This is a genomic window from Catenuloplanes atrovinosus, assembly GCF_031458235.1.
Lineage (GTDB): Bacteria > Actinomycetota > Actinomycetes > Mycobacteriales > Micromonosporaceae > Catenuloplanes > Catenuloplanes atrovinosus.
Window position 1 is genome coordinate 3,190,601 of sequence record NZ_JAVDYB010000001.1, and the last position, 55,437, is coordinate 3,246,037.

At 74.0% G+C, this 55,437-nt stretch carries 59 protein-coding genes (2 of these 59 only partly in view); 35 read left to right on the forward strand and 24 right to left on the reverse strand.

Annotated elements, in window-relative coordinates:
* Both J2S41_RS14300 and J2S41_RS14305 read right to left on the reverse strand, forming a co-directional pair.
* Positions 1–927 carry the 5' portion of a Dyp-type peroxidase gene (locus J2S41_RS14300; protein ID WP_310367883.1) on the reverse strand. It extends 117 nt beyond the left edge of the window, so only the first 927 of its 1,044 coding nucleotides appear in the window; it begins with the start codon at positions 925–927; its stop codon lies beyond the left edge, outside the window.
* Positions 928–1,011: 84 nt separating this feature from the next.
* Positions 1,012–2,574: a hypothetical protein gene (locus J2S41_RS14305; protein ID WP_310367885.1), complete on the reverse strand. Its 1,563-nt coding sequence runs from the start codon at positions 2,572–2,574 to the stop codon at positions 1,012–1,014.
* A gap of 382 nt (positions 2,575–2,956) precedes the next feature.
* On the opposite strand from J2S41_RS14305, the gene J2S41_RS14310 reads away from it, so the two are divergent.
* The 6 genes from J2S41_RS14310 (at position 2,957) to sodN (ending at position 6,694) form a co-directional block, all read left to right on the forward strand.
* Positions 2,957–3,841 (forward strand): LysR family transcriptional regulator, encoded by an 885-nt coding sequence (locus J2S41_RS14310; RefSeq protein WP_310367887.1) that lies wholly within the window; start codon positions 2,957–2,959, stop codon positions 3,839–3,841.
* A 79-nt stretch (positions 3,842–3,920) separates the two neighbouring features.
* Positions 3,921–4,736 carry an SDR family NAD(P)-dependent oxidoreductase gene (locus J2S41_RS14315; protein ID WP_310367890.1) on the forward strand — a complete coding sequence of 272 codons (816 nt, stop codon included), beginning with the start codon at positions 3,921–3,923 and terminating at the stop codon, positions 4,734–4,736.
* Positions 4,737–4,989: 253 nt separating this feature from the next.
* Complete coding sequence (locus J2S41_RS14320) at positions 4,990–5,322, forward strand: TSUP family transporter (RefSeq protein WP_310367893.1); 333 nt, start codon at positions 4,990–4,992, stop codon at positions 5,320–5,322.
* Positions 5,323–5,436: 114 nt separating this feature from the next.
* Positions 5,437–5,694, forward strand: coding sequence for a YbaB/EbfC family nucleoid-associated protein (locus tag J2S41_RS14325; RefSeq protein ID WP_310367895.1), 258 nt, complete (start codon positions 5,437–5,439; stop codon positions 5,692–5,694).
* Between the two features lie 87 nt (positions 5,695–5,781).
* Positions 5,782–6,288, forward strand: coding sequence for a flavin reductase family protein (locus J2S41_RS14330; protein ID WP_310367897.1), 507 nt, complete (start codon positions 5,782–5,784; stop codon positions 6,286–6,288).
* A gap of 1 nt (position 6,289) precedes the next feature.
* On the forward strand, positions 6,290–6,694 hold the full coding sequence (sodN, locus tag J2S41_RS14335) for a superoxide dismutase, Ni (RefSeq protein WP_310367899.1): 405 nt from the start codon (positions 6,290–6,292) through the stop codon (positions 6,692–6,694).
* A 55-nt stretch (positions 6,695–6,749) separates the two neighbouring features.
* Here sodN and J2S41_RS14340 read toward each other — a convergent pair whose 3' ends face one another.
* The 5 genes from J2S41_RS14340 to J2S41_RS14360 form a co-directional block, all read right to left on the reverse strand.
* Positions 6,750–8,561 carry a sulfite exporter TauE/SafE family protein gene (locus J2S41_RS14340; protein WP_310367903.1) on the reverse strand — a complete coding sequence of 604 codons (1,812 nt, stop codon included), beginning with the start codon at positions 8,559–8,561 and terminating at the stop codon, positions 6,750–6,752.
* The gene (locus J2S41_RS14345) at positions 8,558–9,835 is read right to left on the reverse strand and encodes a tetratricopeptide repeat protein (protein WP_310367906.1); all 1,278 of its coding nucleotides are present in this window, start codon (positions 9,833–9,835) and stop codon (positions 8,558–8,560) included. The genes J2S41_RS14340 and J2S41_RS14345 overlap by 4 nt, the downstream gene beginning before the upstream one ends.
* A 2-nt stretch (positions 9,836–9,837) precedes the next feature.
* Entirely contained in the window at positions 9,838–11,550 is a 1,713-nt protein-coding gene (locus J2S41_RS14350) for a DUF4331 domain-containing protein (protein ID WP_310367909.1), read from the reverse strand.
* Positions 11,551–11,702: 152 nt separating this feature from the next.
* Positions 11,703–12,632, reverse strand: coding sequence for a BadF/BadG/BcrA/BcrD ATPase family protein (locus J2S41_RS14355; RefSeq protein ID WP_310367912.1), 930 nt, complete (start codon positions 12,630–12,632; stop codon positions 11,703–11,705).
* A gap of 5 nt (positions 12,633–12,637) precedes the next feature.
* Positions 12,638–13,534, reverse strand: coding sequence for an N-acetylmuramic acid 6-phosphate etherase (locus tag J2S41_RS14360; RefSeq protein WP_310367915.1), 897 nt, complete (start codon positions 13,532–13,534; stop codon positions 12,638–12,640).
* Between the two features lie 140 nt (positions 13,535–13,674).
* Here J2S41_RS14360 and J2S41_RS14365 point away from each other — a divergent pair, with 140 nt between their 5' ends.
* The 5 genes from J2S41_RS14365 to J2S41_RS14385 all read left to right on the forward strand — a co-directional run bounded on the left by J2S41_RS14365 (position 13,675) and on the right by J2S41_RS14385 (position 18,872).
* On the forward strand, positions 13,675–15,042 hold the full coding sequence (locus J2S41_RS14365; protein ID WP_310367917.1) for an L-serine ammonia-lyase: 1,368 nt from the start codon (positions 13,675–13,677) through the stop codon (positions 15,040–15,042).
* 51 nt (positions 15,043–15,093) lie between these two features.
* Positions 15,094–16,077 carry a transporter substrate-binding domain-containing protein gene (locus tag J2S41_RS14370; protein WP_310367920.1) on the forward strand — a complete coding sequence of 328 codons (984 nt, stop codon included), beginning with the start codon at positions 15,094–15,096 and terminating at the stop codon, positions 16,075–16,077.
* A complete protein-coding gene (locus tag J2S41_RS14375; protein WP_310367926.1) occupies positions 16,074–17,240 on the forward strand; it encodes a hypothetical protein in 1,167 nt (388 codons plus the stop codon). Before J2S41_RS14370 ends, J2S41_RS14375 begins: the two co-directional genes overlap by 4 nt.
* A 16-nt stretch (positions 17,241–17,256) precedes the next feature.
* Positions 17,257–18,234 carry a 2-dehydropantoate 2-reductase gene (locus J2S41_RS14380; RefSeq protein WP_310367928.1) on the forward strand — a complete coding sequence of 326 codons (978 nt, stop codon included), beginning with the start codon at positions 17,257–17,259 and terminating at the stop codon, positions 18,232–18,234.
* A 287-nt stretch (positions 18,235–18,521) separates the two neighbouring features.
* Positions 18,522–18,872 (forward strand): hypothetical protein, encoded by a 351-nt coding sequence (locus tag J2S41_RS14385; RefSeq protein WP_310367930.1) that lies wholly within the window; start codon positions 18,522–18,524, stop codon positions 18,870–18,872.
* A gap of 13 nt (positions 18,873–18,885) precedes the next feature.
* Here J2S41_RS14385 and J2S41_RS14390 read toward each other — a convergent pair whose 3' ends face one another.
* Positions 18,886–19,521: an SAM-dependent methyltransferase gene (locus J2S41_RS14390; RefSeq protein ID WP_310367934.1), complete on the reverse strand. Its 636-nt coding sequence runs from the start codon at positions 19,519–19,521 to the stop codon at positions 18,886–18,888.
* Between the two features lie 37 nt (positions 19,522–19,558).
* Positions 19,559–20,305 (reverse strand): glycoside hydrolase family protein, encoded by a 747-nt coding sequence (locus J2S41_RS14395; protein ID WP_310367937.1) that lies wholly within the window; start codon positions 20,303–20,305, stop codon positions 19,559–19,561.
* Between the two features lie 89 nt (positions 20,306–20,394).
* Between J2S41_RS14395 and J2S41_RS14400 the strand changes: the two genes are divergently transcribed.
* Positions 20,395–21,066 (forward strand): GNAT family N-acetyltransferase, encoded by a 672-nt coding sequence (locus J2S41_RS14400; RefSeq protein ID WP_310367940.1) that lies wholly within the window; start codon positions 20,395–20,397, stop codon positions 21,064–21,066.
* 41 nt (positions 21,067–21,107) lie between these two features.
* Here J2S41_RS14400 and J2S41_RS14405 read toward each other — a convergent pair whose 3' ends face one another.
* Entirely contained in the window at positions 21,108–21,404 is a 297-nt protein-coding gene (locus J2S41_RS14405) for a metal-sensitive transcriptional regulator (protein ID WP_310367942.1), read from the reverse strand.
* Positions 21,405–21,534: 130 nt separating this feature from the next.
* Here J2S41_RS14405 and J2S41_RS14410 point away from each other — a divergent pair, with 130 nt between their 5' ends.
* The 4 genes from J2S41_RS14410 to J2S41_RS14425 all read left to right on the forward strand — a co-directional run bounded on the left by J2S41_RS14410 (position 21,535) and on the right by J2S41_RS14425 (position 25,570).
* Positions 21,535–22,431, forward strand: coding sequence for a DUF8832 domain-containing protein (locus J2S41_RS14410; protein WP_310367944.1), 897 nt, complete (start codon positions 21,535–21,537; stop codon positions 22,429–22,431).
* Complete coding sequence (locus J2S41_RS14415) at positions 22,424–24,616, forward strand: heavy metal translocating P-type ATPase (protein ID WP_310367947.1); 2,193 nt, start codon at positions 22,424–22,426, stop codon at positions 24,614–24,616. Before J2S41_RS14410 ends, J2S41_RS14415 begins: the two co-directional genes overlap by 8 nt.
* 76 nt (positions 24,617–24,692) lie before the next feature.
* On the forward strand, positions 24,693–25,079 hold the full coding sequence (locus tag J2S41_RS14420; protein WP_310367949.1) for a metalloregulator ArsR/SmtB family transcription factor: 387 nt from the start codon (positions 24,693–24,695) through the stop codon (positions 25,077–25,079).
* A complete protein-coding gene (locus J2S41_RS14425; protein WP_310367951.1) occupies positions 25,076–25,570 on the forward strand; it encodes an SRPBCC family protein in 495 nt (164 codons plus the stop codon). The genes J2S41_RS14420 and J2S41_RS14425 overlap by 4 nt, the downstream gene beginning before the upstream one ends.
* Positions 25,571–25,645: 75 nt before the next feature.
* Here J2S41_RS14425 and J2S41_RS14430 read toward each other — a convergent pair whose 3' ends face one another.
* Positions 25,646–26,575: a hypothetical protein gene (locus tag J2S41_RS14430; RefSeq protein ID WP_310367953.1), complete on the reverse strand. Its 930-nt coding sequence runs from the start codon at positions 26,573–26,575 to the stop codon at positions 25,646–25,648.
* A 93-nt stretch (positions 26,576–26,668) separates the two neighbouring features.
* On the opposite strand from J2S41_RS14430, the gene J2S41_RS14435 reads away from it, so the two are divergent.
* The 3 genes from J2S41_RS14435 to J2S41_RS14445 are packed head-to-tail and all read left to right on the forward strand — an operon-like array spanning position 26,669 to position 28,700.
* Positions 26,669–27,418, forward strand: coding sequence for an LLM class flavin-dependent oxidoreductase (locus J2S41_RS14435; protein ID WP_310367955.1), 750 nt, complete (start codon positions 26,669–26,671; stop codon positions 27,416–27,418).
* 60 nt (positions 27,419–27,478) lie between these two features.
* The gene (locus J2S41_RS14440; protein WP_310367958.1) at positions 27,479–28,003 is read left to right on the forward strand and encodes a SigE family RNA polymerase sigma factor; all 525 of its coding nucleotides are present in this window, start codon (positions 27,479–27,481) and stop codon (positions 28,001–28,003) included.
* Between the two features lie 31 nt (positions 28,004–28,034).
* A complete protein-coding gene (locus J2S41_RS14445; protein ID WP_310367960.1) occupies positions 28,035–28,700 on the forward strand; it encodes a hypothetical protein in 666 nt (221 codons plus the stop codon).
* Here the strand turns inward: J2S41_RS14445 and J2S41_RS14450 are convergent.
* The 5 genes from J2S41_RS14450 to J2S41_RS14470 all read right to left on the reverse strand — a co-directional run bounded on the left by J2S41_RS14450 (position 28,681) and on the right by J2S41_RS14470 (position 32,701).
* Positions 28,681–30,681 (reverse strand): sigma-70 family RNA polymerase sigma factor, encoded by a 2,001-nt coding sequence (locus J2S41_RS14450; RefSeq protein WP_310367963.1) that lies wholly within the window; start codon positions 30,679–30,681, stop codon positions 28,681–28,683. The genes J2S41_RS14445 and J2S41_RS14450 overlap by 20 nt on opposite strands.
* Before the next feature lie 11 nt (positions 30,682–30,692).
* On the reverse strand, positions 30,693–31,058 hold the full coding sequence (locus J2S41_RS14455; RefSeq protein WP_310367966.1) for a YciI family protein: 366 nt from the start codon (positions 31,056–31,058) through the stop codon (positions 30,693–30,695).
* Positions 31,059–31,124: 66 nt separating this feature from the next.
* Entirely contained in the window at positions 31,125–31,898 is a 774-nt protein-coding gene (locus J2S41_RS14460; protein ID WP_310367969.1) for an SAM-dependent methyltransferase, read from the reverse strand.
* 162 nt (positions 31,899–32,060) lie between these two features.
* The gene (locus J2S41_RS14465) at positions 32,061–32,444 is read right to left on the reverse strand and encodes a hypothetical protein (RefSeq protein ID WP_310367971.1); all 384 of its coding nucleotides are present in this window, start codon (positions 32,442–32,444) and stop codon (positions 32,061–32,063) included.
* A 110-nt stretch (positions 32,445–32,554) separates the two neighbouring features.
* Complete coding sequence (locus J2S41_RS14470; RefSeq protein ID WP_310367974.1) at positions 32,555–32,701, reverse strand: hypothetical protein; 147 nt, start codon at positions 32,699–32,701, stop codon at positions 32,555–32,557.
* Between the two features lie 103 nt (positions 32,702–32,804).
* Between J2S41_RS14470 and J2S41_RS14475 the strand changes: the two genes are divergently transcribed.
* From J2S41_RS14475 to J2S41_RS14505, 7 genes are all read left to right on the forward strand, one after another.
* A complete protein-coding gene (locus J2S41_RS14475) occupies positions 32,805–34,007 on the forward strand; it encodes a cytochrome P450 (protein ID WP_310367975.1) in 1,203 nt (400 codons plus the stop codon).
* Positions 34,008–34,132: 125 nt separating this feature from the next.
* On the forward strand, positions 34,133–35,140 hold the full coding sequence (locus tag J2S41_RS14480; RefSeq protein WP_310367978.1) for a lysylphosphatidylglycerol synthase transmembrane domain-containing protein: 1,008 nt from the start codon (positions 34,133–34,135) through the stop codon (positions 35,138–35,140).
* 68 nt (positions 35,141–35,208) lie between these two features.
* A complete protein-coding gene (locus J2S41_RS14485; protein ID WP_310367982.1) occupies positions 35,209–35,640 on the forward strand; it encodes a YbaB/EbfC family nucleoid-associated protein in 432 nt (143 codons plus the stop codon).
* Positions 35,637–35,963 carry a hypothetical protein gene (locus J2S41_RS14490; RefSeq protein WP_310367985.1) on the forward strand — a complete coding sequence of 109 codons (327 nt, stop codon included), beginning with the start codon at positions 35,637–35,639 and terminating at the stop codon, positions 35,961–35,963. The genes J2S41_RS14485 and J2S41_RS14490 overlap by 4 nt, the downstream gene beginning before the upstream one ends.
* Positions 35,964–35,969: 6 nt before the next feature.
* Positions 35,970–36,464, forward strand: coding sequence for a WXG100-like domain-containing protein (locus tag J2S41_RS14495; protein WP_310367989.1), 495 nt, complete (start codon positions 35,970–35,972; stop codon positions 36,462–36,464).
* 4 nt (positions 36,465–36,468) lie between these two features.
* The gene (locus J2S41_RS14500; protein WP_310367992.1) at positions 36,469–37,026 is read left to right on the forward strand and encodes an EndoU domain-containing protein; all 558 of its coding nucleotides are present in this window, start codon (positions 36,469–36,471) and stop codon (positions 37,024–37,026) included.
* Between the two features lie 17 nt (positions 37,027–37,043).
* The gene (locus J2S41_RS14505; protein WP_310367995.1) at positions 37,044–37,487 is read left to right on the forward strand and encodes a hypothetical protein; all 444 of its coding nucleotides are present in this window, start codon (positions 37,044–37,046) and stop codon (positions 37,485–37,487) included.
* 44 nt (positions 37,488–37,531) lie between these two features.
* Here the strand turns inward: J2S41_RS14505 and J2S41_RS14510 are convergent, their stop codons facing one another.
* The gene (locus J2S41_RS14510) at positions 37,532–39,820 is read right to left on the reverse strand and encodes an immune inhibitor A domain-containing protein (protein WP_310367997.1); all 2,289 of its coding nucleotides are present in this window, start codon (positions 39,818–39,820) and stop codon (positions 37,532–37,534) included.
* A gap of 139 nt (positions 39,821–39,959) precedes the next feature.
* Here J2S41_RS14510 and J2S41_RS14515 point away from each other — a divergent pair, with 139 nt between their 5' ends.
* Positions 39,960–40,241 (forward strand): Rdx family protein, encoded by a 282-nt coding sequence (locus J2S41_RS14515; protein WP_310367999.1) that lies wholly within the window; start codon positions 39,960–39,962, stop codon positions 40,239–40,241.
* Here the strand turns inward: J2S41_RS14515 and J2S41_RS14520 are convergent.
* Positions 40,223–40,984, reverse strand: coding sequence for a nucleotidyltransferase domain-containing protein (locus J2S41_RS14520; RefSeq protein ID WP_310368001.1), 762 nt, complete (start codon positions 40,982–40,984; stop codon positions 40,223–40,225). The genes J2S41_RS14515 and J2S41_RS14520 overlap by 19 nt on opposite strands.
* A gap of 89 nt (positions 40,985–41,073) precedes the next feature.
* Between J2S41_RS14520 and J2S41_RS14525 the strand changes: the two genes are divergently transcribed.
* The gene (locus tag J2S41_RS14525; protein ID WP_310368007.1) at positions 41,074–42,051 is read left to right on the forward strand and encodes a pectate lyase family protein; all 978 of its coding nucleotides are present in this window, start codon (positions 41,074–41,076) and stop codon (positions 42,049–42,051) included.
* A 1-nt stretch (position 42,052) separates the two neighbouring features.
* Here the strand turns inward: J2S41_RS14525 and J2S41_RS14530 are convergent, their stop codons facing one another.
* The 3 genes from J2S41_RS14530 to J2S41_RS14540 form a co-directional block, all read right to left on the reverse strand.
* Positions 42,053–42,481 (reverse strand): hypothetical protein, encoded by a 429-nt coding sequence (locus J2S41_RS14530; protein ID WP_310368009.1) that lies wholly within the window; start codon positions 42,479–42,481, stop codon positions 42,053–42,055.
* A 5-nt stretch (positions 42,482–42,486) separates the two neighbouring features.
* A complete protein-coding gene (locus J2S41_RS14535; RefSeq protein ID WP_310368011.1) occupies positions 42,487–43,467 on the reverse strand; it encodes an Acg family FMN-binding oxidoreductase in 981 nt (326 codons plus the stop codon).
* Positions 43,468–43,595: 128 nt separating this feature from the next.
* Positions 43,596–44,552 carry a hypothetical protein gene (locus J2S41_RS14540; RefSeq protein WP_310368013.1) on the reverse strand — a complete coding sequence of 319 codons (957 nt, stop codon included), beginning with the start codon at positions 44,550–44,552 and terminating at the stop codon, positions 43,596–43,598.
* Between the two features lie 121 nt (positions 44,553–44,673).
* Here J2S41_RS14540 and J2S41_RS14545 point away from each other — a divergent pair, with 121 nt between their 5' ends.
* The 4 genes from J2S41_RS14545 to J2S41_RS14560 all read left to right on the forward strand — a co-directional run bounded on the left by J2S41_RS14545 (position 44,674) and on the right by J2S41_RS14560 (position 51,248).
* On the forward strand, positions 44,674–45,552 hold the full coding sequence (locus J2S41_RS14545; protein ID WP_310368015.1) for a phosphotransferase: 879 nt from the start codon (positions 44,674–44,676) through the stop codon (positions 45,550–45,552).
* Between the two features lie 43 nt (positions 45,553–45,595).
* Entirely contained in the window at positions 45,596–45,904 is a 309-nt protein-coding gene (locus J2S41_RS14550; RefSeq protein WP_310368017.1) for a VOC family protein, read from the forward strand.
* A gap of 242 nt (positions 45,905–46,146) precedes the next feature.
* Complete coding sequence (locus tag J2S41_RS14555) at positions 46,147–48,942, forward strand: M36 family metallopeptidase (protein WP_310368019.1); 2,796 nt, start codon at positions 46,147–46,149, stop codon at positions 48,940–48,942.
* A gap of 320 nt (positions 48,943–49,262) precedes the next feature.
* On the forward strand, positions 49,263–51,248 hold the full coding sequence (locus tag J2S41_RS14560; protein WP_310368022.1) for a serine/threonine-protein kinase: 1,986 nt from the start codon (positions 49,263–49,265) through the stop codon (positions 51,246–51,248).
* Between the two features lie 3 nt (positions 51,249–51,251).
* On the opposite strand, the gene J2S41_RS14565 is transcribed toward J2S41_RS14560, so the two are convergent.
* Both J2S41_RS14565 and J2S41_RS14570 read right to left on the reverse strand, forming a co-directional pair.
* On the reverse strand, positions 51,252–53,216 hold the full coding sequence (locus tag J2S41_RS14565; RefSeq protein ID WP_310368024.1) for a M6 family metalloprotease domain-containing protein: 1,965 nt from the start codon (positions 53,214–53,216) through the stop codon (positions 51,252–51,254).
* Between the two features lie 25 nt (positions 53,217–53,241).
* Positions 53,242–53,679, reverse strand: coding sequence for a DoxX family protein (locus J2S41_RS14570; protein ID WP_310368027.1), 438 nt, complete (start codon positions 53,677–53,679; stop codon positions 53,242–53,244).
* A 121-nt stretch (positions 53,680–53,800) separates the two neighbouring features.
* Here J2S41_RS14570 and J2S41_RS14575 point away from each other — a divergent pair, with 121 nt between their 5' ends.
* Entirely contained in the window at positions 53,801–54,382 is a 582-nt protein-coding gene (locus J2S41_RS14575) for a DinB family protein (RefSeq protein ID WP_310368030.1), read from the forward strand.
* A 9-nt stretch (positions 54,383–54,391) separates the two neighbouring features.
* Positions 54,392–54,700 (forward strand): hypothetical protein, encoded by a 309-nt coding sequence (locus J2S41_RS14580; protein WP_310368032.1) that lies wholly within the window; start codon positions 54,392–54,394, stop codon positions 54,698–54,700.
* Here J2S41_RS14580 and J2S41_RS14585 read toward each other — a convergent pair.
* Complete coding sequence (locus J2S41_RS14585) at positions 54,675–55,259, reverse strand: TetR/AcrR family transcriptional regulator (RefSeq protein ID WP_310368037.1); 585 nt, start codon at positions 55,257–55,259, stop codon at positions 54,675–54,677. The two genes, J2S41_RS14580 and J2S41_RS14585, sit on opposite strands and share 26 nt — an antisense overlap.
* 82 nt (positions 55,260–55,341) lie before the next feature.
* Between J2S41_RS14585 and J2S41_RS14590 the strand changes: the two genes are divergently transcribed.
* On the forward strand, positions 55,342–55,437 hold the 5' portion of the coding sequence (locus J2S41_RS14590) for a saccharopine dehydrogenase NADP-binding domain-containing protein (protein WP_310368040.1). It continues 990 nt past the right edge of the window; only the first 96 of its 1,086 coding nucleotides appear in the window; the start codon lies at positions 55,342–55,344; its stop codon lies off the right edge, out of view.

A 55,437-nucleotide genomic window follows, 5' to 3' on the forward strand; every position in this document is an offset into this window, starting at 1 on the left:
CGTGGCGAAGCCGAGTTCCAGGTCGCGCTGGAAGCAGACGAAGATCTGGCCGACGTCCGCCGGGTCGCGGCGGTAGGCGTGGCCGCGGCGCAGAATCCGGCGTTCCCGGCCGGCCCGCGGGTACGCGCGGCGGATGTGCGCGTCGAGCGGGATGACGGCGCCGTCCGGGTCGGCCGCGAACTCGACCACCGCGTCCGGCGCGGTGCGGCCGAGCGGCGCGCCGGTGTCCTTGTGCCGGCCGATGACCCGCTCCTGGACGTGTGCCGGCTCCGCCTCCCAGGCCGGCACGGCCAGCCGGATCAGCCGGACGACCTGGTACGTGCCGCCCGCGCACCAGGCCGGTTCGTCGTCGCCGGGCTGCACCCACACGCACCGGTCCATCAGCTCCGCGTTCGCCGTGTCCGGGTTCCCGGCGCCCTCGGTGAACCCGAACGGGTTCCGGTCCCGCTGCGTGCCGGCCAGCCGCCAGCGCGGCGTGAGGTGCGGCAGCGGCCGGGCGAGCACCGCGTCGATCCGCTCCCGGGTGTCCGCGCCGACCTGCACCAGCAGGTCACCGTGGCACCACCGGGCGTCCAGCACGTCGGCGCGGAACGGCGGCATCCGGGTCAGCCGGCGCGGGCGCGCCAGTCCGAACGGCCGGTCGAACAGCGACGCGCCCACCGCGACCGTCACGGTGACGCCGGCGGCCGGCACGCTCAGCGCGCGCAGCGCCTCGGCGAGTGCGTCCCGGTCCGGCGCGGTCACGTCGAACGCCACGAACTCCGTCTCCGCGGCGGGCGGCGTCACCACGCCGGGCTGGCGCGCCACGGCCGGCGGCACCGCCACGGCCGGCGGTTCCGGCGCCGCCGCGGGCGTGGCGCAGCCCGCGAGCCCGGCGAGGCCCACGCCCGCACCGCCGAGGAGCAGCGCGCGCCTGTCGACGTGCACGGTGGTCTCCTTCCCGAACGGAACACGGATCGCCGCCGCGCCGGTCACGATCGCGACCGGCGCGGCGGTTGACGCAGGAGCGGGTCAGCGGCCGAGGACGTACAGCTCGCCGTTGTTCTGGGCGTAGACCCGGCCGCGCGGGTCGAGCGACACCGGTGTGTACGCCGACGCGATGGTCTTGGACAGGAACACCTTGTCGCGCAGGTTGCCCCGGCTGTCGACCACGTAGAAGTGACCGTCCGCGGAGAGGCCGTAGACCGTGCCGTCCCGGTCGACCGCGGGCGCGCTGATGCACCACTCGAAGCCGTGCGGGTGGTTGCCCTCGTCGACGCAGCTCACCGTGCCGTCGGGCAGCCGCTCACAGCTCCGGGTCTCGGTGCTGGCGTACGACCACTCGCGCTTCAGGTCCGCGTCCAGCCGGGTGAGGTTGTACGGCCCGGCCTCGTAGTTCAGGTCCTTGATGTACAGCGAGTACGTGCCGTCGTGGCGGTGCACGGCCGGCGTGATGTCCCAGCCGTAGTCGAAGTTCGTCACGTACCGTCCGGCGTGGTCGAACTTCATCAGGTGCCCGCGGCGGCCGTTGTAGACGTTCCGGGTGCCGTAGAGGATGCTCCCGTCGGGCAGCACCACCGGGGACGCCGTGCTGCCGTCGTCCACGCCCGCGGCCGGCTGCTCGTTGGTGTACGGATCGACGCCGAACGCCGCGCCCGGCCGGCAGTCGAACTGGCCGTCGCCGTACGGGACCAGCACGCCGCAGCCGTCGTTGAGGATGCCGCGCAGCGAGGTGGCCCACTTGAGCGTCAGGTCCGGCTTGAGCGCGACCACGTACCCGTAGTTGCGCCCGCCGCGCCGGTTGTGCGCGCGGGTGACCGTGTAGACCGTGCCGTCCGCCGCGACGGCCGGCGCGAGGCTGATCGCGGCGCGCTGCGACAGGCACGGCGACCGCACCGGCATCGTCGGCGAGCCGTCCGGTTGCGGGGGCGGCGGGAACGGCATCTCGCCGGTGAACTCCTCGTAACAGAGGTCCGTGGCCTTCGGCGCGCCCGGCACGAGCGTCCGGTAGTCCACCATGCTGATCTTCTGGTCCCGGGTGACGCGCACCAGCCAGCCGTGCACGTCCTCCAGCCCGTCCGGCCGGGTCTCGCTGCGCACCACGTTGTAGAAGAGCGTGCCGTGCGCGTCCAGCGTGAGCCCGCCGGAGGTGAATGCGGCCGGGTCGACCGTACCGCCGAAGGGGTTGATCCGCCGGAGCACCCGGCCGGTGCTCTTGGCGACCTGGAAGACGGTGCCGCCCGCGCCGGGCACGTAGAGCACGTCGCCGCTCATCGCGGACTGGAACAGGCTCTCCCGGCCGTAGATCCGGCTCGGCTTCCAGTCGGACGTGAACGACCAGGTCGGCAGCAGCCGGTCACCCTTCCAGCGCGCGGCCTGCACCGACCACGTCTGCCGCTCCAGGTTGCCGATGCTGTTGCCGCACGGGGCCGGCGTGCCCGAGCCGGGCGCGTCGCAGTTGACGTACTCGCCGCCCTTGCGCAACACGAACACGTTTCCGTCGCCGTCGGTCAGCGGCGTGGGAAGGTGCACCGGAATGTAGCCGCCGAACTGCGACTCGGCGGCCTCCTGCTCCGCGAACGGGTCCACCACCATGCGCGCGAGCATTCGCAGATCACGCTGACCCGGCGCACAGGACCGCCCGGTGTGCGCGGCGTTCTGCCCCCACTGCGTCCAGTCGCAATCAGGCTTTCTCTCGGTGGTGGCGACCGGAGGGACCAGGGACATCACCGTGGCGGCGACAACAGCGAGGCGCAGCAACATGTCAATGTCCTCCGCGGTAATACGCTATTCGATCATTCATTGCGCCAGATTACCGACGCGCGGAGATGTCCAGACCGATCGAGAATGGACAATGCGCGGCAATACGCGAGTGTCCAACCGTCCGCATTGCGTGGCTGGACGTCGTCGCTTACGGTGCCGGGGCGGGCCGCCGCGTGTCGTGATGCGTTGAACGCATGACGGGTACGCTTCCGGCGTGGTCCCCGATCTGGATCTGCGCCTGGTCCGGTACTTCACCGTGGTCGCCGAGCGGCTCAACTTCGCGCGCGCGGCCGAGGAACTGCGGGTCGCCCAGCCCTCGCTGAGCCGGCAGATCCAGCGCCTCGAGGACGCGCTCGGCGTGCGCCTGCTGGAGCGCTCCACCCAGGGCAGCCGGCTCACCGCGGCCGGCGCGGCGTTCCTGCCGCGGGCGCAGCGGCTGCTGCACGCGGCCGAGCAGTCCGTGCTCACCGCGCGCGCCGCGGCACCGGCACGGACGATCACCATCGGCTACGCGGACGATCTGATCATCACCACGGCGGTGCGGGACCTGCGTCACCGGTTCCCGGAGGCGCACGTCCGGGTCCGTCACCTCGGCACCCGCGACGCCGGCACGCTGGCGGCCCGGCAGGTCGACGCGCTGGTCGCCCGCACGCCGCTGCCGGTCCCGGCCGGCGACCTCGAGGTGACGGTCCTCTACGACGAGCCCCGGGTCCTGGTCGTGCCCGCCACGCACCGGCTCGCCGGCAAGGAGTCGGTCACGACCGCCGACCTCGCCGCCGAACCGCTCGTCGGCTGCACCGGCATGGGCGGCGACTGGACCGCGTTCTGGCGGCTCGAACCGCGCGCGGACGGCGCGCCCGCCCCGCTCGGCGCCACGCTGGCCGACACCTACGACGACAAGCTGGAGGCCGTCGCGGACGGCGACGCCGTGGCCCTGGTCCCGGCCGGCGACCGGCGCTTCACGCTGCGCCCCGATCTGGTCACGGTGCCCGTCGAGGACCTCGAGCCGTGCCAGGTCGTGGTCGCCACCCGCGCCGGGGACGCCGACCCGCTGGTCGCCGAGTTCGTCCGCTCCGCGCGGAACCTGCTCGCCCGCTGACGCCGTTATGCGTCCCGCGCATGACGGGTTGCGAAACGGATCTTGGACACGGACCGCCCGCGGGCCGTCGACTGGACACATGATCGTCGACTACCGCTCACAGACCGTCCTGCTCACCGGCGCCGGCTCCGGAATCGGCGCCGCCTTCGCCCGCGCGCTGGCCGCCCGCGGCGCGAGCCTGGTGCTCGTCGCACGCCGCGCCGACCGGCTGGAATCCCTCGCGGGCGAGCTGCGCCGCACCACCGGGGCCCGGATCGAGACGATCCCGGCGGACCTGTCCGACCCGGGCGCCGCGAGCGCACTGCGCCGGGCCGTCGCGGACCGCGGGCTCCACGTCACCAGCCTGATCAACAACGCCGCGATCGGGTCGTTCACGACGTTCGCCGAGGCCGACCCCGGGCAGCTGGCCGCCGAGATCGCGATCGACGCCGCCGCACCGGTGCAGGTGACGGCCGCGTTCCTGCCGCAGCTGGTGAGCGAGGGCAACGGCTTCGTGATCAACGTCGCGGGCGTGACCGGCTACCTGCCGTCGCCGCGGATGGCCGTCTACAGCGCCACGAAGGCATTCGTGCTCAGCTTCACCGAATCCCTGTGGACCGAACTCCGCGGCACCGGCCTCACCGTCTTCGCCGTCTCCCCCGGCGCCACCGCCACCGCGTTCACGGACGGCATGGGCCCGGACGCGGCCGTGCTCACCGCCGGCGGCGTCCGCCGCCCGGAGGACGTGGTCACCACCGCGCTGCGCCACCTCGGCCGCCGCGACCCCGGCCCCACGGTCATCGACGGCCCCGCCAACCGGCTCCTCGTCACGATGAGCCGCGTCATGAGCCGCCGCCGGTCCGCCCACCTGATGTCCCGCATCTTCGACCCCACCCGCGTCCGCCCCACCCGGTGACCACCCCGCGTTCCCGGCCACTCGCCGCCCGCGCGGCCGGGAGCTGACCGGCGGCGCCACCGGCCCCGGACCGCTCGCCGACCACCCGCGGCCGGAAGATGAGCGGCGGCGGAACCCGCGGTTCGCGGTGACCAGCGGCGTGACCGGCTCCGATGCGGCGGCGGAGCGGCGGCGGAGCCGCCGCGAGGTTGGCCCGCGGGAGCATGCGGAGCGCGGGCGGGCCGGAAGCGGGAACATCGGGGTCCGGGGTTCGATGACGGATGCCGACGTCTCGATCAACTACGGTGGCGGCGTGATCGAGGCGCTCGCCGTCCTGGCCGCCGGCTTCCGGGCCGGGATGATCAACGTGGTGGTGGGCTCCGGGACCCTGGTCACGTTCCCCACGCTGCTGTTCTTCGGATATCCGCCGCTGGTCGCGAACATCGTCAACAACCTCGGCCCGGTCGGCGGCGGGATCACCGGCACGCTCGGGTACCGCCGCGAGCTGTCCGCGCACGCGCCCGTGCTCCGCCGCCTGCTGCCCGCGTCGCTGGCGGGCGGCCTGATGTCGGCCGGATGCCGCCGCCGCTCGCGATGCGCACGCTGATCGTGGTGATCGGCCTGACCGCCATCGCCAAGCTGGTGTTTTTTCCATAGACGCCCTTGCATGCGCGTGGTCGAATGGCATGGTACGCCGACGACCACGACGGGGGGAGTGGTGATGGCGATCGACTATCGGGAGGGCCGAGGCCAGGCACTGGACGGGCTGGTCACGGTGACCGCGGGCCGGGACGGGCGGATCACCGGCATCCAGCTCGACCCACGGCTGCGCCGCCTGCACATCGACGAGATGGCCGCCGCGGTGATGGCCGCCGCGAACGCCGCGCTCGACGCCGCCGAGCCGGATCCGCACGCGGACGAGATGGCCCGGTTCACCGGTGCGCTGACCGAGGCGCTCAACCGGCTCGGCCGGCCGTGACGACGGTCTCGCGCGTCCGGTTGACCTGAAGGGAGGTTTAAGTTCTACCGTTCTCCGGAGCACAACCCGCGGCGAACGAGGAACCACGTGACCACCAGCGACATCGACATCGGCCTGTCCACCCGGTTCCGGGAAGCGTTCCGCTGCTATCCGACCGGCGTGGCGCTGATCGCCGCCGCCGGCCCGGACGGGCCCGCCGGCCTGACCGCGTCCAGCGTCTCGTCCGTGTCCGTGGCGCCGCCGGCGCTGTCGTTCTCCGTGATGGGCTCGCCGTCCGCGCGGGTCGTCACGGACGCGAGCGCGTTCGTGGTGCACCTGCTCGGGCCCGCGCACGCGGCCGTCGCCCGGGACTTCGCGCGCCCGGGCGCGCCGCGGTTCACGCCGGAGCAGGGCTGGGACACACTGCCCACCGGCGAGCCGCTGCTGCGCGGCGCCCAGGCCGCGCTCCGCTGCCGTCCGCTGCACCTGCTGCCGGTCGGCACGTCCACCGTCGTGGTCGCCGAGGTCGTCGACATCTCGCTCGGCCCGGACGGCGACCGCCTGATTCACCACGACCGTACGTTCAGCACGGTCACCGCCCCGAAAGGACACTGAGTTGCGTCTCCCGCGTTTCCTCACGCCCACCACCGTCGCCAGCGCGCACTGCGACCTGCCGTGCGGCGTGTACGACCCGGCACAGGCCCGCATCGAGGCCGAGTCGGTCAAGGCGATCTGCGAGAAGTACCAGGCCAATCAGGACCCGGAGTTCCGCACCCGGGCTCTGATCATCAAGGAGCAGCGGGCCGAGCTGGTCAAGCACCACCTGTGGGTGCTCTGGACGGATTACTTCAAGGCCCCGCACTTCGAGAAGTACCCGCAGTTGCACGCGCTGTTCAACGAGGCCACCAAGCTGGCCGGCGCGAGCGGCGCCAAGGGCTCCGCGGACCCGGCGGTCGCGGACCGGCTGCTCCAGAAGATCGAGGAGATCTCGACGATCTTCTGGGAGACGAAGCAGGCCTGATCCCCGCGGGCGCGACGGCACCGGCGGTCGGTCCACCGGCGCCGTCGCGCCCCGGTCACACCATCGCCGCCGCCCGCGCGGCCATGCCCAGGCCGACGATCATCACCAGCACCGCGGTGCCGCGCGGTGCCAGCCGGGGCAGCCACCGCACCGCGCGCGGCAGCCGGGGAAGCCGGCCGAGCCGGCGGCGGACCGCGGCGAGTGCCAGCCCGACCATCGTCAGCGTGGCCGCCATGCCGACGCCGTAGGCGACGACCAGCAGAACCCCGAACGCGGTACGGCCCAGCCCGATCGCGCCGAGCAGCACGACGACGGCACTCGGGCTCGGCACCAGCCCACCGGCGAGCCCGATCCCGGCCGGCCCGAGCGCCCCTCTCCCGCCGGCCGCTCCGTGATGGTGATGGTGATGCGCCCCGGCGGGCGCGGCCACCGGCGGTCCGGCCAGAACCGCGAGTCCACCGACCCCGGCACGGTGATCGGCGGGGCGCTCCTCCGCGTCGCCGTGGCTCTTTCCCGGGCCACCGGCCTGGTGCGCGCGCCCGTCGGAACCGTGCCAGTGGCGGCCGTTGTTGGTCATGCGCCCGTCGGGGCCGTCCACGTGACCGCCGAGGTTCGGCGTGCGCCCCTCGGAGCCGTCCACCTGGCCGCTGAGGTTGGGTGTGTGCTGGTCAGGGCCGTGCCAGTGGCCGCCGGTATTGGGCGGGTGCCCGTCGGGGCCGTCCGACTCGTGCAGGTGCCGGCCGAGATCAAGCCCGTGCCCGCCGGGGCCGTGCGGGTGCCCGTCCGGGCCATGGTGGTGACCGCCGAGGCGGTTCCGGAACATCCCGATCCCGACCGCGACCACGATCATGCCGCTGACCACGCCCAGGAAGCCGAGCACCCGCTCCCCCACCAGCGAGGTCGCGGACAGCAGCAGCCCCACCACCAGCACCGCACCGGTGTGCGACGCCGTCACGGCCAGCACGACCGCGCCACCGTCCCGCCAGCGCCGCGCCCGCCCGGCCCGGAGCCGCGCCCATCGCGCCCGCACTCCGGTGCCGCCGGAAGCGGCACGTCCGCCGGCGCGGGAGGCGCTCCCGCCGTCGGCCCACAGGGCGCCCGAGCCGAGCGCGTAACCCGCCATGACCAGCTTCCCGTGGCCCGGCAGGGCCGCGTGACCGGCGCCGAGGGCCAGCGCCAGCAGCACCGCCAGCACGCCCACCACCGGCGTCAGCCGCCCGGCGGCGAGCCGCTGGAACGCGGCCTCCGCGGCGGCGGCCCACTCCCCGAGCGGCCCCGCACCCGCCGGCACCACCGCGGAGATCGGCGCCGCCGACCCGGGCTGGACCCGCAGCACCGCCGACCGCACGGACGGGGAGGCGGCCAGCGGGTCCACCGGATAGGACCGCAGCACGTCGCTCGCGCTGGCCGCGGGCACCGGCGGGTCCACCAGCCGTACCCCGTCCACCGCGATCGCGGTGAGCTCGTGCCAGCCGACGCGCTCCGGCGCGTACCCGTTGATGATCTCGATCTGGGAGACCGCCCGGACCGGCGCGCTCAGCGAGCAGGTCAGCCGGCTGGTCCGCAGCCCGCCGTCGCCGGGGCGGTACTCGAACCCGCGCGGCGCCACCTCCCACCCGACCGCCGTGCCGTCGACGCGCAGCGTGATCGCGGACGCGAACTCGGCGCACCCGGGCGCGTCGCCGCGCAGCGTCGGCAGCTCGGCCAGGTCGAGCACGGCCAGCGCCTCGACCCGGTCCGGCCGGACGGTGAGACCCACGTACTGGTTGGTGGACAGGTTCCCGAGCGGGTGCGCCGCGGCCGGCGCCGCCGGCCACAGCAGCACCGCGATCAGGCCCGCCACCAGCGCGGACACCCGCCGGCTCACGCGGTCACGCCCAGCAGCCGGCGCGCGTCCGCGGCGCCGGACGGCGAGAAGTGCGGGTTGCGGGACAGCGCCTCCCCGAGGTGCCCGCGCCAGGCCGGATCGCCGAGCGCGTGCGCGATGACGCCGAGGTGATAGAGGTGCGACGCGGGCCGCGCGCCGCCCGCCAGCGCGGCCCTGGCCAGCGGCAACGCCTCCGCGTCGCGCCCGGCCGCGTGCAGCGACCAGGCGTAGGCGTCGATCACGTCCGGGTGCCGCCGCCGGTCGTACTCGGCGCGCGCCGCCGCGACCGCCGCGTCCGGGTCGCCGGCCGCGATCGCCAGCGACGCGCCGGTGATGCCGTCCACGCCGCCGTTCGCGGTGAACAGCCCGTGCTGCGCCGTCGCCAGCGCCACCTGCGCCGCGGCCTCGTCGTCCCGGCCGAGCGCGCGCAGCAGGTCCGCGTGCTCCAGCAGGTTCCCGGCCTCGGGCGGCAGCGCCGCCCAGATCTTCAGGGCCTCGACGGTACGCCCCTGCGCCGCCAGCACCCGGGCCTGGCCCCGCCGGAGCGCCGCGGCGTGCGGGTCCGCCAGCAGCCCGGCCCGGTAGGCCGCGGACGCGCCGGCCAGGTCGCCGCGGTTCCACGCGAGGTCGCCGAGGTGCGCGTGGCAGAAGCCGAGGTCGGCCGGCGTGGTGGCGGCGGTCAGCGCGCGGCCCATCAGCTCGGCCGCGCCCGCGTCGTCGCCGCGAAGTTCCAGATCATAGGAGCCGCGCGCGTACGCCGAGAGTCCCGGCCGCAGGTCCAGCAGCCGCTGCACCGCCCCGGTCGCGGTGCCGGCCGGGCCGAGCTGGGTCAGCGCGTCCGCGAGCACCGCCTGCGCCGCCGCGTCGTGGCCGTCCAGCCGCAGCGCCTCGGTGGCCAGGTCGCGCGCGGCCGCGAAGTCGTGCCGCGCGTTGGCCAGCATCCCGTCCGCGACCAGCGCGTCCACGTTCCCGGCCGGGCGCAGCGCCCGGGAGCGGCGCACCGCCTCCTCCGCCCGTGCGTAGTCGCCCGGGTCGCCGGTGCCCCGCGCACGCTCGACGTGCAGCACGGCGAGGTGCGCCCAGGACGCCCAGTCCCCGGGCACCGACCGCAGCCGGTCCTGCGTCACCGCGATCGCGTCGGCCGGCGCGCCCCCGGTCGCGGTGACCGTCGCCGCCGCGTCCGGCCGGTGCGGCACCGCCGCGCCCGCGGTGAGCAGCACGGCCGCCGCGACCGTCAGCAGCGCGGCCCGCACCGGCCGCCTCCCGCCCGGCATCGTCACTCGCCCTTGGTCGCGAACGGGTCGCTCGGCGGGAGCAGCGTGGGATCGTCCGCGACCCGGGCCGTGCCCACCACCCGGCCGGGCGTGAACGGCACCGGTGGCGACCCGGCCGGCACCGCGGCCACCCGCACCTGACGGCGGCGCCAGAGCAGCGCGAACACCACCAGCGCCACCCCGGCCGCGCCCGCGAGCCCGGCCGCGACCGTGGTGAGCATGGTCTGGCCGAGCGGCCCGGACCGCGCCGCGAGCTGCGGCACCATGCCGGTGCCCTGCTGGTCCGCGGCCGGGGCCGCCGCCGCGCGGACCCACGTGGTGTTGGGCAGCGCCACGTACGGGAACGTGCCGGCGAAGCCCTGGTCGTTCGCGTCCACCTGGTCGCCGGTGCCGAGCGCGTCGACCAGCTTGCCGGTCTGCGCCGCGCCGGCCAGCGCCTGGAGCGAGATGTCCACGACGTCGTCGGTGAGCCGGCGCCCGTTCGGGAAGCCCTGCTGGTCGCCGCCGAGCACGCCGAGCCGGGACGGGTCCGCGGTGACCGGCGTGGTCAGGTTGAGCCGCAGTTGCTCGGACGGGCGGAACGCGTCCGGGTCCGCGTCCGCGTTCGCCAGCTGCGAGTTGAGGTCCGCCTTGATCGGGCCGCCGGCCTTGGTGGTGAGCCCGGTCAGGAAGATCTCGGCCAGGTCCGCGCGGGGCGTGGCGGGCGCGGGGATGCCGTAGATCTGCTCGATCAGCTTCGGCACCTCGGGCTCGTTGACCCGCGCGACCAGCGTGGCGTTGTCCGCGTCACGGTCCGGCGTGGACGCGTTGAAGCCGTCCTTCAGCCCGGCCGGCACGATCACCTCGTTGATCAGCGGGTTGCCGAGCCGGGAGACCTGCACGGTGTCGCCGGTGACGCCGCGGTGCTCGCCCGTGATCCGTACCCGCGGGCGCTCCGTGGTGGACCAGACGCCGACGACCGGGTTGCGCGTGGCGTCGTGGCCGAGCGCCACGTCCTTGTACGGCACCTCCAGCGCGATCGTGTTCACGTTGAACCCGGACAGCGAGTCGGTGCCGGTCTCGCTCAGGTCGCCGCCGTAGAGCAGGTCGAACACGCGCAGGTCCAGGAAGAACGGGTCGTCGGCCTGCCCGGCGAAGATCCGCCAGCCGCCGTCGAGCGTGATCGTGGCCGCGTCGCGCAGCTTCTGGTACTCCGGCATGGACGCGTCGCCGACCCGGGACGGCGCGACCGGCGCACTCGGCACCGCGGTCTCGAACGGCGCGCCGCCGAACGACGCCTCCAGCCTGTAGCTCTGCCGGACCAGCAGGTTCTCGTCGTCGAGCGCGGTCACCGGCCCGTCGTTGTAGAGGAACGTGCGGTCGCCGCGCCGGTCGTCGGTCCGGAACGTCCACCGGAACACCACGTCCGGTCGCGCGTCCCCGTCGTTGTCGACCTTGATGTTGTAGGTGGCGTCCGTGGCGAACGGGAAGAAGTTCGGCCCGCCGTCCGGCGCCTCGAACGGCATCACGTTGAGCACGAACGTCACGAAGCCGGGCCGGTCCGGGCTGGTGAACGCGTACAGATCGGTGTTGTCGACGGCCGGGTCGGCCGCGATCGCGGGCGCCTCCCGGTGGCTGGACGCGTCGGCGGCCGGCGGTGCGAGCACGTATCCGGCCGCACCCGCTATCAGCGCGGCCGCCGTGCCGGCCACCGCCTTGCGCGCTATCGTGGACATGGATCTCCCCTACCCCTGGGTTCCGTGGAAGACGTGGCTGGTTCCCACGGGCAGGTTCGGCGGCCGGTTCAGCGCGGATGGCGCGGTGTGGACTTGCCGACAACCACCCATCCGGTACGGCGTGCGGCTCCGAACCCGTCAATCGCGCACGGTCAATCGCGCACGGTCAGCGCGCCCGCCTCCGCGAGCGCGGCCGGCACGTCGCCGCGGCCGAGCGCGGACGCCAGCGTGACCGCGCCGTCCAGCGGCGTCCCCGCCCCGGCCCGCGCCTCGAGCCCGCGCGCGCGGCACGCGCGCTCCAGCAGCCCGGCGAGCCGCCCGCCCGGCCGTACCAGGTTCCCGGTCACCGCCACGTCCCGGGCGCCGGAGCCCGCGGCGGCGCGGGCGGTGTCCGCCAGGTGCCCGGCCGCCTCCGCCAGGATCGACGCCGCCACCGGGTCGTCCGCGGCGGCCTCGGCCACGGACGGCGCGAACGCGGCCAGCACGCCGGCCCGGTCCGCGCGCCCGGTCAGGTCCGCCACCACGGCGGCCGGCTCGCCGGCCCGGGCGCGCAGCAGCTCCAGCAGCGGCGCCGAGCCGCCGGGGCGGCCGTCCACCGCGCGCAGCGCCGCCCGCATCCCGGCCCGCCCGATCCACCCGCCGCCGCCGTCGTCGCCGAGCAGGTGGCCCCAGCCGTCCGCCCGGCGCCAGCCGGTGCTCGGCGCGCCGCCGAACGCGACCGCGCCGGTCCCGGCCGCGAGCACCACGCCGGCGCCGCCGTCCTCCCGGAGTGCGCCGGCGGTGAGCCCGAGGCCGCCCGCGTACGCGGTGAGCAGGTCGGAGCAGACCGCCACGCGCGGCGCCGTCACGGCCGCCAGCAGCGGATCGCGCAGCGCGGGGCCGAACGTGGCCACGCCCGCGCAGCCGATCACCACCACGTCCGGCGACAGCGGCCGCAGCAGCTCCGTGATCACCGGTGCCAGGTCGGCGCCCGAGATCCGTACCGGCCCGGGGGCGGAGGTCTCCGCCACGACGCGGCCGTCGCACACGGCCCGGGCCCGGACGCCGGACCCGCCGACGTCGATCCCGGCCACCAGTGTCATCGCGCTCAGCCACCGAGCCGGGCCAGCGCGGACCGCACCACCCCGCCGCTCGCCTCGAGGGCCCGTCGCGCGGTGGGCGGGTCGACGCCGGCCAGCACCGACGTGATCGCCACCTTCAGGTCGCCGTCCGCGGCGGCGAGCGCGGCGCGGCACTCCGGCTCGGCCGCGCCGGTCGCCTCCGCGAGCGTGGCCAGCATCCGGCCGCGCAGCTTCGCGTTGGTGGCACGCACGTCGACCATCAGGTTCGAGAACGTGCGGCCCATCCGGATCATCACCGCGGTCGAGAACGTGTGCAGCAGCATCTTCTGCGCGGTCCCGGCCTTCATCCGGGTCGACCCGGCGATCGCCTCCGGCCCGGTGGCGGCGCAGACCAGCACGTCCGGGGCGAGCGGCGCGGCCGGGTTCGCGGTGATCAGCACGGTCGGCGCGCCCACCGCCCGCGCGGCCTCGAACGCGCCGCCGACATAGGGGGTGCGCCCGGACGCCGCCAGCCCCACCACCAGGTCGATCCCGGCGACGCCGGCCAGGTCGGCACGGCCCAGTTCGGCGGAGTCCTCGACCTCCTCCACCGCGGCCGTCATCGCCGCGCCGCCGCCGGCCAGGTGCGCCACGAACCGGTCGCGCGGATACCCGTACGTGGGCGGGATCTCCGCCGCGTCCATCACGCCGAGCCGCCCGGACGAGCCCGCGCCCACGTAGTGCACCCGCCCGCCCGCGCGCAGCGCCGCGACGCCCAGCTCCACCGCCCGCGCCAGCTCCGGCAGCGCGGCACCGACCGCGGTGGCCACGGTCGCGTCCTGCGCGTTGATCAGCCGGAGTACGCCGAGCGTGTCCAGCCGGTCGATCTCCGCGGTGGCCGGGTTCCGTTCCTCCGTGGGCGACTGCACCCGCACGACCCTCATCGCAGACCCCCCGAGACGGGATTCACCCGGCGACGAGCGGGCAACCCCTCAGACAACATCACGCGTCAGCAGGGAACCTACCAACGCGCCCGGGATACCGTTGCCATGGATCACCCGGAGAACCCGACGGAGACAACACCGTGGCCATCTCGGTCTTTGACCTCTTCTCGGTCGGCATCGGCCCGTCGAGCTCACACACCGTCGGGCCGATGCGCGCAGCCCGCATGTTCGTGCACCGGCTCAAGGACGAGGGCCTGCTCGCGCACACCCGGACCGTGCGGGCGGAGCTGTTCGGCTCGCTCGGCGCGACCGGGCACGGGCACGGCACGCCCAAGGCCGTGCTGCTCGGCCTGGAGGGTGACGCGCCGGACACGGTCGACATCACCACCGCGGACGAGCGGGTGCGGCACGTGCACACCACCAGGACGCTGTCGCTGCTCGGCGCGCACGAGATCACCTTCGACCCGGGCACCGACCTGATCCTGCACCGGCGCCGGTCGCTGCCGTACCACGCCAACGGCATGACGCTGCACGCCTGCGACGAGACCGGTGCCACGCTGCTGTCGAAGACGTACTACTCGGTCGGCGGCGGGTTCGTCGTCGACGAGGAGGCGGCCGGCGCCGACCGGGTGAAGGTGGACGACACCGTGCTGCGCCACCCGTTCCGTACCGGCGATGAGCTGCTCCGGCTGACCCGCGACACCGGCCTGTCCATCTCCGCGCTGATGCGCCGCAACGAGACCGCGTGGCGCACCGAGCCGGAGATCCGCGCGGGTCTGCTGGACATCTGGCACGTGATGCGCGCGTGCGTGGCCCGTGGCACCGACGCCGAGGGCCTGCTGCCCGGCGGCCTGAAGGTCCGCCGCCGCGCCGCCACCACCGCCCGCCAGCTTCGCGCCGCCGGTGCCCCGGCCGAGCACGCGATGGAGTGGCTGACCGTCTACGCCATGGCCGTGAACGAGGAGAACGCGGCCGGCGGCCGGGTGGTCACCGCGCCCACCAACGGCGCGGCCGGGATCATCCCCGCGGTGCTGCACTACTACGTCAACTTCGTGCCCGGCGCGGACGACGACGGCGTGGTCCGGTTCCTGCTCGCGGCCGGCGCGATCGGGCTGCTGTTCAAGGAGAACGCGTCGATCTCCGGTGCCGAGGTGGGCTGCCAGGGCGAGGTCGGCTCCGCGTGCGCGATGGCCGCGGGCGGCCTGACCGAGGTGCTCGGCGGCTCGCCCGAGCAGGTGGAGAACGCGGCCGAGATCGGCATGGAACACAACCTGGGGCTGACCTGCGATCCGGTCGGCGGGCTGGTGCAGATCCCGTGCATCGAGCGCAACGGCATGGCGGCCGTGAAGGCGGTCACCGCGGCGAGGATGGCGATGCGCGGCGACGGCCGGCACCACGTCTCCCTCGACAAGGTCATCAAGACCATGAAGGAGACCGGGGCGGACATGAAGGTCAAGTACAAGGAGACCGCGCGCGGCGGCCTCGCGGTGAACGTCATCGAGTGCTAGCAACCTGTAACACCCCGCGGTTATCCTGTGACCCTTCGGGCGGGAGGTGCCGTGGGCGGCAGGACCAGATCCGGCGGGTGGCCGGCACGTCGCATCCGCTTCGACCGGCCCGGGCTGCGCCGCGCGGCGACCACCGCGGCCGTGGCGCTGACGCTGCTGCTGGCCACCGCGGCGGCGTGCGCCGAGCAGCGCGCCGCTCCACCGCCCTCGGTGCAGCAGCGCCTCGAGCAGTCCAGCATCTGGGGGCAGCCGGTGCTGCGGATCGGCGTCGCCACCAACGAGCCGCTGATGGGCGAGGTCCGCAACGGCGTGCACACCGGCTTCGACGTGGAGATCGCCCGCTACCTGGCCGCGTCGCTGGGGTACGCCAGTGACAAGGACATCCGGTTCGTCGAGGTGCACACGGACGACCGGCTGGAGTTCCTGATCGGCGGCAAGGTCGACCTCGTGGTGGCCAGCCTGTCGTATACGGAGGAGCGGGCCAAGCTGATCGGCTTCGCGGGGCCGTACCTGGTGACCCGGCAGTCGTTCCTCATTCCGGTCGCCGCGGAGTCCCGGCTGCGGACGCTGGAGGACTTCCAGGCGCCCGGCGTCGACGTGTGTTCCAGCGGCAGCTCCACCACCGAGAGCGAGCTGGCCCGCCGCGGCTTCGCCGTGAAACTGGTCGAGGACCTGCAGGAGTGCGTCGACGGCATGCTGTCCGGCCGGTTCGACGCGATGAGCTCCGACAAGACGATCCTGGCCGGTTTCCGCTCCCAGCACCCACAGAAGCTGATGCCGGTGGACCTGCCGCTCGGTGCGATCGAGCGGATCTGCGTCGGCGTGCCGATCGGCGACACCGCCCTGCGCGACGTGGTCGGGCACTTCCTGAAGGAGAGCTACGAGCAGGGCCGCGACGGCGGGACCAGCCCCTGGCTGACCGCCTACAACAAGACGCTCGGCCCCTGGTACGAGGACGGCACGGAGGTCACCCAGCCGGAGCCGCAGGACGTGCCCGAGCTGGTCGACTTCGACGACAAGGCGTCCCCGAGGTGACCGACCCGGGCCGGACGCCGGTGGAGCACGAGCGCCGGGCCCGGGCCAGCCAGTCGTTCTGGAGCATGGTCGTCGGCGTACCCGCGGTCTTCTCCGTGCTCCGCCTCGGCGTGGAGGCCGGCGGCGAACTGCAGACCACGCTGCTGCTGGTCGCGAACGTCGACCCGATCAATCTGATGGCCGCGCTGTTCACCACCGCGACCCGGTTCGTCTCCGCCGGCCTGGTCGCCGTCTTCGCCATCGGCGGCGTCGTGCTGGCCAGCCGCACGCCGCCCGCGAAACCGGCGCTGTTCGCCCGGTGGACGGAGTCGGTGCCGCTGTGGTTCATCGTGGCCGGCTTCCTGCTCGCGCTGATCACCTGGCAGGTGCTCTACCTGCCGCTGCTGGTCCCGTGCGCCGCCGCGGCGTTCCAGGCCACGCCCGTGCTGCCGGCGCCGACCCGCGGCGTGGTGCTGGCGGCGGCCGGGCTGCTGCTGGGGTACGGCTGGCTGGTCGGGCCGACCGTGTCGGCGGCGGCCGGGCAGGGCGAGTGGCTGGTGGTCGCCCTGTTCATCCTGCCGCCGCTGCTGGCGCCGGCGGTGCCCGGGCCGCTGTCCCGGCGGCTGACGGGGCCGCTGGCGGCCGGTGCGCAGACGGTCGTGCTGGCGATGCTGGTGCTGGCCGCGGTGCCGGTCATCACCACGCCGGTGCTGCCCCTGACCGTCACCACCATCACCGGTACGACGGCCCCGCCCGTCACGTCTCCCAGCGGCACCGCCCCGCCCGCCACGCCTTCCGGCGGCGCCGCTCCGCCCGCCACGCCTTCCAGCGGCACCGCCCCGCCCGCCACGCCTTCCAGCGGCGCCGCTCCGCCCGCCACGCCTTCCAGCGGCGCCGCTCCGTCCGATGTGGAGCGGTCCGAGAGCGAGGACGTGCTCGGCCACGTGATCTCGGTCGACGACGTGAGCATGGTGATCCTGCAGGAGAGCGGCGGCGTCCGGTACGTGCCGGTCGACGCCGTCGAGGCCCAGGTGCTCTGCCCCACCGAGGGTGAACTGCCCCGGCACCGCCTGTGGGTGCGCGGTTTCCACGTCGAGGACTCGCTGCTGGAGGGCCTGGGCCGCCAGGTCCGCCCGGTCAGCCGCCTCGACGCCGCCTGCCGCAACCCGGTCGGCGGTTCCTGAGTGCTACGTTCGCCCGGTGGTGGAGACACGGGTGTGCGTGGTCGGTGCCGGTGCCGTCGGCGGCGTGATCGGTGGCCGGCTGGCCCGCGCGGGCGTGCCCGTCTCCGCCCTGGCCCGCGGCGCCACGGTGGAGGCCCTGCGCACCCACGGCTGGCGCGTCGACGACGACTCCGCCCCGGTCGCCGCCGCCGACGCGGACGCCGCCGCTCTCGGCCCGCACGACGTCGTGATCATCGCGGTCAAGGCGCACCACCTGCCCGCGCTCGCCCCCGCACTGACCCCGCTGCTGACGCCGTCGACCGTGCTGATCCCGGCGCTCAACGGCGTACCGTGGTGGTTCTTCCACGACTTCGGCGGCGCGCTGGAGGGAACGGTCCTCGCCGCGACCGACCCGGACGGGGCCGTCACCGCCGCGCTCCCGCCGTCCCAGGTGCTCGGCTGCGTCGTCCACCTCGCCGCCCGCCAGGCCGGTCCCGGTCACGCGCGCCTGACCGCCGGTGACGAGCTGATCATCGGCGAGCCGTCCGGCAGGCCCTCCGAGCGCGCCACCCGTACCGCCGAGCTGTTGCGCTCCGCCGGCTTCCGCATCACGGTGAGCGACGCGATCCAGCGCGAGGTCTGGTACAAGCTGTGGGGAAACATGACCATGAACCCGATCTCCGCGCTCACCACCGCCACCGCCGACCTCATCCTCGACGACCCGCTCGTCAACGCGTTCATCCAGCGCGTCATGACCGAGGCCGCCGCGCTCGGCGCCCTGATCGGCGCGCCGATCACGGAGAGCACCGAGGACCGCATCGCCGTCACCCGCCGCCTCGGCGCCTTCAAGACCTCCATGCTCCAGGACGCCGAGGCAGGCCGTCCGATCGAACTCGACGCCCTGGTCACCGCCGTCCGCGAGATCGGTGACCGCCTCGCCATCCCCACCCCGCACCTCGACGCACTGCTCGGCCTCACCCGCCTCGCCGCCCGCCAGCGCGGTCTCTACCCCTAACCCGCGGAACCCCCGTGCGTCGGAACCCCCGTGCGTCGATCTAGGGAGCATTCCGGCACTTCGATCTCCCCACACGAGAATCCGGCCTAGATCGCCGCCATAGAACGCGGCGGGTGGGTGGGTGGGTGGGTGGCCGTGAGCACGGGTCGCGGCGGGCGCGCAAGGGCCGGATGGGGTACGGTTGCGCCGGCGACCGCGACATCACCCGTCCGAGTGACCCGGGTTATTCAACATTGATTTCGTTTCCAGACGGCCTCAGGATTGTCCGCGTGCGTGCCGTTCAATCGATGATCTTGGTTGGCCTCACCCTCGTCGCCGGTGCGTGCAGCCCGGTCGCGTCCGTCGCGCCGCCCGCGGACGAGCTCAGCGGTGAGGACCTCTTCGTCTCCTGCGCCGAGATCTTCAAGCCGGGCCGGACCATCGACGGCAAGCTGGCGGTCACGGCCTGCCACGATCTGGACGGCAAGGCGCGCACCCCGCAGTACATCCGGTGCACGGACGGCCGGCACCTCTGGCGCATCGACGCCACGCTGAGCGAGAACCCGGGCTGGGGCTTCACCGGCAACGTCTTCACCGCCTCCGGCGACCTGGAGAACGACCCCGACCTGGCCGACGCCATGATCAAGTGCCGCCGCTGACGAACGGACCGGGTCAGCGCACGAAGGTGAACATCCGGCCCGCGGTCAGCGGGCGTGGCGGGACGGTCAGCCGGTGGACGCCGACCGAGTACGTGGCGTCCGGCGGCGCCTCGAAGGCCAGTTCCTCGAACCCCTCCTCCGCCAGCCAGCCGCGCAGCGACGGGGTGAGGTCCGGCGGCTGCCGGGTGCGGGTCCAGATGACGGTGCCGCGCGCGGCGCACAGCGCCGGGAACGCCGCCACGCACGAGCGCGCGTCCGAGTCGGTCACGTTGCCGAGCACACCCGCGAAGAGCACCAGATCGGCCGGGATCGCGCCGGCGTAGTTTCCCAGCTGCCCCGCGTCCGCGCGGAGCACCTCGACGCCGGTCAGACCGGCGCGGGCTATGTGGGCCTCGGCGACGGCCACGTTGCGCGGGTCGGACTCGATCAGGCGGGCGCGGATCCGGCGGGCGTCGTCGCGGTGTTCCAGCACGCCGAGCAGGTCGCGGCCCTGGCCGGCGCAGACGCTGACGCAGGTGAGCAACTCGCCGGGGCGGCTGTCCAGCCAGTCGGTGATGTGCCGCTGCACCACGGCGAGCCGGGCCGCGAGCGGCGAACCGGGCTCGTCGTACGGCCGGTGCCATTCATACCAATCCTCATTCGCGCCCATGGATTCACCATGGCGGGAACGAAGGCCAAGGTCAACGTCAGGCGTGCGCCTCCAGGCGCTTGAACTCGTCCTCTGTCACGGTTACGACACCGCCGCGGCGCGCGCCGGGCGGCATGCCGTCGGGACTGGCCGGCTGCCACGCGCCGGTGCCGATCACGCGGGTCACGTACGGACGCAGGCCCTCGCCGGTGTCGGCGAGCAGGTACCAGGTGCGGCCGCCGAGCCCGGCGAAGACCACCGCGGCCTCGCCGCCGCCTATGCCGCGCCGCACGTCGACGAAGGAGCCGGCGTCCCGCCGCTGCTGCACCAGCTCGCCGCCGTCGGCGTAGAAGCAGTGCTCCGCCCCGTTCGCCCGGAGCAGCGCCACGTCCTCGCCGGCGCGGTCGAGCAGCGGCGCGGGTGCGGTGGCGGTGACGAAGTCCGTGGTGTGCACGCTGCCGGCGCGCCCGCCCGCGGTGAAGACCACCCGGAAACCGCCGCCCTCCTCCCGGTACGCCTTCGGCGCGCGCACGCCGGGCACGCCGACCGGCAGCGGGTGCGGGCCGGACCACGTCTCCAGGTCGGCGCTGCTCCACACGCGGACGCCGCCGTCGCCGGCCGCGAGGCAGCGGATGACGCCGTCGTCGCCGCGGATCAGGAACGGGTCGGACGCGCCGCGCAGCACTCCCGCGCTGTCCCGCAGCACCCGCCAGCGCAGCGCGTCGGCACCCTCGGAGAGGGCGAACCGGATGTCACCGGCGTCGGCGCCGCTGAAGGCGAGGAGAAGTCCGAACGGCTCTGTCACGGCCCGATCATAACGACCGTCACGCAAAGTTGATCTAGGGTGACCCCGTACTGTCGGGGGTACGACGCAAGGTCCGGATAATGGTGGCCATGCTCGACAATCCGGTGTGGGCGTCCGTCGTCCACGGCCCGCACGCCCATCTCGCCCGGCGCCACGGCGCCGCGGCCGGCTTCCTGCCGGAGGTCAGCCCGTTCCACGGGCTCGCCGCCCCGGATGACCCGGCCGCCTGGTCCGACCTGGCCGCGCTCGCCGGCCCCGGCACCCAGTTGCTGGTCACCGGCCCGCGCATCGCGCCGCCGGACGACTGGACCGTGGTGGAGATGATGGATGGTGTGCAGTTGGTCGACACCGCGCTGCGCGTCGAGCCGGACCCGGAGGCGGTGCTCCTCGGCCCGGACGACGTGCCGGAGATGCTGGACCTGACCGCGCGCACCCGGCCCGGCCCGTTCGGCCCGCGCACCCTGGAGCTCGGTGTCTACCTGGGCATCCGCCACGACGGGCGGCTGATCGCGATGGCGGGCGAGCGCATGCGCCCGCCCGGCTTCACCGAGATCAGCGCGGTCTGCACGGACCCGGACTTCCGCGGCAAGGGCCTGGCCACCCGCCTGGTCCGGGCGGTGGCCGAGGTGATCCGCGGGCGCGGCGAGACGCCGTTCATGCACGCGTCCGCGACCAACACCGGAGCCATCCGGCTGTACGAGGCGATCGGCTTCACGGTCCGCGCCCGCCCGAGATTCGCGATACTCCGGTCGCCGGCCTAAGGGTGTCTTCCCCGGCCCGCGACGAGGCCACCGGACACACCCTAGCCGCGCTTCATCAACCGCCCGACGGCCGCCATCATCTCGGTCGCCATCTCGTCCGCGCGCCCCTCGGCCGCGCCCTCGTGCATGCAGTGCCGGGCGTGCCCGTCCAGCAGGCCCAGCGCCACCTTGTCCAGCGCCGCCTGGATCGCCGATATCTGGGTGAGCACGTCGATGCAGTAGCGGTCCTCGTCGACCATCCGCTCGATGCCGCGCACCTGCCCCTCGATCCGGCGCAGGCGTCCCTGCAGGTCTCCCTTGGTCGCGGTGTAGCCCCTGGTCGGCGCGGTTTTGCTCATGGCACGGATGATACAACCCCCGGGGGGTATGTGGCGCGGACGACGAAACACGGACCCCTCCGTCCTTGATACCCCCCAGGGGTATGAGTATGGTCGGGAGCGAAAGGACGACGGCGAAGGGAGACGCACGGTGAACACGCCCGCACGACTCGGCGCGTTCGGCCTGGCCCTGGTGGCGGTCTTCGGCGCCGCACTGGGACTGGGCCGCACGATCGGCCCGGACGCGAGCCCGGACGGGAACACCCCGGCGAGCCCCGCCGCCCACGCCGCGCACGGCGCACAGCACGACGGCGCGGCGGACGAGAACCCGGACGACCCCACCGGCCTGCAGATCACCGAGGACGGCTACACGCTCGCCCCGCTCACCGACACGCTCGGCACCGGCGCGCCGCGGCCGTTCCAGTTCCGGATCATCGGGCCGGACCGGCGGGCCGTCACCGCGTTCACGCCCACCCACGAGCGCGAGCTGCACCTGATCGTGGTCCGCCGCGACCTCACCGGCTACCAGCACCTGCACCCGCGGCGGGCGGCCGACGGCACCTGGGAGACGCCGCTGGCCGTGGCCGCGCCCGGCGACTACCGCGTCTTCGCGGACTTCCATCCGGCCGGGCGGGACGAGCCGCTGACGCTCGGCGCCGATCTGCCGGCCGCCGGTGACTACCGCCCGCTGCCGCTGCCCGCGCCCGCCGGATCGGACACCGTGGACGGCTACACGGTCACGCTGCACGGCGAGATCGCCGCGGGCGAGCCCGCGCGGCTGACCGTGGACATCGCGGAGAACGGCGCGCCGGTCACCGACCTGGAGCCGTATCTCGGCGCGCGCGGCCACCTGGTGGCGCTGCGCGACGGCGACCTCGCCTACCTGCACGTCCACCCGGTGGACGGCCCGGAGCTGGGCTTCGACGTGGAGATCCCCTCCCCCGGTACGTACCGCCTGTTCCTGGAGTTTCAGCACCGCGGCACCGTCCGGACCGCGGAGTTCACGATGACCACCGAGCACGGGGAGCCGGGGCACACCCATGGCTGACACGCGACGCATCGAGCTGGAGATCGGCGGCATGACCTGCGCCGCCTGCGCGAACCGGATCGAGAAGAAGCTCAACCGGATGGACGGCGTGACCGCGACCGTCAACTACGCCACGGAGAAGGCGACCGCGACCGTCGACGGCACGGTCACCGCGGACGACCTGATCGCCACCGTGGAGAGGACGGGGTACACGGCCGCGCTGCCCGCCGCGCCCGCGGACGAGCCGCGGGCGGAGCACGATCCGCTGCGCACCCGGCTGATCGTCTCGGCCGTGCTGTCCGTACCGGTGATCCTGCTGGCCATGGTTCCGGCCTGGCAGTTCACCTACTGGCAGTGGGCGTCGCTGACCCTCGCCGCGCCGGTCGTGGTCTACGGCGGCTGGCCGTTCCACCGCGCCGCGGCGATCAACCTGCGGCACGGGGCCGCCACCATGGACACGCTGGTCTCGCTCGGCACGCTGGCCGCGTTCGGCTGGTCGCTGTGGGCGCTGTTCCTCGGCACGGCCGGCGAGCCCGGCATGACGCACCCGTTCCGGTTCGACATCGGCCCGTCCGACGGCGCCGCCAACATCTACCTCGAGGCCGCGGCGGGCGTCACCACGTTCCTGCTGACCGGCCGCTATATCGAGTCCCGGTCCAAGCGGCGGGCCGGTGCCGCGCTGCGCGCGCTGCTGGACATGGGCGCCAAGGACGTGGCCGTGCTGCGCGACGGCCGGGAGGTCCGCGTCCCGACCGGCGAGCTGACGGCCGGGGACCTGTTCGTGGTCCGGCCGGGCGAGAAGATCGCCACGGACGGCGTGGTGGAGGACGGTGTCTCGGCCGTGGACGCGAGCCTGCTCACCGGCGAGAGCGTGCCGGTCGAGGTGCGTCCCGGCGACGCGGTGACCGGCGCGACCGTCAACGCGGGCGGCCGCCTGGTGGTGCGCGCCACCCGGGTCGGCGCGGACACCCGGCTGGCGCAGATGGCGCGGCTGGTCGAGGAGGCGCAGGCCGGTAAGGCGGACGTGCAGCGGCTCGCGGACCGGATCTCCGGCGTGTTCGTGCCCGTGGTGATCGCGCTGGCCGCCGGCACGCTCGGCTGGTGGGCCGGCACCGGCGCCGGCTGGAACGCCGCGTTCACCGCCGCGGTCGCCGTGCTGATCATCGCGTGCCCGTGCGCGCTCGGCCTGGCCACGCCGACCGCGCTGCTGGTCGGCACCGGCCGCGGCGCGCAGCTCGGCATCCTGATCCGCGGCCCGGAGGTGCTCGAGTCGACGCGCCGGGTGGACACGATCGTGCTGGACAAGACCGGCACCGTCACCGAGGGCCGGATGACGCTGGCCGCGACCGTGCCGGTGACCGGGCAGGACCCCGCCGAGCTGCGCCGGCTCGCGGCCGCGGTGGAGTCCGCGTCCGAGCACCCGATCGCCGCCGCCATCGCGGCCGGCGAGTCCGACCCGCCGCCGGTCGCGCACTTCCAGAACCTCGAGGGCCGGGGGGTACGCGGTGAGGTGGCCGGCCGGGAGGTCGTGGTGGGCCGCCCCGCGCTGCTGGCCGAGCGCGGCTACGACGTACCCGCGGAGGTCCTGGAGGCCTGTGCGACCGCCGAGGCCGAGGGCCGCACCGCGGTGGTGGCCGGCTGGGACGGCGCCGCCCGCGGCGTGCTCGCGGTCGCCGACCGGGTCAGGCCCACCAGCGCGGACGCGGTCGCCCGGCTGAAGCGGCTGGGCCTGCACCCGGTGCTGCTGACCGGCGACAACGAGACGGTGGCGCGCGCGGTCGCGGCCGAGGTGGGCATCGACGAGGTGATCGCCGGCGTGCTGCCGGCCGGCAAGGTCGACGCGGTCAAGCGGCTCCAGGCGGACGGCCGGGTGGTGGCGATGGCCGGCGACGGCGTCAACGACGCCGCCGCGCTGGCTCAGGCCGATCTCGGCCTGGCCATGGGCACCGGCACGGACGTGGCGATCGAGGCGGCCGACCTGACGCTGATGCGCGGCGACCTGACCGCGACCGCGGATGCGATCCGGCTGTCCCGGCGCACGCTGACGATCATCCGGGGCAACCTGTTCTGGGCGTTCGCCTACAACCTCGCCGGCCTGCCGCTGGCCGCCGCCGGCATGCTGAACCCGATGATCGCCGGTGCCGCGATGGCGTTCTCGTCCGTCTTCGTGGTCGCCAACAGCCTCCGCCTCCGGCGCTTCTCGTAGCGCGCTTCCGCGGCTCAGAGCGCGTACGGGCGTGGCCTCCTTGCCTGAAGCGTAACAGGATGGTTACGCTTCCGGGGTGGACGCGACGCTCGGGGCACTCGCGGATCCGGTGCGCCGCCGGATTCTGGAGCTGCTGCGCGAGCGTCCGCTGTCCGCGGGCGAGATAGCGGACCGGTTTCCGATCAGCCGGCCCGCGATCAGCCGTCACCTGCGCGTGCTGCGCGAGAGCGGCCTGGTCGCCGACAGCGTGTCCGGACGCCGGCGGGTCTACTCGCTGGACGTGTCATCCCTGGCCGCGCCGATCGACTGGCTCACCCGGCTGGCCGCGCCGCCCGCGCGTCCGGCCGGCTTCGACCCGTCGGCCGCGCTGGACGCGCTGGAGACCGAGGTCTACCGGGCCCGCCGGGAGCGGCGCCGCACCGTTGCGACGGATTCGACCATTCCGACCGAGGAGAGCGCATGACGAATCCACCCTCCGGCCGCCTGTCCGCCACGCCGGACGGCACCGACCTGATCCTCACCCGCACGTTCCGCGCGCCCGTCGAGGACGTGTGGGCCAGCATCACCGAGCCGGAGCGCACCGCCCGCTGGTACGGCACGTGGACCGGCGAGGCGGCTCCCGGAGCCACGATCAAGGTCCAGCTGGGGTACGAGCAGGGCGCCCCCTGGACCGACATGCGCATCGAGGCGTGCGAGCCGTACCGCCGGCTGGGCCTGTCCGCCGTCGACGAGCACGGCTCCTGGCACCTGGAGCTGTTCCTGTCCACCCGCGACGACGGCGTCACCGAGCTGCGCTTCGTGCACCACCTGCCGTCGCCCGACGGCGTCGGCGAGATGGGCCCCGGCTGGGAGTACTACCTGGACATGCTGGCCGCGTCCCGCAGCGGCGACCCGCTGCCGGCCTTCGACGACTACTACCCGTCGATGAAGCCGTACTACGAGGCGCTGCGGTGACCGGCTACGCCGCCGCGGGCGGCCACGACGGCCCGCGGCGGGTCGTGGGACGGTCTCCAGCGCTGACCGCCGGCCTCACGTCCGATTCCAGACCAGCGTCCGGCAGGCCAGCCGTACCGCGCTGCCCGTGGTGGGCACCGCGGTGAGCCCGCGGTTGAGTTCCTCGTCGCCGCGGGCCCGCAGGTCGTCCGCGAAGACCCGGTCGATGCGGTACAGGCAGCCCGTGTAGGTGTAGCTCTGTTCCTGCCCGGCCTCGCTGCCCAGGTGCACCCGGCCGGACCACGACCCGCCGCTCACGATCCCGGTGGACCCGGCGTAGAACAGCCCGTCCGGCGCCTGGACGAACAACCGCAACTGCTCGCCGTCCGCGAGCGTGCCGGGAAACGCGCCGAAGAGATCCATCAGGTCGTCGGACGTCTCACAGGACGACGGCCGGCAGTTCATCGTGGTGACCGCCCTCGGCGAGGCCGACGGCGGTGGCGGTGGTGGCGGCGCCGGCGTGGGACCCGGCCCGGCGGTCGTCGCGTCCGGCGCGGCGATGCCCGGTGCGCCGCTGTCCACCTGCTGCGGCGGGCTGGACGCCGCGGCGGCGGAGGTCGGTCCGGCACTCGGGACCGGCGGCGCCGACGGTGTCGCACCGGCCGGGGTGGTGGCCGCGGCCTCGGTGGTCCCGACCGAGGCGGGCACGCCCAGCCGGTCGAGCACGCCGACGCCGGCGAGGACGCCGCTGACGCCCACCGCGATCGTGGTGATCACGACCCGCGCCGTGGACGCGCGATAGTCGGTGTGCCCGGGATCGAACAGCGCGATCACGCCGAGCACCACGATCACCAGGTTGATGACCAGGAAGGCGTTGCTCGCGGTGAGCGTCGCGACCTGGGCCACACCCGCGACGAGTCCGAGCAGTTGCGGGAGCGCGGTCGTGCCCGAGGCGGTGGCGACCACGGCCGCGATCGCGGACGGTGCGCGCCTCGCCGGCTTCGGCTCCGGTTGGTTGTTCGTCACTGTCACACCTCTCGTGGCGACGCTGTCACGGAGGGATACGTGGTGACCGGCCGTGACGGACGAAGATCGATGCGCTGGTTCTACGATCCGCGGATGAGATTCAGTGTCACGCTCGGGGCGGTCGGCGAGCGGACGCCGGGTGTGCTGGGGCGGCTGGCCGCGCTGGCCGAGGAGTCCGGGTGGGACGCGGTGTTCCTGGAGGACTATCTGGACTATCAGGGCACCGGCGCGCCGACCTGGGACGCGTGGGTGTGCCTGTCCGCGATCGCGTGCGCGACGAGCCGGATCGTGCTCGGCCCGACCGTGACGCCGGTGCCACGGCGGCGGCCGTGGGAGCTGGCCGCGCAGGCCGCGGCGGTCGACCAGCTGTCCGGCGGGCGGCTGGTGCTCGGCGCCGGCGCGGGCGACCGGGCCGACCCCGCGCTCGCGCTGCTCGCCGCCGGCGGCACCGGGCTGGACGCGGGGCTGGAGGCGCTGGACCGGCTGTGGGCCGGCGACGAGGTGGACGGGCTGCGGCTGCCGGGCCGGCCGGTGCGGCGGCCACGCGTGCCCGTGTGGATCGGTGGTGATCTTCGGCGGCCGGCCGTGCGGCGGCGGCTGACCCGGTGGGACGGCGCCTGCGTCCACCGGGAGCGTCCGCTGGACCCGGACGACGTGCACGACATTCTGGCGCTGGTGACGGCCGCGCGGGGCGACGCGCGTGGCTTCGACGTCAAGGTGAGCGGCAATCCGCACCTGATCGCCGAGTTCGCCGCGGCCGGTGCCACCTGGTGGGGGCGCTGGATCCCGCCGGGCGACGTGGCCGAGGCGGAGGCGGTGATCGCGGCCGGGCCGCCGCGGTGACTGTCGGGCAGCCGACACAGCGCCGTGCAACCCGCGCCGGCATGGTTCCGTCAGGGGATCATGAACGTCGGCAGGGGCAGCGCGCGGGACCGGGAGTTCCATGAGTTCGTGTCCGCGCGGCGGGCCGGGCTGGTGCGGACCGCCACGCTGCTCACCGGCGGGGACGCGCACACCGCCGAGGACCTGGTGCAGACCACGCTGACCCGGCTGTACGTGGCGTGGCCGTCGTTCCGCGCGGCGTACAACCCGGACGGATACCTGCGGCGCGCGCTGGTCAACAGCCTGGTCGACGAGCACCGGCGGCCGTGGCGGCGGGCGGAGCGGAGCACGGCCGCGCCGCCGGAGCTGGAGGCGCCGGTCCGGGACGACGAGCCGGAGGCCGCGGCCGCGGTCCGGCGGGCGCTGCGCGCGCTGCCGCCCCGGATGCGGGCCGCCGTCGTCTTCCGGTACTTCTACGAGCTGGACATCGCGGAGACCGCGGACGCGCTCGGCTGCAGCACGGGCACGGTGAAGAGTCAGACGGCGCGCGGGCTGGAGCGGCTGCGCGCGGCGCTCGACCGGTCGGTGACCGGTGTCGTCATCTGAAGAGACAACGCGGAGCCTGGGGACGAGGGCCATGAGTGACCTGCGGCAGTACCTGGACCGGATCGCCGGGCCGGAGCGCGACCCGTCGCCGGGCGCGGTGGACGCGGACGTGGCCCGCGGCCGGACCGCGCTGCGCCGCAGGCGGCGGCTGCACGGGCTGGCGGGCGGTGCGCTCGCGCTGGCCGTGGCCGCGGCCCTCGGCGCCGGCGCGCTCGGCGCGAACACCGGCACCGGGGTGCGTTCGGGCCCGGTGGTGCCGCACGCCGGCGCCGCGGAGTCGCCCGCGGGCACGGACCCGGTCCGCCTGGTCGCGTTCACCGGGGATCAGCCCGAGGGGTTCCGGATCGACGTCGTGCCGGAGGGCTGGGAGATCCAGAGTTCGACCGGCACCACGCTGCTCATCGCGCCGATCGGCCTGGCCAACCGCGACCCGAATGTGTTCGTCGACAAGATCACGATCTCGTTCCAGTACGACGCGCCGGCCCCGGACGTACCCGGGGAGATCGTCAGCGTGGGCGGCGCGCCCGGCGTGCTGCGGACCGGCGACAGCGGCGTCCGCACGCTCTACGCCGCGCAGCGCGACGGCGCCTGGCTGGTGATCCAGCTGTGGAACAACCTGCGCTGGGACACCGGCACGATCGTCGCGTTCGCGGCCGGGATCACGGTCACCGACGAGGTCACCGCCTCCCAGGGCTGAACCGCCGCAGCGTCGCGCCGGTCGCCCGCTTGCACAGGTACTCGGCGCGCTCGTAGGACAGCCGCCGCCGCCCGGTCCGCGGGCACACGTCGGCCGGGTCCGCGGGCGTGCGCGCCGGTCCGGGCCGCCGGTCGGACAGGAACAGCGGCCCGCGCGCCCGCCCGCCGATCAGCTCCGGCAGCAGCCGCGCGGTCCCGGACCGCCAGGTCACGCCCTTCCCGGGCGCGCGGCGGTCGTCCAGGTCCAGGTCCTGCACGTCGAGTCCGAGCGCGGCGGCGACGGTCGCGCCGGACTCGTGCAGCAACAGCCAGAGCACGCGTTCGCGCAGCGGGTGCCGTTGATCCGCGCACAGCGTGGCCACCGCCTCGGGTGGCAGGGACTCCGCCACGGTACGGGTGGAGGCGCGCCGCTCCAGCCCGGCCGCGAGCGCGGGCACGCCCGCCCAGGCCGCGAACGAGCGGACGGTGGCCCGATGCCGGTTCCAGGTGGCGGGCGCGGTGTCGCCCCAGGCGGTGGCGCAGGCGCGGGTCACCGCGTCCGGGGTCAGCGCGGTCAGCGGCGTGTCGTCGCCGAGCGCGCGGCGGAGCCGGTCGAGCGTCTGCGCGTACGACCGGCGGGTGCCGGCGTCGTGTCGCGCCAGAAAGTCGCGGGCGTGCTCGCGGAGCGTACCCTCGGCCGGGTTGTGATCGTCGGCCGGCAGGCCGTCCGCGCGCCGCCTCAGGTAGGCGCGCTCCGCCCGGTTGCGGGTCAGCGACGCGGCCCGGTGCAGCTCGGTGCGCGCCTCCGCGTGCCGGCCCAGTGTGATCAGCAGGTCCGCGCGCACGGCCGGCAGCAGGTGGTAGTCGCGCAGCCGCGGCTCGTCCAGCAGCGCGTCCGCGAGCGCCAGCCCTTCCGCCGCACCGCGCGCCGCACCGACCGCGACCGCCCGGTTGAGCCGCACCACCGGCGTGGGCCGGAGGGTCTCCAGCGCGTCGTAGAGCGAGGCGATCCGGGCCCAGTCGGTGTCCGCGGCGGTGCGGGCCCGCGCGTGGCAGACCGCGATCGCGGCCTGGAGCACGTACGGCCCGGGCCGGCCGCCGGCCTCGCGGGCCCGCAGCATGGCGGCGAAGCCACGCTGGATGAGCAGCCGGTCCCAGCGCCCGCGGTTCTGCTCGTGCAGCGGGACGGGGGCGCCGTCCGGGGCGGTGCGCGCCTTCTCGCGCGAGGCCTGGATCTCCATCAGCGCGACCAGCCCGTGCACCTCGGCCTCCGCGGGCGCGAGCACGGCGAGCAGCCGGCCCAGCCGCAGGGCCTCGTGGCAGAGCGTGGGCCGGAGCAGGTCGTCGCCGGCGGTGGCGGTGTAGCCCTCGTTGAAGATCAGGTAAATGGCCTCCAGCACGGTGGCCAGGCGCTCGGCCAGCTCCGGCCCGTCCGGCAGCGCGAACCCGACCCCGGCGGCCGCCAGCGTCCGCTTCGCGGAGGAGATCCGGCGCGCGATGGTCTGCTCGGTGACGAGATAGGCCCGCGCGATCTCCGCGGTGGTGAGGCCGCCGATGAGCTTGAGGGTGAGCGCGACGCGGGCGGCCGGGGGCAGCACGGGATGGCAGGTGACGAACATCAGCCGGAGGACGTCGTCCCGGTCGTCCTCCGGTGCCGCGGCCGGGACTCCCGCGATACCGCCGGCGTCTTCCGCCTCGCCCGGTTCTCCGGCCCGCTCGTGGCCTTCCGGGTGCGAGCCCCGCCCGTCGAGGAGGTGGCGGTCGGCGAGCGCGCGGCCCTCCGCCCGGGACCGGCGGACGTGGTCGATCGCCCGTCGTCGCGCGACGGTCATCAGCCACGCGCCCGGATTGTCCGGCACGCCGTCGACCGGCCACCGTTCCAGCGCCGTGACCAGCGCGTCCTGGGCCAGCTCCTCGGCCAGGCCCACATCGCGCACCACGCGGACGAGCGCGGCGACGATGCGGGCCGACTCCAGTCGCCAGACCGCCTCGACGGTCTCCACTCAGTCCCCGCTCAGCCGAACACCTGCTGGATCACGCTCACGCCGTCGCCGACGATGAGCCGGAACCGCCGCGCGAGCTCCAGCATCTCCTCCTTGGACGCGACCTCCACCAGCGCGAACCCGCCGGCGACCTCCTTCGCCTCGGTGAACGGCCCGTCGACCACGGTGATCTCCCCGTCCCGCGACGCCATCCGCACCCCCGCCGGCGCCAGCCCGCCGGTGGCGAGCAGCTGCCCGGCCACGGTCAGCTCCTCCACGAACGCCGCCATGTCCGCGAACAGCTTCTCGTCCGGCGCCGGAGCGGTGGCGGCGGGGATCTGCGTCATCAGGTACCGCATCGGATCGTTCCCTTCATGGGTGAACACCTTCGCCCTCACGACGCGGAGTCTATGTGACAGGAAATGCCCGCGTTCCCTGTCACATCTCATGATCGCCGTGGCCGATCAGCGCTCCGGCCTGCGCGCCACACCCACCACCAGCGGCATCCCGACCGGATCCGGCACGCCGGGATCGCCGTCCGGCCGCCAGTGCGTCACCCAGGTCAGACCCGGCTCCACCGGCACATAGTCACCGAACAGCGCCACCAGTTCGTCCCGCGTGCGCGCCGTGGCCGCCCGTGCGCCCGTCGCCCGGTACACCTCCCCCACCGCCGCGGTCGGGTCGTTCACCGGCGGCGCGACCGGATGCGAGAGCGCGATGAAGCTGCCGCCCGGAAAGGCCTCGCGGAGGGTACGCACGGAGGGCACCACCACCTCGTCCGGCAACCACTGGAGCAGGCACAGCATCAGCAGCGCCGTCGGCCGCGCCGGGTCGATGAGCCGCGCGCACTCCGGGTGCCCCAGGATCGCGGCCGGGTCGGCGAGGTCCGCCTCGATCGCCACCGCCCGGTCGTCGCCGCGCAGCAGCGAGGCACTGAGCGCGACCACCTCGGGATCGACGTCCACGTAGAGAACCCGGCTGTCGGGCGCCTCGGCCCGCGCCACCTCGTGCACGTTGCCGACGGTCGGGATGCCGGACCCGATGTCGACGAACTGCCGGATGCCGGCCGCCGTCAGATATCGAACCGCCCGCCGCAGAAAGGCGCGATTCGCCCGGGTCACCTCCCGCAGCGTCGGCATCGCCCGGAGCATGCGATCGCCGGCCTCCCGGTCGCCCGCGGTGTGATGGACGCCGCCCAGATAGTAGTCGTACATCCCCGCCACCGTCGGCTTCCCCATCGACGCACCCTACCCCCCCTCCCCCTCCCCCCACCCAACCCTCCGCGCCGATCTAGGGCGAACTCCCGCACTTCGATCTCCGATCACGCGAATCCGGCCTAGATCGGCGCAGGGTGGGGCGCCGGGCGCCCGGCGGGGGGCGGGGGCGGGGGGCGGGAGGGGTCAGCCCGGGGTGACCAGGCCCTGGAGGCCGACTGCGATGGCGATGATGCCGAAGATGGCGAGGATCAGGCCGACGCCGGCGGCCGCGTCCGGGCGGCCGAGGGGACGGCGGCCGGTGAGCCGGTCCCAGAGCAGGAGGACGCCCACGCAGATGCCGACGATCTCGAAGTGGAAGATCTGCGGGCCGCTGAAGAGGTGCACGATGAGGTAGAAACCGCCGGTGACCAGCGCGACGATGCCGACCACCCAGCCGAACGCGCCGAGGCGGTCGGCGAACCGGGCCAGGTCGTCACCGACGCGGGGCAGCCGGCGCAGCAGGGCTATGGCGAGCAGGAATCCGCCGAGGATGTTGGCGAGGTCCAGCAGGAGTGACAACAGGATCATGAGGAAGCCGTCCTCCGTACGGCCGACGACGTGGGTTGAGCGACGTCGATCGAGAGCCTAACGGTGGTCCGGCCGCTCCGCACTGGGAGCGATCCCAACGCTCCGGCGGATCAGCCGCGCGAGACGAGGCGGTCGAGCATGCCGCCGGCGAAGAGCAGGGCGGGACAGATCCAGACGGCGACCGGCAGCGAGGTCATCAGGTCGATGAACCCGCCGGTCCACGACGAGATCGTGTCGACGATCACGGCGGGGTCCATGGCGACTCCGAGGTATCCGAGGGGGTGGGCCCGCACCGATCGGTAAACCGGCCGCTCACCTGACGGAAACCGTGGCCTTGTGACGCTCTGACAGGATGCCCACATGATCGATCGGGCGGCGTTGCACGAGTGGCGGGTGATCGGGGCTGCGCGGCCGGCCCTGCCGCTGCTGCTCACGGCGGGCCGGCTGGCCACGCCGCTGCGGAAGGTGCCACGGCTCGGCTGGGTGGTCGCGGACCCGGTGACCGCGCGGGCGATCCTGAACGATCCGGCGCACTTCGACCTGCTCGGCGAGGGCGGCGTCGGCCACATGTGGTCACAGCTGCTCGGCGACTGGGTGAACGAGGTGTTCGACGGGCCGGGCCACCACAGCCTGCGGTCCAAGACGCGGGACCTGTTCACCGAGGAGAGCGCGAGGCGGCTGGCCGACCGCGTGGTCGGGCCCCGGCTGGCGGAGGCGGGCGCGGCGCTGGCGGCCGGCCGGACCGTGGACGTGGCCGACCTGGCGCGGGTGCTGGTCGGCCGGATCGTGGCGGACCTGCTGCACCTGACGACCGAGGGCACGGACGCGGCGTACCGGGAGATCTTCGCGACCGGCGAGGAACTGGCCGCGCTGGCGATGAACGCGTCCACGACCACGCACCTTCCGCCGGAGACGATCGCGCGCGGCCGGGCGATCGTGGCCCGGCTGACCGTGAACGTGCCGCACGCGTTCCGGACCGCGCCGCCGACCACGGTGCTCGGCCGGTGCCGCGAGCTGGGCGTGGAGCAGCTGCACGCGGAGGGACTGTCGACGCTGCTCATGGTGGCCGGCACGGAGACCGCCGCGAGCGCGATGGCCCGGATCGTGGCGCTGCTGCACGACTCCGGCGCCCAGCACCGCGTGCTGGAAGATCACGATCTGATCCCCGAGGCGGTACGGGAGGGGCTGCGCGTCACCACGCCGGCCGCCGCGATCGGGCGGTCGGTGAGCGCGGACGTCACCGTGGCCGGGCGGACGCTGCGCGCGGGCGAGCGGGTGCTGATCCTGACGCACGCGGCGAACAACCGGGCCGGCGGCTTCTCGCTCGACCGCGGCTACCTGCCGGAGCAGCGGCAACTGTGGTTCGGGGCGGGCCGGCACCTGTGCCTCGGCGCGCCGCTCGCCCGGGCCGAGATCGGCGGGCTGCTGCGCACGCTGGTCGCGCCCGGGCGGCCGTGGACCATCCGGGGGCGGCGCTATCGGCGTCGCGTGCTGATCCCGTCGTACGAGTCGCTGCCGGTGACGCTGGCACCGGCCCGCACACCGGCGATGTCGGGCACGTGAGCGGCTACGGTCCGGACCGACGTGACGTTGACGACGGCGACGATGCCGTCGGCGCCCCCGTTTGCAAGGATCATGCAATGTCGTCGACCGCGCACACTCCGTCGCCTTCGGAGCCCATTCCGGATATGCCGGAAATCTCGGTGGTGTCGGATCGGCTGCGCACCCGGCGGAGCCGCTGGGTCCGGCTGCTGTTCGTCGCGGTCTCGGTCGTGGCGCTGGCGATCATCGGACTGCGCGGCCGGCTGCCCGACCCGCGCGAGTTCACCGACGCGCTGGCCGGCGCGAACTGGGGCTGGATCACCGGCGCCGTGATCCTCCAGGCGGTGTCGCTGGCCTGCTTCGCGTTCCAGGAGCGGCACCTGGTGCGCGCGCTGGGCGCGTCCATCCGGCACCGCCGCCTCTTCGCGATCATCCTGGCCCGGACCGCCATCTCGATCTCCGTGCCGGCCGGCCCGGCCGTGTCCACCGGGTACGCGATCACCGAGTACAGCCGGGCCGGCGTACCCCGCGAGATCGCGGCGGTCTGCGCGATCGTCTCCGGGCTCGCCTCCATCGGCGGCCTCACGCTGCTGTACGCCGGCGGCGGCGCCGTGCTGCTCACGCACAGCTCCGCCACCTCGCTCAACTGGCAGCCGCTCGCGGTGGTGCTCGCGCTCGCCACGCTCACCGCCGCCGCGGTCGCGCTCGGCCGCCGGCTGCCGTCCCGCCCGTTCGACCTGGGCAACGTCCCGGAGAACCGGATCGGCCGGTACGTGCACGGCCTGCTGCTGTCCGCCCGCGCCGCCTGGCACGCCGGCGCCGGCCTGCGCATCCGCGACTGGTGCGCGGTGGTCGGCTACTCCGCCGCCAACCGGCTCACCGACCTGCTCTGCCTGGTCGCCTGCACGCGCGCGCTCGGCCTGCAGATCAGCCTGATCACGCTGGCCACCATCTACCTCGGCGTGCAGATCGTCCGCCAGGTCCCGCTCACCCCCGGCGGCATCGGCGTGATCGAGACCGCGCTGGTCGCGGGCCTGACCACGGCCGGGGCCACCGCCGCGATCGCCACCGCGGCCGTGCTCGTCTACCGCGTCATCTCGTGCTGGCTGCTCATCCCGGCGGGCGGCGTGGCCGGGCTCATGATCCGCCGCTGACGGGTCCACATTGATCGCCGCCGTGGTCTAGTCTCGGCCGGGACATCGACGACCGCACCCCCGGGGACATGATGACCGAGGCGATCGACCCCTCCGGACTGCGACGCATGCTGGCCGAGACGCTGTCCGCGCTCACCCCCGCGCCGTCGGAGCCCGAGCCCGGTGCCGACCCGGACGAGCCGGTCGAGGGCGTCGGCCACGGTGCGGACGGGCTGATCGAGGTCCGGCTCGGCCCGCCCGGCCGGGTGACCGGCCTGCACCTCGACCCGCGCGTGCTGCGGCTGGACGGCGAGCGGCTCGCCGCCGAGCTGACCGTCGCGATCGACGAGGCGCTCGCCGCGCTGCGCGCCCGGCTCAGCGTCGCCGCGCCCGACCTCGGCGCGCTCACCGCCCACCTGCGCGACGTGCAGGAGGAGACCGGCCGCCAGCTCGGCGCGTTCACGGATTCGCTGTTCGCCGCGCAGGAGATGCTGGTCCGGCGCGCGGGCGGCGACCGGTGACCGGCGTCGAGATCGACCCGGACGCGCTCACCGGCTCCGGCGCCGCGCTGGAGGCGGTCGCGGGCCGGCTGGCCACCGCGCTCAGCGGCTTCCAGGCCGAGCTGGACGCGTTCGGCGCGCCGTGGGGCGCCGACGACATCGGTTCCCTGATCGGCGCCGCGCACGACGAGGTGTCCGCGTTCGCGTTCGAGTGCTACCGGATCGCGCTCGACGAGATCGGCGCCGCCGGCCAGGACGTGGCCGAGATGGCCGAGGCCTACCGCACCGCCGAGTCCACCATCGGCGCCGATGTCGACGCGGTCCGCCGCGCGCTCGGCGGGTGAGCCACCATGGGCCTGCAACTGCCCGGTGAGCTGATCTCCCTGCTCGGCATCCTCGGCTTCACCTGGCCCGAGGCGGACGAGACCGCGCTGCTGGAGATGGGCCAGGCCTGGACCGCGTTCTCCACCACGCTCGACGCGCTCGCCGCCGACGCCGCCACGGCCGCCACCACGGTCTGGACTCAGCAGTCCGGCGGCGACATCGCCGCGTTCCAGGCCTGGTGGGGCCACGAGGACAGCCCCGCCGCCGCCCTGCGCGACGGCGTCACCGCCGCCACGGTCACCGGCACCGGCCTGATGCTCTGCGGCATGATCGTCCTCGGCCTGAAGATCGCCGTCATCATCCAGCTCACCATCCTGGCCATCCAGATCGCCCAGGCCATCGCCACCGCCGCCGTCACGTTCGGCGCGTCCCTGCTGGAGATCCCGATCTTCCAGGCCCTGGCCCGCACCATCATCAGCGGCCTCATCGACGAGGTCATCGCCAAGCTCCTCGAGGCCTGACCCGATGCCCCGCCGCCGGGGCGGAGCGGGCCTGGTCTCCGCCGCCCTCTCCTTCCTCCGCAAGGCCAACCGCCGCAACCGTCCCGGCCGCCTGCCCCCACAGCAGCGCGACCACCTGTTCCGCGGCGAGATCCGGCAGGGCACGCATCCACGCGTGGTCGGCTATCACTACCGACCGGGTGGGCGGGACTTTCCGGATCGCCGGATCGACCCGGCCTCGATCATCCGGCCGACGCCCAACGGCCCATACAAGGCCAAGCCGCAGATCCTCGACAGGTCGGTCAACCCGCCGGTCTGGCGGAGCAAGAGCGGGTTCGGCGGCTACAGCACGTTTTTCCCGGATCATTGGACTCCGGCGCAGGTCGACGCGGCGGTGCCGGACGCATTCGCCCGGTCGAGCGCGGTCCCGCCGCCGTATCCCGGCGGACCGGATCCCGGTCTGTGGCGGGGCTCCCACCGTGGCGTCACGATCGAAGGCTGGTATCAACGCGACCAGAACGGCAACATCCTTACCGACGCCGCCGGAAATAGACTCCTCGGCAACGGCTGGCCGGTCCTCTGACATCGGGAGTCAAGATCATGACGGATCTGCGATTCGAGCTGGACCCGGAGTGGGATCTGCCGATCTTCAAGGGCAGGGCCGAACGCTACTTCCCGCTCGGCGCCTGGCTGATCAGCGAGGTCTCCAAGAACCACGGCGTGGCTCTGGACGCGCTCGCCATGCTCGACGACGCGGCTCGCGGCGACACCCCGGAGCCCTGGGACAGCGAGAGCTACGACGTCACGGTGGACGCCGCCGGCATGCGTTTTCAGAACCGCTATGCGCTTGATCAACGGGCCGAATACTCGCTGGACGAGGTTCGGCCGGTCCTGGAGGACTACTGGCGCTTCCTGCTGACCATTCCCGAGCGGCCGGGGACATACCGCGCGTTCTGGCCGGAGCTGTCGCTACCGGAGGCCCATCTGCTGCTCTGGGAGCAGACCTGGGGACGGCCTCACCCGTACCGTGGCCGGCTCTTCTGAAAGACGGCCGCCGGGGCCGAGGTCCCGGCGGCCGAAAGGTGAGCTCAGCGCTGCTTGGGTGACGTGACCGTGACGACGGTGAACGGCGCGATCAGCGACCACTCCGTCAGCACCTGGATCTTGACTCCGAGGCCCGCGACCTGCACCGATCCCTGCGGGTTCGCCGCCGAGTAGTACCGGTTCGGGTCGGAGTCGTCGAACGTGGTGACCGGCGGGCGGGACGGCACCGTGACCGGCACGCCGTTGCGGTGGAACGTGACCGCGTCGGTGCGCTGCACGCCGAACGTGGCGTCGAACGGCTGCCGCCGGTTGCCGAGCCGCGCCCCGTCCGGGAACACGATCGGTTCCGGCCGGGCGTCGACCGGCAGGACCGCGCCGCCGCCCGGGTGGTTGATCGTGTCGTTGTCCGTGTAGGCGTCGTTGACGTACCAGACCAGCAGGCCGTCCTGGTACTGGAACTTCTCCACCCAGTCCGGCCGCGTGTTCGACCACCCGTAGTTGTACGGCCCGGTCTTGAGCACCTTGTCGTAGCCGGTGTAGGTGCGCCACTCCGCGATGTAGTACCGCGGCGCGACGCGGGTCAGCGTGCCGGTGAACCGGGTGAACCCGCGCGCGGTCCACGCCGAGTCGGCCGACTCGACGTCGTCCGTCCACACCGGAGCGCCGTCGACGACGAGCGTGAGGTCGTCGAGGAACGCGCCGGCGAAGTGGACGCCGCCGTCGGTCTGGTAGCGGAACCGGAACTGCACGGTCTGCCCGGCGAACCGGGTCAGGTCGTAGGTCAGGTCGACCCACTCGCCCTCACTGGAGCCGGTCAGCGGCGAGCCGACCCGCGTCCACCGGCTCCCGCCGTCCGTGGACACCTCGGCGTACAGGTAGTCGTAGCCGGCCTCGATCTCGTACCACGCCTTGGTGGTCAGCGACGCCGTGGTCGCGGAGGTGAGGTCGAGCGTCCGGGTGAGCATGCTGTTCAGGTCGTTCGCGTCGCCGCCCCACCACTCGTACTCGCCGGAGTGGGGGGTGTTGTACTCGGTGACGACGGTCTGCTCCGGCAGCGGGACGACCACGGCCTGCGGAAGCGGGCCCTTCGCGTCCGCGGCCTGGCCGAGCACGACGGTCTTCTTCTGCCCGGGCTTGACCGTGGTGTAGTCGAGCCAGCCGAGGAACAGCTTCTCCCAGGCGCCCATGTAGCCGGGCATGGAGCCGATGTTCTCCGGGTCGCGGGACAGCCACGAGCCGGCGGACATCAGCGTCCAGAAGCCGGTGCCGTTGTCGCCGCCCTGCGTGTCGTACAGGTCGGGCAGGCCGAGGTCGTGGCCGTACTCGTGGGCGAAGACGCCGAGGCCGCCGTTCTCCGGCTCGGTGGTGTAGTCGCCGATCCACAGGCCGCTGTCGCCGATCGGCACGCCGCCGAGCCGGTTGTTCTCCGGGCCGGTCTGCCCGTAGTCGCCCTGGTAGGTGTAGCCGCGGTGGGACCAGATCGCGTCGGCGCCCTGCGCGCCGCCGCCGGCCTCCTCGCCCTCGCCGGCGTGGATGGCCTGGAAGTGGTCGATGTAGCCGTCCGGCTCGTTGAAGTCGCCGTCGGTGTCGAAGTCGTAGCGGTCCCACACGTCGTACTTCGCCAGCGACGCGGTGATCTGGGCGGGGGTCTGCCCGGCGGCGACCTGCGCCTGGTACCACGCGGTGGCGGCGTCCTTGACGAAGTCCTGGTAGCCGGCGCCGCCCTCCCAGGTGTTGCTGCCGTACCGCGCCTCGTTGTACGGCACGGTCACCCAGTCGCTGACCTCGCCGGTCACCGTGTATCGCCCACCGGACTGCGCGGTGTAGAACGTGGTCATCGACTCCTTCTTCGTGCTGAAGAGGAGCTCCTGGTAGTACGCCCGGCTGAAGTCCGGCTCCCAGAGCGTGGTGTTGTCGTTGGCCCGGTTCGGCTCGGGCAGCTGGTTGTGCAGCGGGCCGGGCGTGCCGCCGGTCTGCGGCAGCGTCTGCGTGCCGAACTCGACGAGGAACGTCAGCACCGGGTCGGTCTTGGGCTTCTGCCGGACCTCGACCCAGCGGTCGCCGCCGAGGCGCACGACCTCGGAACCGTTGCGCTGCTCGGTGCGCGCCTCGCCGGCCAGCAGCTTGGTGAGCGCCTCCTCGCGGGCGGCCTGGTAGGACTCGCCGAGCGGGTGGTCGAGGTCGTCGGACTTGACCGGGGTGCGCGGCTCGCCGTCGGCGGCCGGGGGTGAGGCCGGGGTCGCGGCGGTCGCGGCGGTCGGTGCGGTGAGGAAGAGGCTGATCGTCGCGGCCGCGGTGGCGCCCGCGAGGACGGCTCTGAGGTGGCCGTGCAAGAGGGGGCTCCTTCCCCAGGTGACGGAGATTCAAGCACGCTACACCGCCGATTCAGACATGCAAAGGTCTGCATTTCGCCGTTCGTGACCCGCGTCATTCCGGGCTCCACGGCAGAATTCACCCGCCATACTTCGATATGTGACACGGCAACCGAGGCTCGAGATCGAGTACTGCACGCAGTGCCGCTGGCTGCTGCGGGCAGCCTGGACCGCGCAGGAACTGCTCACCACGTTCGGGGTGCGGCTGGGCGAGGTGGCGCTGGTGCCGGGCACCGGCGGCGTCTTCGACGTGCGCCTCGACGGCGAGCCGCTCTGGTCCCGGAAGGAACGGGGCGCGCACCCGGAAATCACCGAACTCAAGCGATTGGTACGGGACCGTATCGCACCGGACATGAGCCTGGGTCACTCCGAGAAACGCTGAACGAGCTCCGTCGCCGCGTCCAGGTCGCGCACCGCGGCCCGCGCCAGGTCCGCGAATCCGGCCGGCGCGCCCGGCAGCGCGGCGGCGGACTCGACCATGCCCTTCTCGTTGATCAGCCAGCGCCCGGCGCGCCCGTGCATCGCCTGGCAGACCACGCCGACCAGCCGGAACAGGCAGCCGGCGCGGTAGACCGGGTCGGTGACCTTGGACGCGATGCCGATCATGAAGTCGGCCTCCCAGAGGCCCGCGACCAGCGCCTCGCCGAGCGCGGACGGATAGTCGCGGGTCCGCGCGCGCAGCGCGGTGACGTCCGCGTCCACGGCCAGCGGGCGGCACAGCGCGAGTTCACCGGCGTACGTGTGGGAGTAGAACCCGAGCGGGTGGCCGGGCTGGAAGCCGATCTCGTACCGCCCGGCGCGGCAGTCCGCCCACACCCGCTCCACCCGGCCGAGGTCGCGGTAGATCCAGTCCACGCGCACGCCGTCCACGGTCAGCCAGCCGCCGCCGTCCACCCACGGGCCCCAGCCGCCGCGCGCGGTGACCTCGGTGTCGTGGCCGGTGATCCGCGCGGCGAGCGCGCGCAGCGCCGCGACGTCGAGGTCGTCGCGGTAGTAGAGCCCGAGGTCGTAATCGGAGTCCGGCCGGTGCGTGCCGCGCGCCCGGCTGCCGCCCAGCACCACGGCTCGCACGCCGCCGATCCCGGCCAATTCCGTCGCGATCCCGGTCAGCCGCGCGTCGTCCACCCACGCCTCCATTGACGTCCGTCACTGCGTTGGCCTACCGTGCGGGAAAGCGCTTTCCCATCCGCCCCGTCCACGAAGGGATCCGCTCCATGTCCTCCACTCCACGCGTCTCCCGCCGTCTCCTGCTCGCCGGCGCGGCCGGTGTCGCCGCCGCCACGGGCCTCCCCCGGCACGCGACGGCCGCGCCGGCCACGGCGGACGGCTTCGCCTCCGTGCCCGCGCTCGGCCTGTCCGGCACCACCGGCGGCGCGGCCGGCCCGACCGTCACGGTCACCAACGCCACCGACCTCGCCCACTACGCGGGCCGCAACACGCCGTACACCATCCTGGTCGGCGGCCGGATCACGTTCGACGACATGGTCACGGTGGTGGCCGACAAGAGCATCATCGGCGTCGGCACCTCCGGCGTGATCGACGGCGGCGGCCTCCAGCTGGGCTCGACCACCCGGCCCGGCAACAATGTGATCATCCGGAACCTGACGTTCGTCAACGCGTCGGACGACTCGATCAGCGTCACGAACGCGGCCCACCACGTCTGGATCGACCACAACGACCTGTCCAACGGGTACGACGGGCTGCTCGACGTCAAGCGCGCGTCCGACTACGTCACGATCTCGTGGAACCACTTCCACGATCACAGCAAGACCACGCTGGTCGGGCACTCCGACACGTACACGGCAGACCGCGGGCACCTGCGTGTCACCTACCACCACAACCTCTTCGAGGGTACGGCGCAGCGGCACCCGCGGGTGCGCTTCGGCGACCCGGTCCACGTCTACAACAACCACTTCCTGAACAACGAGCTGTACGGGGTGGCGTCCACCGAGGACGCGGGCGTGCTGGTCGAGTACAACTACTTCGAGAACGTGGCCCACCCGGCGTACGTCGGATACGACGAGAGCGGCCCCGGCCGGCTGGTCGAGCGGAACAACGTCTACGTGAACTCCGGCGCACCGCAGACCGCCGGCACCGTGACCGAGCCGCGCACGTACTACGCCTACTCCCCCGACCCGGCCGCGGCCATGCCGTCGCTGGTCCGCGCCGGCGTGGGCGTCGGCCGGATCTGACTCATCTCGCGCCGTCGCGCAGCAGGTAGAGCCCGAGCCCGGCGGTGCGCGCGGCCGCGAACCAGGTCGGGAACTTCTCGTCCAGCAGCCACTCGACCTCCTCGGCGGCATCGTCGTCGCCGCCGGGGAGGAGCTCGTGGGAGTCGTGCACGCGCTCGACGTCGAACGCGGTCAGCTCCGCGTCGATCCTGGAGGCGTGGGCCGGGTCCGCGTACATCGGGAAGGGCCACGGGTCCGCGTCGTCCGGCGAGTTCCACGGCGTCGACCACAGCTCCGCGAGCGCGGTCAGCCCCCAGGCGCGGAACGCCGGGGTCAGCTCGTGCCAGTGCCGGCCGGGCAGCGTCGCCTCGCCGACCGGCTCACCGAGACCCGCGGCGGCCTGCGGAAACGCGCCATCGACGACGTACGCGGTGAGATACTGCTCGGCCACGCCGGTCATTCTGGCACGACGCCGTACCGCCGTGGGGCGAGCAGGTCGGGAACCGGACGGCGTGGCGTCGCGGCCGGCGCCACCGTCGCCCGGCCGATCCGCAGCACCGCCTGGACGCGCCGCCCGCCGAACCGCGCGTTCACCCGCGCGCGCAGCTCGGGCACCTCGAGCGCCTGCTGGAGCGGCTGCGCGGACAGCCCGTACACCGCCGCGGTGAGCAGCACCCGCTGCAACGCCTGGCCGGCGTCGACCCAGGCGCGCGGACCGTCGTACGCGGTGGTCAGCACCGCCAGCGTGGGCGCGGCCTCGAACGGCACCGGCCGGCCGGCGCCGCACCACCGCCCGGGGATGCGCCGCCGCGCGTCCGGCGCGCCGAATGCGCTCTCCGGCACGCCGTCGAACCGGTCGCACGACCCGGTCCAGGCGGCCAGTTCGTCCCGGTAGGCGGCCGACGTGAGCAGCCGCTCCGACGCCGCGCGGCCGACCGTGAGCAGCCAGTCCCGGGTGAGCGGCGGGCAGACGGACAGCTCCGCGCCCTCGATCGCGGCGGCGGCGAACAGCTCCCGCAGCGCCGCCCGCGACGGCGGCGCGTCCACGAACGGCGCCCGGCTGGTGCGCCGCGCGCCGACGGCGGCGCGCAGCCGCAGCACGCTCGGGCGGGGGCGGCTGTTCGCCGCGGGCACCACCGCGAGCACCACGCCCGGCGACGGCAGCACCCGGTGCAGCGGGACGCGGCCGTGCGCGCGGATCGCCAGGCGCAGGTTGAACGCGGCCGCGGCCACGCTCATCAGGAGCTGGCGGCCCGCCGGATCGATCACGCGCAGGCCCCGGTCGTGGTCGGCCAGCACCCGGATCCGGTTGCCGTCCACCGCGAACCGCCACGGCTGCGTGTTGTGCACGGACGGCGCCGCGATCGCGGCGGCCAGCCATCCGGGTGCCGCCGCCGGCATGTCCGATGTGGACGTACGTTCCATCGTCGCGGTCATGGTGCGCCTCCCTCGGTCACCCCCAGCCTCCGCCGGGACGCGGCGCGGGGCCAGGGGCGGAAGACCCGTCCGGACACGGCCGTGCCCGCGCGCGGCCGGCGAGGGCCGGGCGCGGGCGCCGGTCGCGATCAGCGGCAGCCGGTCCACATGGCCGGCGCGTAGTCCGCGTACCCGTAGGCGGTGCCGTTGTCCGCCAGGTACTCGATGCCCATGGCGAAGGCCGGCTCCTCCGCCTGGATCAGCGTGCCGTCGCCGCGCACGATGACCGAGCCGAGGCCGGCCACGTGGCCGTCCGAGGTGACGGTCAGCGCGTATCCCAGCTCCGCGATCTCGACGTCGGTGCCGTCGAGGTCCCAGCGCATGGTGACCGAGCGGTCCGTCCGGTTCTCCCAGCCGGTGACGTAGCCGCCGCGGATCGCGGTGCCGACCGACCCCTCGCCCAGCGAGGTGACCGTGCCGGTCTCCGGGTCCCAGACCAGCGCCGGCCCGGCGGAGGTCATGGTGCCGGCCTGCGCCAGCACCGTGCCGTCCTCGTCGATGTCGACCGCGTTGGTGACGTCGCCGTACGGCAGGATCTGCGGCTCGTCCGCGCCCGCGCGCCACACCAGCGTGTACTTCCCGTCGACGTCGTCCGGGTCGGTGGCGGTGCCGACGATGTCGCCGCGCTCGTTGGTGGCCACGGCCTGGACGCTCCAGCCGTCGTCCGGCACCGGCAGCGCCGAGACCCCGCCGTCCTGGCTCCAGGCGACCGGGCTGGACGTACCGTCCATGTTCAGGCCGTAGCCGACCGCGACGCCGGTCGAGTTGACGTCCGTCAGCCCGCCCTCGCCGAACGGCAGGCTCGGCACGAACGGCACGCCGTCCTTCCAGATCACCGACTCCTGCCGGCCGTCGATGAACGCGTGCCCCACCGCGTACCGCCCGGTGACCTCGCCCTCCCGGACGAATCCGCGGGTGGCGCCGTCCGGCAGCGGCAGGAAGGTGAGGCCGCACCCGGTGGCCGGCGCCGCCGCGGCCGGGCTCGCGCTCAGCGCGACGGTGGCGAACACGACCGCGGACATGACCGTCTTCAGTGGACTGCGCATCTTCGTCTCCCCGTTGGCCCGCGGCCGATCCCCGTGTGGCGGCCGCTCGACGTGGAGAACACGCCCGTGCCCCGCCATCGGTTGCGGCCGTTCCCGGGAAATCCGCCTACCATGTGTGGCTGTGGAGCACGCGGTCGATCCCGGGGTGAGCGCGCGCTGGCGGGTGACGCCCGGCCCGGTGCTCGGCGACCGGCCGGCCGGCACCTGGGCGGCGCGCCGCGACGGCGTCCCGCTGGTGGTCAAGTTCTTCGACGACGCCACGTACCCCGACTGGCGTTACCCGGTCCGGGTCGCGGACGCGCTGCACGCGCTCGGCTGGCCCACCCCGCGGCTCGCCGACGAGCCGATCCCGGCCGCCACCGGCACCTGGGCGCTCTTCCACCACCTGCCCGGCCGGCCACGCCCCCGGCAGCAGCCCGGCGAGCGGCGACATCGCGGCCGGCTGCTGGCGGAACTGCACGCCTCCGCCGCCGCCACCGGCATCACCGTCCAGCGCAACGGCTTCGCCGACCCGGCCTCGGTGGTCAGCGATCCGGCCCTCGACCGCTGGCTGCGCGCGTACGAGCGGATCGACCCGTCGTCCGCCGTCCCGCTGCGCCGCTGCCGCGAGGCGGCCGTCGCCTGGTTCGCCGCGCACCCGCACCCGGACGCGCCGCGCAGCGTCATCCACAGCGACTTCACCCCGTGGAACCTCCTCTTCGACGGCGACCGCCTCACCGGCCTGCTCGACTTCGAGGGCACCCACCTCACGTTCCAGGTCGCCGACTTCGCCCTCTCCTGGCGCGGCTACCAGGACGACGTCCTGCTCGGCTACGACGAGGTCCGCCCCCTCTCCGACCTGGAGTGGCACCTCATCCGCCCCTGCTACTGGGCGTGGATGTTCATCGATCTCACCTCCACCCCGCCCGGCCACTCCTCCGTCTCCTGGCAACTCGCCCATCTGCACAAACACTCCCCCTTGCTGGACCGCAAAGCCGGCCCTGCACCCCGCTTCGCGTGACGCCCGGGGCACGTACGCGGGGCCGGCAGCAGGGTTCGTGATCATGAAGCTGGAGACGGAGCGGCTCACGTTGCGGAGGTGGCGCGACGACGATCTCGGCGCGCTGGAGATGCCGGATCGGCGCCTGACCGGCATGGCGGCCGTGTGGAGCGGGGTCACCATCGACTGTGTCGATCCGGTGCGGGTGGCGCGGTTCTGGGCGGAGTTGCTCGGCCGGGAGGCCGGGCCGTCGCGGGACGGCTGGGTCTATCTCGGCGAGCGCGGCGATCCGCAGCCGCGGCCGGCCCGCCGAACATCGGTGCGTTCGCCACGGGCGTGGGCGGCGTGGTGGCCGGGCGCGGCCCGGTCATAACAGCTTGGCCATATCGCCGGCCCACCCTCGCGCCTGACCAGGCACGAAATCGAGGCGACACACGCGGGTGCCCCGGACGGCCTTGTGCGCCGCCCCTCGATCGCGTATCCACGCATCTAGATCGCGCAATCGGTAGGGCGCCGCGGCGACGCGGACGAGAGGGGACGATCGTGCGCAGACACATCGATCACAGACCACGGAGGGTGACGGCCGGTGCCGTCGCCCTCCTGCTTGGTACGAGCATGTTCGCGGTGCTGGAGCCCGCGCCGGCACCGGCACTGGCCGGGACGTCGATGCGCGACTCCGCGCCGCCCGGCGACGAACACGAGCACCGCAGCCTGGACCTGGACAACCGCGGCGGGGTGGCGACGCCGTCGGCGCGGCAGCGCGGCGCCGCACCGGACGCCCGGTTCAACGCGCTCGGCACGCCGCGTGCGGAGGGCCCCGGCGCGCTGGCCGAGGGCCTGCCGGCCGAGCCGGTCGCGGCCGCGCGCGCCTACCTCAAGGGCGAGCCGGCGTACGGGCTGGACGCCGCCGCGGTCGACGCGATGGACGTGCTGCTCCAGCGCCCGCTCGGCGACGCCACCGTGGTGACGCTGCGGCAGCGGTTCGGCGACCTGCCGGCCGGCTTCGACGGGCTGGCGACGCTGCTGGTCCGCGGCGGCACGGTGCTGCGCGTGACCAGCTCGCTGTCCCGCGACACCGCCGCGCCGGAGGCGGCGACCATCACCGCGGAGCAGGCCGTGGCGACCGCGCTGGCCGACGTGCGGCTTCCCGCGGACACGCCGGCCAGCGTGCAGACCGTGGCCGTGCCGACGCCGGCGGACGGGCCGCGCACCGCGTTCGCGGTGACCGCGACCGCGCTCCCGGCCGGCGGCATGCCGACCGCGGTGATGACCTATGTGGACGCCCGCACCGGCGGCGTGCTGGTGCGCGAGGACCTGGTCGACGCGGACTCGGACAACCCCACGTGGGCGGTGTTCCCCTCCACGCCGAACCAGCGCAACCAGCGCGCGCTGTGGTGCTTCGAGCCGAAGCCGGGCTGCTCCAGGACGGTGGCGACCGCGGACACCGGCGCGCCGTGGGACCTGGACCCGGCCACCGGCACGCCCTCGTTCACCACGCGCGGCAACTCGGCGAACAACGTGGTCAACTGGGGCGGCACCACCCCGGCGTTCCCGGCCGCGCCGCGCGAGGACCGCAACTACACGTACCCGTTCACCGACCAGTGGAACGAGTCGGGGTGCAACCCGGAGGTCTACACCTCCCCGCAGCGCAACGACGCGGACGCCGCGGTGGCGAACCTGTTCGCGATGCACAACCGGATGCACGACTGGTCGTACCACCTGGGCTTCACCGAGTCGGCCTGGAACATGCAGCTGGTCAACACGTCCGGCGCCGGGCTGGGCGACGACCCGGAGAACGGGCGGGCGCAGGCCGGCGCGCTGACCGGCTCGCGGAACAACGCGAACCAGGCGACGCCGCGCGACGGGCTGCCGCCGACCACCAACATGTACCTGTGGCAGCCGATCGCGGGCACGTCCTACCCGCCGTGCGTGGACGGCGACTACGACATGACCGTGATCGGGCACGAGTACGGCCACGCGATCACCAACCGGATGATCGCCGGGCCGGACACCGGCATCGGATCGGTGCAGGGCGGCTCGATGGGTGAGTCCTGGAGCGACCTGCTCGCCATGGAGTACCTGTACGAGAACGGGCTCCGCGCGGCCGGCGACACGCCGTTCGTGACCGGCGCGTACGTCACCGGCAACGACGTCAACGGCATCCGCAACTACGACTCCAGCCGCAGCCCGCTCAACTTCTCCGACGTGGCGTACGACATCGTCGGCCAGCAGGTGCACGCGGACGGCGAGATCTGGAGCGCCACCCAGGTCCGGCTGCGCAAGGCGTTCCTGGCCCGATACGGCGACGGCACGCCCGAGCTGCAGAAGCGCTGCGCCGAGGGCAAGGTCGACGCGTCCCGCTGCCCGGGCAACCGGCGCTGGATGCAGCTGATGTTCGACTCGTTCCTGCTCCAGGCCGGCAGCCAGTTCAGCATGCTGGAGATGCGCGACAACATGCTGGCCGCGGACCTGGCCCGGTTCGGCGGCGCGAACCAAAAGCTGATGTGGGACGTGTTCGCGGAGTCCGGCATGGGCCGCGACGCCACCAGCGGCCCGTCCGACGCGCAGCCGGTGCCGAGCTTCGCCTCGCCGCACGCGCGGAACGCGACCGTGACGGTGAAGGCGTCCGGGCCGGTGCAGGTCTTCGCCGGCCACTACGAGGCCCGGGTCACGCCGATCGCGGATACCGATCCGGCCACGCCGCTGGGCGACACGTTCGAGGTGGTGCCGGGCGTCAAGCTCGACTTCGTGGCCGCCGGTGCCGGGTACGGCCACCAGCGGCTGTCCGCCTCGTTCCGGCCCGGCCGCACCGAGACGCTGCGCGTCGACCTGAGGCAGAACCTGGCCTCGGCCGCGAGCGGCGCCACGGTGACCGGCCCCGGCGTCAACCTGGACAAGCTGATCGACGACACCGAGGGTACGAACTGGGCCTCGCTGACCGGCGTCCGCGGCCAGGCGCTCACCGTCGACCTGGCGGGCGAGGACCGCCGCCTGGTCACCTCCGTGAACGTCAGCGCGCTGCTGCGGCCCGCGATCCTCACCGATGCCGACCCGGCGAACCCGCAGAACCGGTTCTCGGCGCTGCGCTCGTTCGCGGTGTGGGCGTGCGACGCCACCCGGTCGGACTGCACCACGGACGCCGGTTTCCGCAAGGTCTACATCAGCCCGTCGGACGCGTTCCCGTCCCCGGACTTCCGGCCGAACGCGCCGTCGCTCAACCTCCGCACGTTCCGGATCCCGCCGACGCACGCCACCCACCTGCGCCTCGAGGTCCTGAACAGCCAGTGCACCGGCAACCCGCGGTACGCCGGTGAGCAGGACGACGACCCGGCCGCGGGCACGGACTGCGCCACGAACAGCCCGTTCCGCGATCAGGTCCGCGTCTCCGAATTCCAGGTCTACGGACGGTGACCAATCCCCCCTCTCCCGGTTGCCCGGCCGGATGATCACGCCGGGAGAGGGGGTTCCACCGTGCCGCGTGGATGACCGGCCTGGTCCGCCGGCGGCCGGCCGCGACCGGCGTACCCGTGATCGAGCTGCGCGGCCCGCACGAGACGGATGGCGCTGGCGGTCGCGGCCCGCGACGCGCTGCTGGACAAGGGCCGGCACCTGGCCGAGCCGGAGAAGCCCGGTGACGGGCGCTGAGCGCACGTCGGACGGTCGGCAACGGATCGTCATTCGGTGCGCGCTAGGCTCTCGGACCTGCCGGTCGTCGGGCAAGGGAGCTGGATGTGATCGAGCGCGGAACGCCGCTGCGGCCGGGAGACCCCGAGCTGATCGGGCCCTACCGGGTGAGTGCCCGGCTGGGCGCGGGCGGCATGGGCGTGGTGTTCCTCGCGCACGACCCGGGCGGGCGGCCGGTCGCGGTCAAGGTCGTGCACGCGGAGATGGCCACGGACGAGGAGTTCCGCAAGCGGTTCCGGTCCGAGGTCGCGCGCGTGCGCCAGGTGCCGCCGTTCTGCACCGCGGAGGTGCTCGACGCGGATCCGGACGCGCCCCGGCCGTACCTGGTCACCGAGTTCGTGGACGGTCCCTCGCTGGCCGATGAGGTCGCCCGGCGCGGGCCGCTGTCCGCCTCGAACCTGCACGCCGTCGCGATCGGCGTGGCCACCGCGCTGACCGCGATCCACGGGGCCGGCGTCATCCACCGCGATCTCAAGCCGCACAACGTGCTGCTCGCGCCCGGCACGCCGAAGGTGATCGACTTCGGCATCGCGCGCGCCTGGGAGTCGACCACCCAGCACACGCGTACCGGCCAGATCGTCGGCACCGCGAACTACATGGCGCCGGAGCGGTTCGACGAGTCCGGCGGGCCGCTGACCGCCGCGGCGGACGTGTTCGCCTGGGGGTGCGTGGTCGCGTTCGCCGGGACCGGGCGCCCGCCGTTCCACGCGGACTCGCCGATGGCCGTGTTCGGCCGCATCCTCACCCAGGCACCGGACCTGGGCGGCCTGGACGGGCCGCTGCGCGCGCTGGTGGAGCGCGCGCTGGACCGCGACCCGGCGCGCCGGCCGACCGCGCGGGACCTGCTGGACGCGCTGATCGGCGGCGGCGCGGCGAGGTCGCCGCAGCTGGCGGACGCGCTGGAGACGCAGCCGGCGCTGCGCACGGCCGCGATCGAGATGCGGGAGAACCCGGGTCCGGCCTTCACGCTGCCGACGGAGACGCCGCCGGAGTCACTCTTCGGCCCGGCGCCCGCGAGCCCCTTCCCCGCGCCCGTACCGTCCGGACCGCCGGGGTCACCGCCTCCGTACGGCCCGGTCTCCGGCCCGCCGTACGGCCCGGCCCCGGTGTCGCCGGTCGGCGTGGGCTACCCACACGACGAGGACCGCACGCTGGCCATGCACCCGAGTCCCGGCTTCGCCGCCGGTCCCGGCGTGCCCGCCGGTCCGGGAATGCCGCCCGGGTACGGCTATCCGCCCGGCCCGCCCGTGCCGGCCGCTCCGGTGCGGCGCGCGGGCGGGGGCGGTCGGCTGCTCGTCGGCGCGCTCGTCGTGCTCCTGGCGATCGCGGTGGTCGGCGGCGGAGGCCTGCTCGCCGCGCACACCGCCGGCGCGTTCGGGGCGGCCGCCGGCGACGAGCTCGACGCGGAGGCCGAGACGCCCGACGTGCCCGCCGAGGACACGCCGCCCGCGCTGACCGTGCCGCCCGGGAGCCCGGTGGTCACCGACGCGCTGACCGAGGGCGGGCAGTGGCACGGCACATACATCGTGGACGAGGAGGAGTCCAACTGCGACGTCCGGGACGGCGCGCTGCGCGCACAGCGGATCACGCCCGGCAAGTACATCTGCGCCGGCCCGGAGACGCCGATCGAGGGCGACCACACGGTCTCGGTCACCGCGCGCCTGGAGAAGCCCGGCACCTGCCTCGGCGTCTGGCTCTACTGGGAGATCCCGCGCAGCTACCGCCTGACCGCCTGTGAGACCGCGTTCCGCATCGAGGTCGACCGCGAGGACGGCACCGGGCGCCTGCTCCGCGAGGTGCCGCTGGAGACGCCGCTGCCGCTGGACGAGCCGCTGCGCCTGCAGGTCGTGGTGGAGAACGACACCGTCCGGTTCGGTCACGACGGCGTCCTCGTCGCCGAGTCGCCGCTGCCCGAGCCGGACATCACGGCCGGGCGCGCCGCCGCCGTCGGGCTGGTCAGCGCGCCCGGCGACGAGACCCCGCCGTACGGGGCCTCGTTCACCGACATCGAGGTCGACTCGCTGGGGGATTGAGCCTCAGCGCCGGACGCGGCAGCGCTGGGTGGCCGTCGCGGCCGGGTCGCTCTCCGAGGTGGCGGTCAGGAACACCTCGCCGGTACGGGCGGCGCCGCGCCCGGCGTCGACCGCGACGGTCACGGTGGTCCGGCCGCCGGCGCGGGCGACCGCGAGCGCGTTCGGCAGTTCCGCGCGCCAGCCGCGGCCGGTGACCGAGGCGGAGAGGCGGTACACGTCGGACCCGAGGTAGCGGGCGGCGTTCTCCGGGTGGGCGCCGCCCGGCACGTACCGGCCGGCGTTGGTCAGGGTGAACGTGCAGGTGGCCGGGGCGGTCTGCCGGCCCGGGGAGAGCGACGCCGCGTGCGTGGAGGCGCCGGCGCCGTCCAGCGAGCGGACCGCCACCGTGTACGACAGCACGCGGCCGTGCGAGCGCTGGATGTCGAGCACGTAGAAGTGCAGCCGGTTGGCCACGTCGACGTACTCGTAGAAGCCGCCGGAGCGGGTGCCGGCGTGGAACAGCGCGTCGGAGAGCTGCCGGTAGTCGCCCATGGTGATCATCTGTGGCGTGCCGTCCGGCCGGATGAAGTCGACAAGGCCGATGTCGCCCGGGTGCGCGTCCACCACCCACTGGAACGGCGCGCGGTCCTGGTCCTTCGTCTTGCTGATCAGCACGCCGTGGTCCGGGGTGAACGAGTCCGCGCCCATCCGGTCGACGACCTCGACCGTGTAGTTGTCGTATCCGCCGCCGTCGCAGAGCACGTCCGCGGTGACCGAGCAGGCCGGTGCGCGGTCGTCGTCCATCGCGATGGTGATGCCGTTGAGCCCGGGCGTGGCCACGGCGCGCGCGGTCACCCGGGCCACCACGAGCCCGGACGCGGCCAGTTCCTCGCGGGAGAGCCGCAGCACCTGGTCCTCGCCGATCAGCTCGATCTTCAGCTTGTCCCGGATGGTGTGCAGCGAGCCCAGCGAGCCGCCGTTGACCGGCGGGATCTGCCAGCGCGTGTGCGGGCCGCCGGGGCCGTTGAACGAGCCGCGCGACATCATGCTCCACGGCCCGGTGTAGGCGCGGCGCAGCGGCGTACCGTACGGATTGTTGTAGTTGTCGCCGATGCTGAGCAGGTGGCTGAGCTCGTGCGCGTAGACGGCCTGGCCGGAGCTCTCCGCCTGGGTGGACGATCCGCCGCTCGCGTTCGGCCAGATGGTGGCCGCTGAGGCCCACGACGTCCACGGTACGTACCGGGTCGCGGCCGCGTTCGGCAGCGCCGGGTCCGGCGGCCCGAAGTCCTCGCTCACCGCGGCCGGCCCGGCGAAGCGCATCTGGCCGAACTCCTGCCAGGTGGACGACTCGTCCTGGCCGGCGGAGAGGATGAAGACCAGTTCGTAGGAGTCCGCGACCTCGTCGCCGACCTGCGCGCGCCACGCGCCGAGCCCGTCCGCGCGCAGGTCGCGGCCGCACGTCTCACCCGCGGGGCAGGCGCCCGGGTTCATGTCGTTCGTGATGCCGTACTGGTGGGCCGGGTTCGGCATCTCGTACGGGCCGAACGCGGTCAGGTCGACGCCGTAGCGGCCGTACGAGTCCTCCATCCAGTACTCGTGCAGCGTGTGGCCGCGGTTGAGCGGGCCGGGCGTGTTGAGGAAGTCGCGGTAGAACGCGGGCACGTCCTCGCGCGGGATGCCGGACGCGGACGGCTGCGGGTTGCCGAAGACCGTGGAGTGCGGCGCCTGGGTGACCACGAACGGCTGGTCCGGATAGTCCAGGGTGACCAGCGCGATCTCGAAGTTGCGCTCCGAGCCGGTGGCCGGCCAGTCCGCGCCCGGCACCGGGACGTAGTCGTCCCAGGTCATGTGGTCGGGGTTCTCCCAGCGCTGCGGGTCGAGGACGCGGAACGGGTCGGCGGGGGCGGCCCGGACGGCGGTGGCGGGAACGACGATCAGTGACAGGGCGAGGGCCGCGACGATCGCGCCGGCCGTCCGGGAACGCTGCATCCGCTCTCTCCGCGCGCTCGTGGGGTCAGGACGCCGGCTGCAACTCGGGCGTGGCCGCGGCCCGGGTGCGCCGGGTGAGCAGCGCGTCCAGCGAGTACGGCCCGGGGCCGAGCACCGCGATGAGCAGGAACGCCCAGCAGAACAGCGCCGCCGCCTCGCCACCGTTCGCCACCGGCGCGAGCGCGTCCGGCTGGTGGACCACGAAGTAGGCGTACGCCATCGAGCCGGAGCAGAGCAGCGCGGCCACCCGGGTGGCGAGGCCGACCACGACGAGCGTGCCCGCGACGAGTTGGATGACACCCGCGTACCAGCCGGGCCAGAGGCCGACCGCGACCGCCTCGCCGGTGCCGCGGCTGCCGCCGAAGAGTCCCAGCACGGTCGCGGAGCCGTGCACCGCGAAGATCAGCCCGACGACCACCCGAAACAATGTGGTAACGGGCACGGACAGTCGCTCGAACATCATTACTCCTTAGCATCAGATCGGCTACCCACCGCGATCTCCACAGGGTGTCATAGATATTGATACAAGTCGATATCTTGGTAATTCGTTTGCCGGTACGGGAACCGGCGCCGAGGATGCGGGCATGGGGACGACACGACGCGCCGACATGTTCACCGCCGACGGCAGGCCATCCGACGACGACCCGCGCGAGCACGGGCCCACGATGGCGGACGAGCGCACCACGCTGATCGAGTCGCTGCGCGTCGCCCGGCTCACGGTGGAGATGAAGTGCGCGGGCCTGGACGCGGAGGCGATGGCCCGCCGCAGCGTCCCGCCGTCCACCATGTCGCTGCTCGGCCTGATCCGGCACCTGGCCGACGTCGAGCGCGCCACGTTCCGCGTGCTGATGGCCGGCGAGGACGCCCCGCGCCTGTTCGGCTCCGACACCGACCCCGACGGCGACTTCGACGGCGCGGTCACGGATCCGCGCCTGGTCGATGAGGCCTGGGCGGCCTGGCACGCCGAGGTCGACTACGCCACCCGGTTCGTCGAGGCGGCGCCGAGCCTGGACGTCACCGGCGACGACCCGGACAACCGGCACGGCAGCGGCGGCGGCTCGCTGTCGCTGCGCGACGTCCTGGTCGGGACCATCTACGAGTACGCCCGCCACGCCGGCCACGCGGATCTGCTCCGGGAGCGCATCGACGGCCGCGTCGGCCAGTAGAAAGGTGTGGTGACGCAGGAATCACCACTGGTCGCCGACCGGTATCCGCGACTCGCGGCCGAGCTGGCCGCCGCGCTCCGCGCCGCGGGCGAGCACCGGCTGGCGGACCGGGTGCCCGCGCTGCGGATCGTGCGGGAGTGCGGGTGCGGCGACGACTTCTGCCGGAGCCTCTACAGCGGGCCGCCGCCGGACGGGCCGTACGGCCCGGGCCACCGGTGCGTATGGCTGGTCCCGCCGTGGGCCGGCCTGCTGAACCTGGACGTGGTCGACGACGTGATCAGGTACGTCGAGATCATCGATCGGCCGGCGCTGGACTGACCGTCAGGACCGCGCGCAGCTCGCCGAGCGTGTCGAGGATGAGGTCGGCCAGCGGGCGCGCGTCGTCGCGGTCCAGCCACTCCTCCAGGGAGACGTAGAGCAGCGTCGCGCCGATCTCGGCGAGCAGCGCGGCCGTGGCGGGCGCGAGTCCGCGGTCGATGAACGCGGCCCGGACCACGTCGTGCAGCGCGCCGCGCTTGCGCAGCTCCCGCTCGCGCAGGCCCTCGTCGGAGCGGATGATCGCGCGCCGGGCGCGGAGGTCGTCGCGGCGCGGCTCGAACCGCTCGGCCGCGAGCGCGCGCAGGCCCGCCACGATCAGCGTCAGCGGGTCCGCGTCCGGCGGCGCCTCACCCATCAGCCGGTACGCGGCCTCGGTCGCCCGGTCCTCGGCGAACAACACCTCGCGCTTGTCGGCGAAGTGACGGAAGAAGGTGCGCGTGGTCAGCCCGGCGCGCGCGGTGATCTCCGGGACCGTGGTCGCGGCGAAGCCCTGCTCGGTGAACAGCTCGATCGCGGCCCGCTCCAGTCGTTGCCGTGCGTCCGGCTCCCATCTCGCCACGCCGTCGATTCTAGTGATGACATGACGTGCCATCACGGGGTACGGTCATGACACGTCATGTCATCACGAAGTGGAGACGCGCATGGAGACCTGGGTCCTGGGTGCCACCGGCCGCAGCGGGCGGGCGGTCACGACCGAGTTGGTGAGCCGCGGGCTCACGCCGGTCCTGGTGGGCCGC

Bases quoted from the DNA above. Each gene is read 5' to 3' on its own strand.
- J2S41_RS14305 (WP_310367885.1), bottom strand. From the start codon at position 2,574: ATGGTGGTGGACCCGTTCGCGGAGCAGGAGGCCGCCGAGTCGCAGTTC.
- J2S41_RS14315 (WP_310367890.1), top strand. From the start codon at position 3,921: ATGATCGTCGACTACCGCTCACAGACCGTCCTGCTCACCGGCGCCGGC.
- J2S41_RS14320 (WP_310367893.1), top strand. From the start codon at position 4,990: ATGACGGATGCCGACGTCTCGATCAACTACGGTGGCGGCGTGATCGAG.
- J2S41_RS14325 (WP_310367895.1), top strand. From the start codon at position 5,437: ATGGCGATCGACTATCGGGAGGGCCGAGGCCAGGCACTGGACGGGCTG.
- J2S41_RS14345 (WP_310367906.1), bottom strand. From the start codon at position 9,835: ATGCCGGGCGGGAGGCGGCCGGTGCGGGCCGCGCTGCTGACGGTCGCG.
- J2S41_RS14350 (WP_310367909.1), bottom strand. From the start codon at position 11,550: ATGTCCACGATAGCGCGCAAGGCGGTGGCCGGCACGGCGGCCGCGCTG.
- J2S41_RS14355 (WP_310367912.1), bottom strand. From the start codon at position 12,632: ATGACACTGGTGGCCGGGATCGACGTCGGCGGGTCCGGCGTCCGGGCC.
- J2S41_RS14360 (WP_310367915.1), bottom strand. From the start codon at position 13,534: ATGAGGGTCGTGCGGGTGCAGTCGCCCACGGAGGAACGGAACCCGGCC.
- J2S41_RS14385 (WP_310367930.1), top strand. From the start codon at position 18,522: ATGATCTTGGTTGGCCTCACCCTCGTCGCCGGTGCGTGCAGCCCGGTC.
- J2S41_RS14390 (WP_310367934.1), bottom strand. From the start codon at position 19,521: ATGGGCGCGAATGAGGATTGGTATGAATGGCACCGGCCGTACGACGAG.
- J2S41_RS14400 (WP_310367940.1), top strand. From the start codon at position 20,395: ATGCTCGACAATCCGGTGTGGGCGTCCGTCGTCCACGGCCCGCACGCC.
- J2S41_RS14405 (WP_310367942.1), bottom strand. From the start codon at position 21,404: ATGAGCAAAACCGCGCCGACCAGGGGCTACACCGCGACCAAGGGAGAC.
- J2S41_RS14415 (WP_310367947.1), top strand. From the start codon at position 22,424: ATGGCTGACACGCGACGCATCGAGCTGGAGATCGGCGGCATGACCTGC.
- J2S41_RS14425 (WP_310367951.1), top strand. From the start codon at position 25,076: ATGACGAATCCACCCTCCGGCCGCCTGTCCGCCACGCCGGACGGCACC.
- J2S41_RS14435 (WP_310367955.1), top strand. From the start codon at position 26,669: ATGAGATTCAGTGTCACGCTCGGGGCGGTCGGCGAGCGGACGCCGGGT.
- J2S41_RS14440 (WP_310367958.1), top strand. From the start codon at position 27,479: ATGAACGTCGGCAGGGGCAGCGCGCGGGACCGGGAGTTCCATGAGTTC.
- J2S41_RS14445 (WP_310367960.1), top strand. From the start codon at position 28,035: ATGAGTGACCTGCGGCAGTACCTGGACCGGATCGCCGGGCCGGAGCGC.
- J2S41_RS14460 (WP_310367969.1), bottom strand. From the start codon at position 31,898: ATGGGGAAGCCGACGGTGGCGGGGATGTACGACTACTATCTGGGCGGC.
- J2S41_RS14465 (WP_310367971.1), bottom strand. From the start codon at position 32,444: ATGATCCTGTTGTCACTCCTGCTGGACCTCGCCAACATCCTCGGCGGA.
- J2S41_RS14470 (WP_310367974.1), bottom strand. From the start codon at position 32,701: ATGGACCCCGCCGTGATCGTCGACACGATCTCGTCGTGGACCGGCGGG.
- J2S41_RS14475 (WP_310367975.1), top strand. From the start codon at position 32,805: ATGATCGATCGGGCGGCGTTGCACGAGTGGCGGGTGATCGGGGCTGCG.
- J2S41_RS14480 (WP_310367978.1), top strand. From the start codon at position 34,133: ATGCCGGAAATCTCGGTGGTGTCGGATCGGCTGCGCACCCGGCGGAGC.
- J2S41_RS14485 (WP_310367982.1), top strand. From the start codon at position 35,209: ATGATGACCGAGGCGATCGACCCCTCCGGACTGCGACGCATGCTGGCC.
- J2S41_RS14495 (WP_310367989.1), top strand. From the start codon at position 35,970: ATGGGCCTGCAACTGCCCGGTGAGCTGATCTCCCTGCTCGGCATCCTC.
- J2S41_RS14500 (WP_310367992.1), top strand. From the start codon at position 36,469: ATGCCCCGCCGCCGGGGCGGAGCGGGCCTGGTCTCCGCCGCCCTCTCC.
- J2S41_RS14505 (WP_310367995.1), top strand. From the start codon at position 37,044: ATGACGGATCTGCGATTCGAGCTGGACCCGGAGTGGGATCTGCCGATC.
- J2S41_RS14525 (WP_310368007.1), top strand. From the start codon at position 41,074: ATGTCCTCCACTCCACGCGTCTCCCGCCGTCTCCTGCTCGCCGGCGCG.
- J2S41_RS14535 (WP_310368011.1), bottom strand. From the start codon at position 43,467: ATGACCGCGACGATGGAACGTACGTCCACATCGGACATGCCGGCGGCG.
- J2S41_RS14540 (WP_310368013.1), bottom strand. From the start codon at position 44,552: ATGCGCAGTCCACTGAAGACGGTCATGTCCGCGGTCGTGTTCGCCACC.
- J2S41_RS14550 (WP_310368017.1), top strand. From the start codon at position 45,596: ATGAAGCTGGAGACGGAGCGGCTCACGTTGCGGAGGTGGCGCGACGAC.
- J2S41_RS14555 (WP_310368019.1), top strand. From the start codon at position 46,147: ATGTTCGCGGTGCTGGAGCCCGCGCCGGCACCGGCACTGGCCGGGACG.
- J2S41_RS14565 (WP_310368024.1), bottom strand. From the start codon at position 53,216: ATGCAGCGTTCCCGGACGGCCGGCGCGATCGTCGCGGCCCTCGCCCTG.
- J2S41_RS14570 (WP_310368027.1), bottom strand. From the start codon at position 53,679: ATGATGTTCGAGCGACTGTCCGTGCCCGTTACCACATTGTTTCGGGTG.
- J2S41_RS14575 (WP_310368030.1), top strand. From the start codon at position 53,801: ATGGGGACGACACGACGCGCCGACATGTTCACCGCCGACGGCAGGCCA.